53 protein-coding genes and 5 pseudogenes are annotated in these 55,651 nt (G+C 60.6%); 31 read left to right on the top strand and 27 right to left on the bottom strand.

The window, feature by feature from the left end:
- The first annotated feature begins 8 nt into the window (after positions 1-8).
- Positions 9-614: a ParB/Srx family N-terminal domain-containing protein gene (locus M0D64_RS37315; protein ID WP_266261395.1), complete on the top strand. Its 606-nt coding sequence runs from the start codon at positions 9-11 to the stop codon at positions 612-614.
- 83 nt (positions 615-697) lie between these two features.
- On the opposite strand, the gene M0D64_RS37310 is transcribed toward M0D64_RS37315, so the two are convergent.
- Complete coding sequence (locus M0D64_RS37310; protein WP_266261394.1) at positions 698-2,389, bottom strand: fibronectin type III domain-containing protein; 1,692 nt, start codon at positions 2,387-2,389, stop codon at positions 698-700.
- Positions 2,390-2,813: 424 nt separating this feature from the next.
- Here M0D64_RS37310 and M0D64_RS37305 point away from each other — a divergent pair, with 424 nt between their 5' ends.
- The 5 genes from M0D64_RS37305 (at position 2,814) to M0D64_RS37285 (ending at position 7,713) form a co-directional block, all read left to right on the top strand.
- Positions 2,814-3,578 carry a DUF3348 domain-containing protein gene (locus M0D64_RS37305; RefSeq protein WP_266261393.1) on the top strand — a complete coding sequence of 255 codons (765 nt, stop codon included), beginning with the start codon at positions 2,814-2,816 and terminating at the stop codon, positions 3,576-3,578.
- A 10-nt stretch (positions 3,579-3,588) separates the two neighbouring features.
- Positions 3,589-5,943, top strand: coding sequence for a DUF802 domain-containing protein (locus tag M0D64_RS37300; protein WP_266261392.1), 2,355 nt, complete (start codon positions 3,589-3,591; stop codon positions 5,941-5,943).
- The gene (locus M0D64_RS37295) at positions 5,940-6,587 is read left to right on the top strand and encodes an OmpA family protein (protein ID WP_266261391.1); all 648 of its coding nucleotides are present in this window, start codon (positions 5,940-5,942) and stop codon (positions 6,585-6,587) included. The genes M0D64_RS37300 and M0D64_RS37295 overlap by 4 nt, the downstream gene beginning before the upstream one ends.
- Before the next feature lie 10 nt (positions 6,588-6,597).
- On the top strand, positions 6,598-7,269 hold the full coding sequence (locus tag M0D64_RS37290; protein WP_266261390.1) for a DUF2894 domain-containing protein: 672 nt from the start codon (positions 6,598-6,600) through the stop codon (positions 7,267-7,269).
- 150 nt (positions 7,270-7,419) lie between these two features.
- Complete coding sequence (locus M0D64_RS37285; RefSeq protein WP_266261389.1) at positions 7,420-7,713, top strand: transposase; 294 nt, start codon at positions 7,420-7,422, stop codon at positions 7,711-7,713.
- Between the two features lie 273 nt (positions 7,714-7,986).
- Here M0D64_RS37285 and M0D64_RS37280 read toward each other — a convergent pair whose 3' ends face one another.
- The 4 genes from M0D64_RS37280 to M0D64_RS37265 form a co-directional block, all read right to left on the bottom strand.
- The gene (locus M0D64_RS37280) at positions 7,987-8,211 is read right to left on the bottom strand and encodes a hypothetical protein (RefSeq protein ID WP_266261388.1); all 225 of its coding nucleotides are present in this window, start codon (positions 8,209-8,211) and stop codon (positions 7,987-7,989) included.
- Positions 8,212-8,342: 131 nt separating this feature from the next.
- Entirely contained in the window at positions 8,343-10,457 is a 2,115-nt protein-coding gene (locus M0D64_RS37275) for a phosphocholine-specific phospholipase C (RefSeq protein ID WP_266261387.1), read from the bottom strand.
- Between the two features lie 27 nt (positions 10,458-10,484).
- Positions 10,485-10,661: a hypothetical protein gene (locus M0D64_RS37270; RefSeq protein WP_166618301.1), complete on the bottom strand. Its 177-nt coding sequence runs from the start codon at positions 10,659-10,661 to the stop codon at positions 10,485-10,487.
- Positions 10,662-10,802: 141 nt separating this feature from the next.
- Positions 10,803-11,222: a hypothetical protein gene (locus M0D64_RS37265; RefSeq protein ID WP_266261386.1), complete on the bottom strand. Its 420-nt coding sequence runs from the start codon at positions 11,220-11,222 to the stop codon at positions 10,803-10,805.
- Positions 11,223-11,499: 277 nt separating this feature from the next.
- Here M0D64_RS37265 and M0D64_RS37260 point away from each other — a divergent pair, with 277 nt between their 5' ends.
- The 3 genes from M0D64_RS37260 (at position 11,500) to M0D64_RS37250 (ending at position 14,195) form a co-directional block, all read left to right on the top strand.
- Positions 11,500-12,057, top strand: a complete 558-nt coding sequence (locus tag M0D64_RS37260; protein ID WP_266261385.1) for a hypothetical protein — start codon at positions 11,500-11,502, stop codon at positions 12,055-12,057.
- Positions 12,058-12,087: 30 nt separating this feature from the next.
- Positions 12,088-12,711, top strand: coding sequence for a hypothetical protein (locus tag M0D64_RS37255; RefSeq protein WP_266261384.1), 624 nt, complete (start codon positions 12,088-12,090; stop codon positions 12,709-12,711).
- A gap of 239 nt (positions 12,712-12,950) precedes the next feature.
- Positions 12,951-14,195: an acyl-CoA dehydrogenase family protein gene (locus M0D64_RS37250; RefSeq protein WP_266261383.1), complete on the top strand. Its 1,245-nt coding sequence runs from the start codon at positions 12,951-12,953 to the stop codon at positions 14,193-14,195.
- A gap of 139 nt (positions 14,196-14,334) precedes the next feature.
- Here M0D64_RS37250 and M0D64_RS37245 read toward each other — a convergent pair whose 3' ends face one another.
- Positions 14,335-15,375, bottom strand: a complete 1,041-nt coding sequence (locus M0D64_RS37245; RefSeq protein ID WP_266261411.1) for a sigma-54-dependent Fis family transcriptional regulator — start codon at positions 15,373-15,375, stop codon at positions 14,335-14,337.
- Between the two features lie 71 nt (positions 15,376-15,446).
- Positions 15,447-16,676 (bottom strand): acyl-CoA dehydrogenase family protein, encoded by a 1,230-nt coding sequence (locus M0D64_RS37240; protein WP_266261382.1) that lies wholly within the window; start codon positions 16,674-16,676, stop codon positions 15,447-15,449.
- Positions 16,677-17,190: 514 nt separating this feature from the next.
- Between M0D64_RS37240 and msuE the strand changes: the two genes are divergently transcribed.
- The 8 genes from msuE (at position 17,191) to M0D64_RS37200 (ending at position 25,038) form a co-directional block, all read left to right on the top strand.
- Positions 17,191-17,772 carry an FMN reductase gene (gene msuE / locus M0D64_RS37235; RefSeq protein WP_266261381.1) on the top strand — a complete coding sequence of 194 codons (582 nt, stop codon included), beginning with the start codon at positions 17,191-17,193 and terminating at the stop codon, positions 17,770-17,772.
- Between the two features lie 28 nt (positions 17,773-17,800).
- Entirely contained in the window at positions 17,801-18,904 is a 1,104-nt protein-coding gene (gene sfnG, locus M0D64_RS37230) for a dimethylsulfone monooxygenase SfnG (RefSeq protein WP_266261380.1), read from the top strand.
- A gap of 2 nt (positions 18,905-18,906) precedes the next feature.
- On the top strand, positions 18,907-20,052 hold the full coding sequence (locus M0D64_RS37225; protein ID WP_266261379.1) for an AMP-binding protein: 1,146 nt from the start codon (positions 18,907-18,909) through the stop codon (positions 20,050-20,052).
- A gap of 18 nt (positions 20,053-20,070) precedes the next feature.
- Positions 20,071-20,850: an ABC transporter ATP-binding protein gene (locus M0D64_RS37220; RefSeq protein ID WP_266261378.1), complete on the top strand. Its 780-nt coding sequence runs from the start codon at positions 20,071-20,073 to the stop codon at positions 20,848-20,850.
- 13 nt (positions 20,851-20,863) lie between these two features.
- Entirely contained in the window at positions 20,864-21,745 is an 882-nt protein-coding gene (locus M0D64_RS37215) for a branched-chain amino acid ABC transporter permease (RefSeq protein WP_266261377.1), read from the top strand.
- An 8-nt stretch (positions 21,746-21,753) separates the two neighbouring features.
- Complete coding sequence (locus tag M0D64_RS37210; RefSeq protein ID WP_266261376.1) at positions 21,754-22,821, top strand: branched-chain amino acid ABC transporter permease; 1,068 nt, start codon at positions 21,754-21,756, stop codon at positions 22,819-22,821.
- A gap of 124 nt (positions 22,822-22,945) precedes the next feature.
- On the top strand, positions 22,946-24,241 hold the full coding sequence (locus M0D64_RS37205) for an ABC transporter substrate-binding protein (RefSeq protein ID WP_266261410.1): 1,296 nt from the start codon (positions 22,946-22,948) through the stop codon (positions 24,239-24,241).
- A gap of 2 nt (positions 24,242-24,243) precedes the next feature.
- Positions 24,244-25,038 (top strand): ABC transporter ATP-binding protein, encoded by a 795-nt coding sequence (locus M0D64_RS37200; protein ID WP_266261375.1) that lies wholly within the window; start codon positions 24,244-24,246, stop codon positions 25,036-25,038.
- 51 nt (positions 25,039-25,089) lie between these two features.
- Here the strand turns inward: M0D64_RS37200 and M0D64_RS37195 are convergent, their stop codons facing one another.
- From M0D64_RS37195 to M0D64_RS37185, 3 genes and pseudogenes are all read right to left on the bottom strand, one after another.
- Positions 25,090-27,024, bottom strand: a complete 1,935-nt coding sequence (locus M0D64_RS37195) for a bifunctional diguanylate cyclase/phosphodiesterase (RefSeq protein WP_266261374.1) — start codon at positions 27,022-27,024, stop codon at positions 25,090-25,092.
- 219 nt (positions 27,025-27,243) lie between these two features.
- Positions 27,244-28,311, bottom strand: coding sequence for an alanine racemase (alr, locus tag M0D64_RS37190; protein WP_171928684.1), 1,068 nt, complete (start codon positions 28,309-28,311; stop codon positions 27,244-27,246).
- Between the two features lie 266 nt (positions 28,312-28,577).
- Positions 28,578-29,027 (bottom strand): annotated as a pseudogene (locus M0D64_RS37185) (M20/M25/M40 family metallo-hydrolase); the annotation flags it as partial.
- Between M0D64_RS37185 and M0D64_RS37180 the strand changes: the two are divergent.
- A pseudogene (locus tag M0D64_RS37180) lies at positions 29,027-29,155 on the top strand (porin); the annotation flags it as partial. The pseudogenes M0D64_RS37185 and M0D64_RS37180 overlap by 1 nt on opposite strands.
- 293 nt (positions 29,156-29,448) lie before the next feature.
- On the opposite strand, the gene M0D64_RS37175 reads toward M0D64_RS37180, so the two are convergent.
- The 4 genes from M0D64_RS37175 to M0D64_RS37160 form a co-directional block, all read right to left on the bottom strand.
- Positions 29,449-30,807, bottom strand: coding sequence for a HipA domain-containing protein (locus tag M0D64_RS37175; protein ID WP_266261373.1), 1,359 nt, complete (start codon positions 30,805-30,807; stop codon positions 29,449-29,451).
- On the bottom strand, positions 30,807-31,106 hold the full coding sequence (locus M0D64_RS37170) for a helix-turn-helix domain-containing protein (protein WP_266261372.1): 300 nt from the start codon (positions 31,104-31,106) through the stop codon (positions 30,807-30,809). Before M0D64_RS37170 ends, M0D64_RS37175 begins: the two co-directional genes overlap by 1 nt.
- A 481-nt stretch (positions 31,107-31,587) precedes the next feature.
- Positions 31,588-31,824 (bottom strand): hypothetical protein, encoded by a 237-nt coding sequence (locus M0D64_RS37165; protein ID WP_171928686.1) that lies wholly within the window; start codon positions 31,822-31,824, stop codon positions 31,588-31,590.
- 53 nt (positions 31,825-31,877) lie between these two features.
- Positions 31,878-32,189, bottom strand: coding sequence for a hypothetical protein (locus M0D64_RS37160; RefSeq protein WP_266261371.1), 312 nt, complete (start codon positions 32,187-32,189; stop codon positions 31,878-31,880).
- A 456-nt stretch (positions 32,190-32,645) separates the two neighbouring features.
- Between M0D64_RS37160 and M0D64_RS37155 the strand changes: the two genes are divergently transcribed.
- Together M0D64_RS37155 and M0D64_RS37150 are read left to right on the top strand one after the other, a co-directional pair.
- Positions 32,646-34,007, top strand: a complete 1,362-nt coding sequence (locus M0D64_RS37155) for an alkaline phosphatase family protein (protein WP_266261370.1) — start codon at positions 32,646-32,648, stop codon at positions 34,005-34,007.
- Between the two features lie 202 nt (positions 34,008-34,209).
- Positions 34,210-34,488, top strand: a complete 279-nt coding sequence (locus M0D64_RS37150; RefSeq protein WP_266261369.1) for a hypothetical protein — start codon at positions 34,210-34,212, stop codon at positions 34,486-34,488.
- 115 nt (positions 34,489-34,603) lie between these two features.
- Here M0D64_RS37150 and M0D64_RS37145 read toward each other — a convergent pair whose 3' ends face one another.
- The 4 genes and pseudogenes from M0D64_RS37145 to M0D64_RS37130 form a co-directional block, all read right to left on the bottom strand.
- Positions 34,604-35,878 carry an epoxide hydrolase family protein gene (locus M0D64_RS37145; RefSeq protein WP_266261409.1) on the bottom strand — a complete coding sequence of 425 codons (1,275 nt, stop codon included), beginning with the start codon at positions 35,876-35,878 and terminating at the stop codon, positions 34,604-34,606.
- Between the two features lie 133 nt (positions 35,879-36,011).
- On the bottom strand, positions 36,012-36,800 hold the full coding sequence (locus M0D64_RS37140) for an alpha/beta fold hydrolase (RefSeq protein ID WP_154565745.1): 789 nt from the start codon (positions 36,798-36,800) through the stop codon (positions 36,012-36,014).
- A gap of 145 nt (positions 36,801-36,945) precedes the next feature.
- A pseudogene (locus M0D64_RS37135) lies at positions 36,946-37,143 on the bottom strand (alpha/beta hydrolase); the annotation flags it as partial.
- 10 nt (positions 37,144-37,153) lie between these two features.
- Positions 37,154-37,546 (bottom strand): MAPEG family protein, encoded by a 393-nt coding sequence (locus M0D64_RS37130; protein WP_266261368.1) that lies wholly within the window; start codon positions 37,544-37,546, stop codon positions 37,154-37,156.
- 251 nt (positions 37,547-37,797) lie between these two features.
- On the opposite strand from M0D64_RS37130, the gene M0D64_RS37125 reads away from it, so the two are divergent.
- Positions 37,798-38,739 carry a GlxA family transcriptional regulator gene (locus M0D64_RS37125; RefSeq protein ID WP_266261367.1) on the top strand — a complete coding sequence of 314 codons (942 nt, stop codon included), beginning with the start codon at positions 37,798-37,800 and terminating at the stop codon, positions 38,737-38,739.
- A 105-nt stretch (positions 38,740-38,844) separates the two neighbouring features.
- Here M0D64_RS37125 and M0D64_RS37120 read toward each other — a convergent pair whose 3' ends face one another.
- Positions 38,845-39,441 (bottom strand): DJ-1/PfpI family protein, encoded by a 597-nt coding sequence (locus tag M0D64_RS37120; protein WP_266261366.1) that lies wholly within the window; start codon positions 39,439-39,441, stop codon positions 38,845-38,847.
- 90 nt (positions 39,442-39,531) lie between these two features.
- On the opposite strand from M0D64_RS37120, the gene M0D64_RS37115 reads away from it, so the two are divergent.
- Complete coding sequence (locus M0D64_RS37115; protein WP_266261365.1) at positions 39,532-40,863, top strand: PLP-dependent aminotransferase family protein; 1,332 nt, start codon at positions 39,532-39,534, stop codon at positions 40,861-40,863.
- 120 nt (positions 40,864-40,983) lie between these two features.
- On the opposite strand, the gene M0D64_RS37110 is transcribed toward M0D64_RS37115, so the two are convergent.
- From M0D64_RS37110 to M0D64_RS37095, 4 genes are all read right to left on the bottom strand, one after another.
- Entirely contained in the window at positions 40,984-42,003 is a 1,020-nt protein-coding gene (locus tag M0D64_RS37110) for a zinc-dependent alcohol dehydrogenase family protein (protein ID WP_266261364.1), read from the bottom strand.
- A gap of 127 nt (positions 42,004-42,130) precedes the next feature.
- On the bottom strand, positions 42,131-42,562 hold the full coding sequence (locus tag M0D64_RS37105; RefSeq protein WP_154565740.1) for a tautomerase family protein: 432 nt from the start codon (positions 42,560-42,562) through the stop codon (positions 42,131-42,133).
- Between the two features lie 187 nt (positions 42,563-42,749).
- A complete protein-coding gene (locus tag M0D64_RS37100) occupies positions 42,750-43,634 on the bottom strand; it encodes a 3-keto-5-aminohexanoate cleavage protein (protein ID WP_266261363.1) in 885 nt (294 codons plus the stop codon).
- 78 nt (positions 43,635-43,712) lie between these two features.
- Positions 43,713-45,119, bottom strand: a complete 1,407-nt coding sequence (locus tag M0D64_RS37095; RefSeq protein WP_266261362.1) for an NAD-dependent succinate-semialdehyde dehydrogenase — start codon at positions 45,117-45,119, stop codon at positions 43,713-43,715.
- 162 nt (positions 45,120-45,281) lie between these two features.
- Here M0D64_RS37095 and M0D64_RS37090 point away from each other — a divergent pair, with 162 nt between their 5' ends.
- From M0D64_RS37090 to M0D64_RS37070, 5 genes and pseudogenes are all read left to right on the top strand, one after another.
- Complete coding sequence (locus tag M0D64_RS37090; RefSeq protein ID WP_154565737.1) at positions 45,282-45,578, top strand: DUF1330 domain-containing protein; 297 nt, start codon at positions 45,282-45,284, stop codon at positions 45,576-45,578.
- A gap of 132 nt (positions 45,579-45,710) precedes the next feature.
- Positions 45,711-46,487: an enoyl-CoA hydratase/isomerase family protein gene (locus tag M0D64_RS37085; protein WP_154565736.1), complete on the top strand. Its 777-nt coding sequence runs from the start codon at positions 45,711-45,713 to the stop codon at positions 46,485-46,487.
- A 1-nt stretch (position 46,488) separates the two neighbouring features.
- Positions 46,489-47,754 carry a CaiB/BaiF CoA-transferase family protein gene (locus tag M0D64_RS37080; RefSeq protein WP_266261361.1) on the top strand — a complete coding sequence of 422 codons (1,266 nt, stop codon included), beginning with the start codon at positions 46,489-46,491 and terminating at the stop codon, positions 47,752-47,754.
- A gap of 94 nt (positions 47,755-47,848) precedes the next feature.
- Positions 47,849-48,097 (top strand): annotated as a pseudogene (locus tag M0D64_RS37075) (MFS transporter); the annotation flags it as partial.
- Positions 48,098-48,198: 101 nt separating this feature from the next.
- Entirely contained in the window at positions 48,199-48,912 is a 714-nt protein-coding gene (locus M0D64_RS37070; RefSeq protein WP_266261360.1) for a TetR/AcrR family transcriptional regulator, read from the top strand.
- A gap of 74 nt (positions 48,913-48,986) precedes the next feature.
- On the opposite strand, the gene M0D64_RS37065 is transcribed toward M0D64_RS37070, so the two are convergent.
- Complete coding sequence (locus tag M0D64_RS37065; protein ID WP_154565733.1) at positions 48,987-49,436, bottom strand: Rrf2 family transcriptional regulator; 450 nt, start codon at positions 49,434-49,436, stop codon at positions 48,987-48,989.
- 354 nt (positions 49,437-49,790) lie between these two features.
- Here M0D64_RS37065 and M0D64_RS37060 point away from each other — a divergent pair, with 354 nt between their 5' ends.
- The 3 genes and pseudogenes from M0D64_RS37060 to M0D64_RS37055 all read left to right on the top strand — a co-directional run.
- Positions 49,791-50,858 carry an alkene reductase gene (locus M0D64_RS37060; RefSeq protein ID WP_266261359.1) on the top strand — a complete coding sequence of 356 codons (1,068 nt, stop codon included), beginning with the start codon at positions 49,791-49,793 and terminating at the stop codon, positions 50,856-50,858.
- A gap of 542 nt (positions 50,859-51,400) precedes the next feature.
- Positions 51,401-51,616: a group II intron maturase-specific domain-containing protein gene (locus tag M0D64_RS44970; protein ID WP_367619690.1), complete on the top strand. Its 216-nt coding sequence runs from the start codon at positions 51,401-51,403 to the stop codon at positions 51,614-51,616.
- Between the two features lie 96 nt (positions 51,617-51,712).
- Positions 51,713-51,790: pseudogene (locus M0D64_RS37055) on the top strand (IS6 family transposase); the annotation flags it as partial.
- Between the two features lie 4 nt (positions 51,791-51,794).
- On the opposite strand, the gene M0D64_RS37050 reads toward M0D64_RS37055, so the two are convergent.
- The 3 genes from M0D64_RS37050 to M0D64_RS37040 form a co-directional block, all read right to left on the bottom strand.
- Positions 51,795-53,069: a DUF3443 domain-containing protein gene (locus M0D64_RS37050; protein WP_266261358.1), complete on the bottom strand. Its 1,275-nt coding sequence runs from the start codon at positions 53,067-53,069 to the stop codon at positions 51,795-51,797.
- 10 nt (positions 53,070-53,079) lie between these two features.
- Positions 53,080-53,502, bottom strand: coding sequence for a DUF2844 domain-containing protein (locus M0D64_RS37045; protein WP_266261408.1), 423 nt, complete (start codon positions 53,500-53,502; stop codon positions 53,080-53,082).
- Positions 53,503-54,157: 655 nt separating this feature from the next.
- Positions 54,158-54,745, bottom strand: coding sequence for a hypothetical protein (locus M0D64_RS37040; protein ID WP_266261414.1), 588 nt, complete (start codon positions 54,743-54,745; stop codon positions 54,158-54,160).
- A 173-nt stretch (positions 54,746-54,918) separates the two neighbouring features.
- Between M0D64_RS37040 and M0D64_RS37035 the strand changes: the two genes are divergently transcribed.
- Positions 54,919-55,651: SagB/ThcOx family dehydrogenase (locus M0D64_RS37035; protein WP_266261357.1), on the top strand; the 733-nt coding region annotated here is incomplete at its 3' end.

Below are 55,651 nucleotides of genomic sequence, written 5' to 3'. Positions count from 1 at the left end.
GGCACGCCATGGCAAGAATAACGAGTGTCGGCATTGAACAACTGCGCCCGCTGCAGGCAACGGTCGGCATGCTGGAAGTCGATGCAAAACGGAAGCGCCTGCTGGCCATGGATGCAAAGTCTTTGAGAGACTTTCTGAAAAGCGCACCGATTCCGACCGTCATTGGCAAGCATGACAGGCACTACGTCATCGACCACCACCACCTCGCGCGTGCGCTGTGGGATGGCGGTATCGCGAAAGCGTTCGCCGAGGTCGTAGCGGACCTGTCGCGGCTGCCGGACGCGAAGTTCTGGGACACCGTGATTGAAAGGCGCTGGGTACATCCCTACGATGAGCGCGGCATCCTGCGAGCCATTTCCTCGATCCCCGATGAGGTTTCCGCCCTCACGGACGATCCGTACCGCAGCCTCGCCGCGTTTGTGCGTGACGCGGGCGGCTATCTGAAGACACCGGAACCCTTCGCGGAATTTCAGTGGGCGGACTTTTACCGCACACGTATGCCGATCTGGACGAGCGAATCGCAGTTCAAGGCAGCCGTGGAGCAGGCAGTCCACCTTGCGTGGAGCCCCGACGCCCGGACACTGCCGGGCTTCAAGTCCCGCCGCGTGAAATAGCGTCGAAATAATCGCCGGCAAAGAAACGGTTCGACGCCCCGAAATGTAAGTCGCCGGAGCGTCGAACCGCAGCGAAGCGCAACTTATCCTCGCCGCTTCTTCTTCAACTCGATCGTTTCGAACAACTCATAGTTCTGCGTCGGCGTTTGATCCGCACCCGGCGCGTGGTAGTAGTTCATCGTAATCGTGGTCTCGCCACCCGGATGGCCCGGATCATGATCGAACACCGCGATACCGTAGCCCGTACCGGTATCCCGTTGCGCCGACCACACTGCATCTTCAACGGCATCCGCGCCGGCACGCACAAAGGTACCCGCGGTCGTCCCGGCAACCGGACGATTCGGCCGCGTGAAAATGCGCGCCTGCGGCAAGCCGGTACCGAGATCCACCCCGTACACATCGAGCGGCGCACTCGTGCCGCCACCGCCGAGAATCAGGTGAATCGTGCCGTGACTCGTATCGAACGTCGATGCCCCCGACGACACCGCCGACATCACCGGCCGCGGCTGCAATGTATCGACCACGCGTCCCGTAGCGATATCGGTGCCCTTGTTGTGATTACAGCCGCGCACGGGATAGCTACGCTCGTAGTCATGATCATGCCCGCACAGCACCAGATCGACACCGTAGCGGTCGAACAGCGGCAGCCACGCTTCGCGGATACCCTTGTCGGAACCGTTGCCGGTCTTCGATGAACTCAGCGCGTCCTGATGCATCTGCACGACGATCCAGTCGACTTCGTCGTCTTCCGCCGCCCGGCGCAATGTCTTCTCGAGCCAGCGGGTCTGCTCGCCCTCGCTATAGCCACGCACATAGAGTGACGTGCCAGGCTGAATCGGCGGATTGCCGGTACTCGCCACCGGCACGAGAGGATTCGGGCCGGCTACGAACGCAGCAGCATCCTGATAGACCACGTCATCAGCATCGAGCGAAATGAAGAGTACCGAGCTCACGCGGAAGCTGTACCAGCGTCCCTGGAAGCGCGTGTGATTCTCCGGCAGCGTGTAGCGCGAGAGATACGAGGCGAGGCCCTGTTCGCCGTTGTGGAATTCGAGCTCGTGATTGCCCGGACATGGCATCCACGGACGGTTCGACGCCGAGGTCTGGCAGTTGTTGCCGAAATCGCGCCATACGTCCGGCTGGTGCGTCGGGTTCAGATTGGCGTAGCAGAGATCGCCGTTGAGCAGGTGGAACAGCGGCTGAAATCGCTCGACGGCCTGAACCGCGAAACGGCTCTGCGGCGACGACAGGACCCAGCCGGTGTTGGGCGTCGCGAGATCGCCGTAGCTCGTCCAGCGAAATGGCGCGCGGCCGCGGGGCGCAGTGCGGAAGCTCGCGGTGAAGGGCTGAGCCGCGTTGCTGTCGTTGTCGGCGCTCACCTCGTACTCGTAGCTCGTGTCGGCCTTCAGGCCACGCAGACGCGCGTGATAGGTGAACACGACTTCGCCGTTGAGGCCATCGGTATAGGTGCTTTGCACGCCGTGCACCGTTACTCTCGCCCCGCCCCCGCCGCTTAACCGCACTTGCGGATTGACCGCCGGCGCCGGCGACGCCCACGACACGGTCACTTCGCTCGTCGGATCGTTGCCCCATGTCAGGTGGATCTGCTCCGGCGTACCGTCGGGCGTGCCGTTCGCGGCCCGCGCCGCCGACGCGAGCGTGCCCGCGGCCGTCGCGAGGCTCGATGCGCCCGCAAACTTCAGAAAGCCACGGCGCGAGACGATGGTAGCGCCCTGATCGGTCGGCAAATCCTTGTCGATTTTCTTGTTTGTCATGTCGGGTTTTTGTATGGGGGTGGAAGGTCGGCAACGCGGACGGCGAGCGCACGGCGCGATATGCGCCGCGCGTGCCGTGCCGGACCAGGGTGCGACAGAAGTGACAGGGCATCCTAGTCGCGAAGCTATGACAGCGAGATGAAATGGCTGGACGTGGGCGGTGCCGTGCCGCCTCTTTCGGGATAGACTACGCCGCGTCGGCGCGGTGCATCGCGCCGCCCGACCGCCGTGACCATTCAGTCGATAGACGGTGTAGAAGCCGCCCAATTAACGTCGTAAAAACCCTCATGGCGGCCCAAATCACCGCATCGCGATCGACCCGTTGGCCGCGCTGAAACCCCTCGCTTACCCTGCCCACTCATTAAGGGGCTGCATCCCTCACCCCGCCGCCGTGTAAACTGCTGACTTTTTTGACTCTGGTGGTATGGTGCAAGCCCCACAGCGCACAGCTTTCAGTGGCCCGGCGCTCATTCGTTTACTTGCTCGCCTGACCGACGTCGATGTTCCCGAATCCAGCCAGTCGCTTTCGGACCGGCTAAGCCAATGGCTCGGCTGGACCGACGCGATCGCGTTGTCCTCGGCGCTGAGCAACGCTCCGCCTGCCGTCGCCGCCGGCGCACGCGCCTTCAGCGACGCTGAAGAGAGCGAGTGCGCCCGCGTGCGCGCATCGTTGGCGGATGCCATCGTCGGCGATAGCATGTTTGCCGTCGCGAGGCGTCGCGGCTCGGCGGCGCAGGGGTTCCCGCAAGGCGCCCCGGCGGATGCGCCAGTCGATTACGCGGTTTTTCGTCAGCGCTACCTCTCCTTGCAACAGTCGATGGAGACGGGCATCGGCACCCTGCGCGCCCGCCTGCGGGCCATGCTGGCCGCCAGAACGCCCGCCATGGCCCGGCTCGCGGTGGTGGACGCCGTGATGGAGCGAGCGCTCAGCGAGCGTGAGCGGAGTCTGCTGGCCGCCGTGCCCGGCTTGCTCAAGGGGCACTTCGACCGCTTGCGCGAGGCGGAGCAACAGACGCTGGCCGACGCCGAAGCCTCGGGGGACGCCGCAACCGTCCCACCCGCCACACCCGCCGCACCCGGCACGTGGCTGAACACGTTCCGCAAGGATATGCAGAGCGTGTTGCTGGCCGAACTGGATGTTCGTTTACAACCGGTCGAAGGGCTGCTCGCCGCCCTTCGCACCTGCTAACTGGGACACTATGTCCAGATATCTCAATCTCGTTGTTTTTCTGGTCGGTCTGGCCGCGGTGTGCTGGATCGGTGGCGGCTACGTCGGCTCGAATGTGCTGGCGTTGGCGGTCACGCTGTTGATTGGCACCTGCTACCTGGCAGGCGCGCTCGAGCTGCGGCGCTACAGCCAGGCCACGTCCACGCTGGCGCGTGCGGTTGCGGGCCTGTCCGGGCCGCCGCCCAGCCTGGGCGGCTGGCTTGAGCCCTTGCATCCGAGCCTGCGCAATGCGGTGCGCCTGCGCGTCGAAGGCGAGCGTGTGGCCTTGCCGGGCCCGGCGCTGACGCCGTATCTGGTCGGTTTGCTCGTGTTGCTGGGCATGCTCGGCACGCTTCTCGGCATGGTGGCGACCTTGCGGGGCACCGGCATGGCGCTGGAAAGCGCGACGGACCTGCAAGCTATCCGCGATTCGCTCGGCGCGCCGGTCAAGGGACTGGGCTTCGCGTTCGGCACGTCGATTGCGGGCGTGGCCACATCCGCGATGCTGGGACTGCTTTCGGCGTTGTGCCGGCGTGAACGGATCGATGCCGCGCAGTTGCTCGACGTGAAGATCGCGACGACCTTGCGCATCTACTCGCAGACCCATCAGCGCGAGGAAAGCTTCAAGCTCCTGCAGCGGCAGGCCGAGGTGATGCCCACGCTCGTCGATCGTCTGCAGGCAATGATGACGGCCATCGAACAACAGAGCCTCGCCTTGAGCGAGCGGCAGCTCGCCAGCCAGGACGCTTTCCACGGCAGAGCCGAAGCCACCTATACGCGCCTTGCTGCGTCCGTTGAACAGTCGTTGAAGGAGAGCGTCGCCGAAAGCACCCGCGCCGCCAGCGCGGCGCTGCAGCCGGTCATGGCGGCCACGTTGGCGGGTCTCGCGCGCGAGACGGCCGCGATGCACGACACCGTCACGCACGCCGTCCAGCGACAGTTGGACGGGCTCTCGACCGGATTCGAGGCAACCACCTCCACCGTCGCGGGCATCTGGAACAAGGCGCTTGAGGGGCAGCAGCAATCGAACGAGGCGCTCACCCGGCATCTGGGCACGTCGCTGGATCGATTCACCGAGACCTTCGAGCAACGCTCGGCCGGCTTGCTGGAAGGCGTCTCCGCGCGGCTGGAAACAACGGCGGGCAGCGTGTCGGCAGCGTGGAACGAGGCGCTGTCACGGCAAGAACAGGTCGGCGAGAATCTGGCGGGACACAACCAGCAAGCTTTGGCGGCGGCCGCTGCGACCTTCGAGCAGCACTCGGCGTCACTGCTACGCGCAGTGGGCCAATCGCATACGGACTTGCAGACGGAATTGGCCGCGCGAGATCAGCAACGATTGGCGATCTGGACCGAGACGCTCGGTTCAATGGCCGCTACGCTGAACAAGGAATGGGAGCAGGCGGGCACGCTTAGCGCGAGCCGGCAGCAGGAGATCTGCGATGTACTCGCACAGACCGCGCGCGACATCTCGGCCCAAACACAAGCACACGCGAGCAGCACGATCGCCGAGATCGACCGGCTTGTGCAAGTGGCTGCGGATGCCCCCAAGGCCGCCGCAAACCTGCAGGCGGAACTCGCCGCACGAGACCAGCAGCGGCTGGCCGCCTGGACCGAGACACTCGGCTCCATGGCCACGACGCTGAGCAAGGAGTGGGAGCAGGCCGGCACGCGCAGCGCGAGCCGGCAGCAGGAGATCTGCGACACGCTGGCGCAAACCGCACGCGACATCTCCGCTCAAACACAGGCGCACGCGAGCAGCACGATCGCCGAGATCGGCCAGCTTGTGCAAGCCGCGTCGGAAGCTCCGAAGGCTGCAGCCGAAGTGGTCGCCGAATTGCGTCAGAAGCTCTCCGACAGCATGGTCCGCGACACCGCGATGCTGGACGAGCGTAGCCGCCTGCTGGCAACGCTGGAAACCCTGCTCGATGCCGTCAACCATGCGTCCACCGAACAGCGCACCGCCGTCGACGCGCTCGTCGCCACATCGGCGGATCTGCTGGATCGTGTCGGCACCCGTTTCACCGACAAGGTCGAACTCGAAACCGGCAAGCTGGGCGCGGTGGCCGCGCAGGTCACCGGCAGCGCCGTCGAAGTGGCGAGCCTCGGCGAAGCATTCGGCGCGGCCGTCCAAGTGTTCGGCGAGTCGAACACCACGCTGGTCGCGCATCTGCAGCGTATCGAAGCCGCGTTGGACAAGTCCCTCGCGCGCAGCGACGAACAGTTGGCCTATTACGTTGCCCAGGCACGAGAAGTCATCGACCTGAGCATGATGTCGCAGAAGCAGATCGTCGAAGACATGCAGCACCTCGCCGGCAAGCGGGCGTCTGTCGGAGCTGAAGCGGCATGAGCGAGGAAATCGACGGCGGCGTGGAGACCACGGCGCCCATCTGGCCAGTCTTCGGCGACCTGATGTCGGTGTTGCTGGGCGCGTTCGTGCTGATCCTGGTGGGTGTCATCGGTGTGCAACTGGAACTCTCGACCCGGCTTGCGCAAGAGGTCAAGCAGCGTCAGATGGAAACGCAGCGCCGCAAGACCCTGGAGCAGGCGCTGGCGGGACCGCTGGCAGCGGGGCGTGTCACGCTGGTCAACGGACGCATCGGCATCAACGGCAGCGTGCTGTTTGCACTGAACTCCGACCAATTGCAGCCCGAAGGCCGGGACGTCCTGAAGAGCCTGGCGGGGCCGCTCTCCGCCTACCTCCGGGCCAATGACCAGATCCTGATGGTGAGCGGCTTTACCGATGACCGGCAGGTACGGGAAGCTAACCGTCGCTTTGCCGACAACTGGGAGCTCTCGGCCCAGCGCGCGCTGACGGTGACCCGTGCGTTGATCGATGCAGGCGTTCCCGCCTCGTCCGTATTTGCGGCCGCGTTCGGCTCGCAGCAGCCCGTCAGCACGAATGCCGACGACCAGGGCCGGGCGAAAAACCGGCGCGTGGAAATAGCGCCGGTCCCGAGGCCTTCGAGCGCAACGGTGAAGCCTCGTGAGTAGTGTGAGTCATATGAGTACTAGCGCTAGCGAAGTGACAGGCGGCGCCCGGGCAACGCTCGACGCATGGCGCGAGCGCGGCGCCGATCGCCTGGATCCCATCCGCTTTCATTTCATCGAGGCGCTGGATAGGCGGGCAGCGGGTCATAGCGGCGAGGCGCGGCGTCTCCTGGATGAGAGGCTCGCCAAACTGATCGAGGCGTATGCGGTCGATCTCGAGCACGCTGCATCCAAGGCTGGCGATGCCGACATCGACACCAAGGCATCATCCGGCGAAGCCATTCGCGGAGCGCTGGCCGGACTGGTCGACTACATCGCCAGTCACGCGCCTGCCGACGGTAACGCCCTCACAGCGGGTAGCGTCGCGCCTCGGCCATCGTCCTATCCGGAACTGGAGGCGCTCGACTACTTCAGGGAGACCTGGTCCAAGGTCCGGTCCGAGAAACAGTTGCGGCAGTCGCTGAAGAAAGCGCCGGGCAATGCCGGTCCGCTCAACTCAAGCAGTCTCGTACATCGATCGCTCTCGTTGATGAGCGAGTTGTCGCCGGGGTATCTCCAGCAGTTCCTGTCGTACGTCGACGCCTTGTCGTGGATGGAGCAGATGAACGGCGGCGGTACGTTGCCGGCTAAAGATGCGCCTCGCGCCGCAAGCGCCAAAAAGAATACCAGGGGCAAATCGCGTTAGCGCGAGGGCAGATCTGTCGAGCCCCTGGGCCACCACAATCCGGCCAAAAGCAATCCCCCGGTTTGCGCCGCTTTAACATCCGAAATCGCGATTTAGCAGAAATACTCTACTTGGGATAATCAGATTGTACTGGCTAGTTAAAATCTGAAAATGCCCGAATCCCCGCTGTCTGATGAAGATTGGCAACGCATTGCCCACCTGTTCCACCACGACACCACACCGAGAGTCGGCCGACCACGGCGAGATCCGCGTGAGATCGTGAACGCCATACTGTGGATTGTTCGCAATAACGAAAAGTGGCAGCGTCTCCCCGCAAGCTTTCCGCCATCGCAAACCTGCTACATCAAATGGCTGGAGTGGCGACGCGCCGGCATGATGTCGAAGGTCTTCGCCGAACTTGGCATGAACGAGCAGTTGGAGTGTTCAAACGGCACGCAATGTTGAAGTGGTAAAACCGGACAGGAAGAATCGAAACGCCGCGGATCACATCTATCCGCAGGTTGCGCTGGCCAACGCTCGTCATGTTCGAGCCGAAGTCCACTTCACGAATACCGCACCGACCTCCCGCAAGACAGCCTCCCGACCGGGCATGTCAAGCGCGGGCGCATCGTAATAGGCTGCGATCAAAAGCGGTGTGCTGCGCGCGGGCGTCGATTCCGGCTCACCATAAAAAACGGGCCAGTCCTATGTAGAACTGGCCCGCTCACAGCGAAAAAATCACGCCTGAGGATTCGTACCGTCTGCGGCCTGAGCGTTGTCGGCGTCGTCCTGCTTCTCGCCGTCTTTCTTCTCGACTAGCGACTCCAATGCACCGGCGCCTTCAAAGCCTGCAACCGCTGCAATGCCTTTCGTTAGCAAACCTGCTTCCGGATCGACTTTTTCTGCTGCTTCAACGGCCGCTACTGCACCAGCGATCTTGCCTACTTCGTCCAAGAGTCCCATTTCGCCCTCCGCGAGAAAAAGTGAAATGCCATCCTCTCACGAACTCCGCGGCTTGTCGCCAAATGTAAAATTGACTTACCAGTTTGCGGCCGCCCCGAAATGACATTGAAAGAAATGTCCACTCCGTACGCCTAAATCGCCTTCGTCACCGGCGCGGTGGCCGCCGGATCGGTGATGCTGGTGTGGCCTGTTTCCACATGACCTGCAATGCGCCGCAACCAGCCCGCATTGCCTGCAACCGTCAATTGAAAGTCATACCACTGGCTGCTGCATGACAGGTCCCAATGCGCCTCCACACTGCTCCCCGCGGGCACGGTCAGCGTGCGCGGCGCCTGTCCATAGGCGACGTCGGCCGCGGTGACCGTGAGCGGCGCGCTCCCTGCGTTTGACAGCGTCACGTAGACATTGCCGTTGGCCACGTCGTAACAGGTCACGACATCCGGCTTTGCCGCGGCATCCGCGGTGGACGAGCCCGCGAAGCGCCGGAAATAGCCGTTCGGGCCATAGACGTTCACCATATAGTTACCGTTCACGTCGAATGCCCACGTATCGGTCAACTGCTTGCCGGCTTCGACGGTGTAGCGACGCGGCATTGCAGTCGGGTCGCCCGTGTACACCCAGAAATGCGCGCCCTGCGTGCCGGTGTTCGCAAACGTCAGCACATACCCTTGCGACTGCAACAGCCCATTCACATGCAATTCATACGGCAACGCCCGCGCGGGACGCGTGCCCGCCTCCTGCGCCGTCACCAGTTGCTGAGCAGTGCTGGCCGGCGCAGCCTGCGCCGTGGAACGCGCGCATTGCAGATCGGCCTGTGCGACGTAGGTTTGCGTGCTCGGCAGCGGCGGCACGGTCGAATCCGATTTCGAAAAGTCGAGCGCCGTGGTCAGGTCGCCGCAAACGGCTCGGCGCCACGGTGAGATATTGGTCTCGACTACGCCGAAACGCTTTTCGATGAATTGCAGCACCGACGTATGATCGAACACCTGCGAGCAAACAAAACCACCCTTCGACCACGGCGACACGACCGTCATCGGTACGCGCGGCCCGAGGCCGTACGGCAGGTTGTCGGCAGTATAAGTGCCGGCCTGCGTCGCGGTCACGACGTTGTGCCGTTCGAGCGAGATGTCCACGGTGCTCATGCCGGAGCCGGGCACCGTAGGCGCCTGCGGCGGCACCACGTGATCGAAGAAACCGTCGTTCTCGTCGTACATGATGAACAGGACGGTCTTGCTCCACACGTCGGGATTCGACGTCAGCGCGTCGAGGATCGTCGAGATGTAATTGGCGCCATAGAGCGGCGTGAATTTCGGATGCTCCGAATACGCGGCGGGCGGCAACAGCCAGGACACCTGCGGCAATGCACCGGCCTGCACGTCGGCCTTCAACTGTGTCAGCGTGCGTGTGCTCATGCCACGGTTCTGCAGCGACGAACCCGCCGGTGCGTTCACGAAATTCTGGAACGAGGCCAGCATGTTCGTGCCGTAGTTGCCGCTGAAATTGTCGAAGCCGGTGCCCTGCTGATAGATCTGCCAGGAGATGCCGGCCGTTTCCAGCCGCTCGGGATACGTGGTCCAGTTGAAAGGCTGCAGCTTGATGGTATCGAACTGGTTGTCGATGTAGTCGGTGTTGTCGAGTAAAGGGCCGCCACCCGTGGCAAGCGGGTCGACCATCCCCGTCATTAAATACATGCGGTTCGGGTGCGTGTTACCCGGAATTGAACAGAAGTAGTTGTCGCACACAGTGAAGGCGTCGGCGAGCGCGTAGTGGAACGGAATGTCCTCGCGCACGTGATAGCCCATCGTCATGTTGGTCTTCTGCACGGCCCACTTGTCGGCACGGCCGCTGTCGATCGCGCCGTGCGTGGTGGCCCACGTATGCGGCAAGCCGCCGATGCACTGCGCGTTGACGTTCGGATTGGTCGTGTCGTAGCGGAACGGCGCGATCACCTTCGTCTGATCCTCCTGACGCGGCTGGAACCAAACCGGCTGGCCATTCGGCAGCGTCACGGGGAAACGGTCGTTATAACCGCGCACACCGCTCAGATGACCGAGATAGTGATCGAACGAGCGGTTCTCCTGCATGAACACGACAATGTGCTGCACGTCCTGGATCGTGCCCGTGACCGAACTCGGTTCGATTGCCAACGCCTTGCGAATCGATTCGGGAAACAGGGTGGTGGCGGCTGTCGCGCCAGCCAGTCCGGCGGACAGTTTCAGAAAATCTCGACGAGTTTTGGTGACCATGCGGTGGACCTAATTTGAATTCTGGACTCAGGAGGCGGGCGGCACGAAGCCAGGCGGGCAACTCATGCGCGCATTCGCGACGGTGGCGTTGCCGCATGCTGCCTTGACCGGCGTGGACGATACGCCGTCGCCGCATGCGCTGAGCAGCGCTGCCGCAGCAATAGAACAGACGAGCGCAAAAAGCCGGAATGCCGACGTCGGCATGGAAGTCTCCGTGGAAATAAACGACGGACGCGATCGCGCGTCAGCAACCGCCGCGCTCTGGCGCAAGCGGTGCCGAGACAATAGTTTCGATTTATTACATGCGAGTGTCGTGCTGGAAAGCAGGTGGACTACGTGTAATCGCTAGCGCCTAGGTGGCTGCGGGTTATTCGCGGGATTAGTATCGAACCGGGCGACGCTTTTAATGCCATCGTCACCGGCGAGTGCCGTCAATTCAGCTTCCATCACGTCGGTGATTTCCTTGCCGTATATCTCGTCGCCATTCACGTAGACAGTGAATGATTGCAAGTACTTCGCTTTCTTCTCCGGGTTTTCGATTGTCTGCCGGGTCCATTGATAAAGCGGATAGTTTTCCAGGCCCTGCTTTTCCGCTTCACTCACGTAGTCGGCGAAAGCGTCGAACTGACATTTCAAGGTCGCGTTGTGCTTGCGCAGCACATTGCGAAGCGCAGCATGCGAGGCACCGGCCGGGTCAGTACGCAGATCGTTTGCAAGTTCGGGTGAGACGGTGATTCTTAGCTGGAATTGCCATGTGGGTTCCATGTGGACCTCGGTATCGAATCATGAGCGCGCGCTAGCGGAGATGAGTCAGTGCTATTGGCAGTAGTCCAATTTCCTGGCATCGACCGGTTAATGCTGAATTACTCCGCCGATACATCTCGCATAATAGTATTACGGAACGCTTTCAATTACAAAAAGAGAATAACTCTTCAGTCAATTTTTCTCCGGACTTGCCGATAACACGTGAACTGCCTTTACATAAGCGTCGAGGCGGTCGGCCACCTCATTTTGACCATAACCAAAGAGGCATTAGAAGCCCATGTTTGCTCTGCGAAGGATTCTCCTTTTAGCCCCCATTGCCGCGCTCGCCGCGTGCTCGGTTGTCGCGCCACCCTATTCGGCTTCTGTCGACAATATCCAGACGCTGAAGAACGCATCTCCCGTAGCAACGCGTCTCGGCGCTTTCACCAACGACCCAACCGATGGCAATCACTCATCGGTGCAACTGCGTGCAAATAGCATGCGCTCGCCCGTTGGCGATTCGTTTGCCCAATACCTTTCGAGTGCTCTACAGCAGGAACTGACGATCGGCCGTGCGCTTTCACCCGACGCCAAGGTCGAACTGAGCGGCGTGCTGCTGAAGAATAACGTCGATGCCAACATCGGTACAGCCACGGGCACGATCTCCGCGCGCTTCATCGTCAAGCGTGGTGCCGAGGTGCGATACGACAGCGTGAAAACCGCCACGACGCAATGGGATTCGTCGTTCGCAGCCGCGATCGCGATTCCGCGGGCGACCCAGGAGTATCCGCTTATCGTCCAGAAACTGCTCGCGTCGCTCTATGCGGATCCCGCGTTCATGCAAGCCATCCATTAATCCCTCTTTTCTCAACGAGCAGAAATCATCATGAAGCTGATCCACTTTATTCGCAGTATCGCGGTCACCGGCGCCATTGCGTCGCTCGCAGGTTGCGCACACGACATCACCATCTCCGGCGACCCGGCAGCGCTCACAGCAACATCCACTACCGCAGCAAACTCGACAGCGCAAACGCAGCCGATCAACAAGACGGTTGGGCTCGTCATCACCGACGACCTGCGCGCAAAGGAAGTTGTCTCGCCAGGCGGTGGTGGCGACAAGGTGGCCTACAAACCGTATCGCGATCTGGAGCTCCCGATCTACGTCGAACTCGGCCAGGTGTTCAGCAATGTTGTGAAGCTGAATGCCGCGCCTGATCAGGCAACCGTCCAGGCAAAAAGCCTGAGCTATGTCGTCACACCGACCATCTCGACAACATCGTCATCGCCGAGCCTCCTGACCTGGCCGCCGACCGACTTTTCGGTGACGCTCGTGTGTACCGTGACCGATCCGACCGGCAAGCTCGTGACGAAAAAGGAAGTGACCGGCAACGGCCACGCGGAGTTTGGCGAATTCAAGCGCAACTTCGGTCTCGCCGCACAGCGCGCGACGATTGACGCCGTGCAGAAGTTGCAGGCAGCTATGCAGGATTCGCCGGAACTGCGTCAGTAAGAGCAGGCCGCCATGATCGGCGCCCGCTGGATTCAGCGGGCGCATCACCTTAAAACTGCTGTCAGACAAGCAGTCCATCAGCACACTGCTCGCAATCCAGCAATTTGAACCCCCGCCCCGACCCATAGAGCAACGCGGCAGGACGCCCGCCTCGATGGCATAGCTCGTGCTTTGTAGTCCATATGGTCAAGAGCCCAATCGCTCTGCCTTACTCCACCTATCGACTCAAGAGCAGGCGCATGACATCACAAAACTCGCGTGAAAAACTCCCGCTTTCGTACGGCACCGACTATGAACAGTTGGCTGCCAGGTTCAGGCCCATCTTCACCCGGATCGCGGAAGGCGCGCTCGAACGCGAACGCACTCGTGCGCTGCCGTACGAGCAGATTGTCTGGTTGAAGGAAGCAGGGTTCGGCGCAGTCAGAGTGCCGCGTGAATACGGCGGCGCCGGTGCGTCGCTTCCGCAGCTCGTGCAACTCCTGATCGAACTGGCCGAGGCCGATTCGAGTTTGCCGCAAGCGTTGCGCGGCCATTTCGCCTTCGTCGAAGACAGAATCAACGCAGCACCCGGCGCTGCACAGGAAAAATGGCTGCAACGCTTCGTGGCGGGCGAGATCGTCGGTAATGCGTGGACCGAAGTCGGCGCGGTCAAGATCGGCGACGTGATTACGCGTGTCTCGCGGCACGGCAATCAGTGGGTCGTCAACGGAACCAAGTACTACAGCACGGGCAGCATTTTTGCCGACTGGATCGACGTCTACGCGCAGCGCGACGACAACGGCGCCGACGTCATCGCGGCAGTGAGCACGCACCAGTCAGGCATTAAACAAAGCGACGACTGGGATGGCTTCGGTCAACGTACCACCGGAAGTGGGACGTCCGTATTCGAAAACGCCGTGGTCGACGAAGAGAACATCATCGACTTCTCCACGCGCTTCAAATACCAGACAGCGTTCTATCAACTCGTGCTGATCGCGGTTATCGCAGGTACTGGGCGCGCCGCATTGCGTGACATCTCGCATGAAGTGCGCAAACGCACCCGGGTGTACAGTCACGGCAACGCGCCACGCGTCAGCGAAGACGCCCAGGTGCAGCAGGTGGTCGGGCAAATAGCGGCACGCGTGTATGCGGCGGAGGCCGCGGCCGTGCGAGCCGCGGAACCCTCACAAAGAGCGTACGAAACGCGCTTCGGCGTGGACCGCGATGTTGAACACGCAGCGAACGTGGCGGCCGAAATCGAATCGGCAAAAGCCCAGGTCGCCGTGGCCAGTTTGATTTTGCAGGTGACCACCGACCTGTTCAATGCACTCGGTGCTTCGGGCACTAGTGAAAACAAACTACTGGACCGCCACTGGCGAAACGCGCGCACTGCAGCGTCGCACAATCCGCTGATCTATAAGGAGCGGATTGTGGGCGACTGGGAAATCAACCGCAAAGAGCCGCCCTTCGTCTGGCAGATCGGCAACAGCAGAACCGCGGCATAGTCCGCTACCGCCGCGAACGCGGCGATACACAGCAACAACGCAGCGACATGCGGACTGGTCTCGCGGCCGGTCTGCTTTGACTTCTAAATGCACGCAAAAGGCAGGACTGCGCCCACTATCCGCTACCACGCATGTGAGCTTACTTCTGCGCGGAAATCTGCTTCGCCCGAATCAAGCGCGCCCGCAACACATTGCGACTAATGCCCAGCAGCCTCGCCGCCTGAATCTGATTCCGGTAGCAGAAATCGAACGCCACGCGCATCACCGTGTCTTCGATCTGTTCGAACAGGTTGCCTTCCGCGTGATCGAAAAGATGACGCAACGCCCCCTCCAGTCCTTCCAACGGTGTAGACGCAACAGGTTCACTGACCGCTCGTCGCGCGGCGTGAATCCCGAACGACGACATCTGCAGATCGCCCTCGCCTAGCGAATCGCTACGGCACACCAGCAACGCATAGTGGATGACGTTCTCAAGCTCACGGATATTGCCGGGCCAACTATGTTCCAGCAGCTTTCGCTCCGCGCGCGGCTCGATGTCGACGGGACCGTAGCCCAGCCGGTTCCGGTACTCTTCAATGAAGTAGCGGGCTAGCGGCAATATATCGCCGGGCCGATCGCGCAGCGTCGGCACAGCCAGATGCACGACGTTCAGGCGATAAAACAGGTCCTCGCGGAAATGGCCTGCTGCTACCGCATCCTGCAGATGCACATTGGTGGCCGCCAGCACCCGCACGTCGATAGGAATGCTCCGGCGCGAGCCGAGCCGCACGATCTCACGCTCCTGCAATACGCGCAGCAGTTTGACCTGCATCGATAGCGGCAGATCGCCTATCTCGTCGAGAAACAGCGTCCCGCCATTCGCCGCTTCGAACCAGCCGGGTTTGGCGCAGAACGCACCGGTGAACGCGCCCTTCTCGTGGCCGAACAACTCGCTCTCCACCAGCGACTCGGAGAACGCCCCGCAATTGACCGCCACAAACGGGCCGTCCTTGCGAGCACTCAGGTTATGCACGTGACGCGCGACCAGTTCCTTACCCGTCCCTGTCTCGCCGATCACGAGCACGTTAGCGTCGCTCGGCGCCACCATGCGAATACGTTCGAGCAGCGCCAGCGATTGCGGGTCCGAGAAGACCTGTGCAGTTGCGCGAATCGAGGTGGTCAGTGTGCGCTTGTCGGGCATCGTCAACAAAGGCGGCACTTCCGTTCGCGCGATGGCAGGCCGGTCTGGTAACACGTGATTGAGTGAATAGTTCATGAGTAGAAGCTCGGCGTCGGATATCGTTGCGTCAGGGCCCATTCGCCGATTTCTCGAAGCTTATAGGCAAGCGGATCGTGAAGCGTATGCGTGCGCAAATTTCGCCAGTGACGGTCCAGCCTCAGCGCGCCATGCGTCGCACGCGCGCCGGCCACGTCGAACATACGGGTACAAATGGTGAGCCCGATTTCTGTGGCGGCAACTTTGGCCGTTGCAACCGCCAACGCCACGTCGCCGCGCTCGGCGTCGGTCAGCGCATCCGCTCGGGTCCAGGCTGCATCGAAACGATCGGCCGCGCGGTCGGTCAACAACCGCGCCGCCTCGAGGCCTGCCCAAAACTCGCCGTACTGGCCGAGGATATAAGGATCCGCCGCAGTGGTTTGCACGCCGGACGTATGCCACGGACGTGCTTCATGAAGCGTGTAATGACGGGCGTCGTTGAACGCGCTTTCGCCGATACTGAGGTACACATTCGTCAGGATCAACTGAGCGAGCAAGGGCCGCAGGCACGCAAAAGGCGTCGACAGCGGCCCCGGGTCGGTCAGAATCTCGTGGTTCTCCACCCGCACCTTTTCCAGCGTCACCGTGCCGCTGTCCGTTTGGCGCTGGCCGATGTTGTTCCAATCCTCCGCAACGGAGATGCCCGTGCGCCCCGTGGGTACTGCCGCGATGAGCAACGTCCCCGACTCGGCGTCTCTTGCGGACGCGATCAGCATTTCGGAATCGAGCGCGCCGGAGCAAAAGCTCTTCTGTCCGCTGAACTCCCGCCAATCCGCGTGCGAGTGGCTCACGGCCCGTTCATCGAGCGGGTTTAACGCATTACCCCAGAACCATTGACGGCGGGCAGTCTGCTCGAACCAGGCACGCCATTGCGCCGACGAACCGAACAGCCGCACCGTCGCCAGCATCAGATGATGGAAGCCGAATACATGTCCGAGCGAACTGTCGGCCCGGCCAAGCGTACGCACGACATCCAGCGTCTGCCGCCAGTTGGCCCCGAGACCGCCGTGCGCTTCGGGAATGCTCATCGCAAGAAGACCACTGGCACGCAATGCATCCCGCTCCGCTTTTGGCGTTCCGCCTCGCGCGTCGCGTTCGGCGGCAGTTAGCGCAAATGTGATCGCGAGCCGCTGCGCAATCTGCAGCGGTGTTTCATTGACCGATGCTGTCTCCGCGTCAGGTAGCAGGGAAGCCGGCGCGTCCGGCAGTACGTAGGACGAGTTCATATGGGCAAGAACACTCACTCCGCTACGCGCGGGCGTTGAACGGCATCGATCAGGGTTGCTTCCTCAGAAGCGTATTCTGACCATCTAGCGCCGCTTCCGATGCATTTTGTTGTGGTATCCAAAGTCGAATTGCTGCTTACGCAGCAGCATCGGTATGGATGCTGCCTCCGCACCAGCACCGCCGTCCCTTATTGCCTCTCAGGCAGCAGGCCGGTTGGAATAATGAAAGCCCGCGCGTCCATCGCTGACACCCCGCACTGCTTCTCCAGCAGCAGCGCCGAGGCCATCTTGCTTCGTCAGCTTCATACGCCAGCCTGCAATGGTTCCATGCCACCGCGATATGCGCGCCAGCAAAAAACCGCAAACGGTTATGCCATTTGACTTGGCACGCGATCGACGTTGGCCCGCGCCTTCTTCGTCAACCCGTCCTGTTCACGCAAAGCCGGATGGCACGGTATTCGCTAAATAAGCGGCACTCCCGATTAATTCGCTTTCGCCTGAAAGGATCGCTCGAATGAGTAAGAGATTGAAAGTAGTCGCCGTCTCCGGCGGATTGCAGCGGCCATCGCGCACCCTCGTGGTGGTGGAACGCCTGCTTGCCGCGCTCGGCGATGCGCTGCCTATAGACACGCATCTCGTCGAGTTAGGGCAGATCGCTTCACGTCTTGCCGGCGCGATTCATCGCTCGCAGGTTCCTGCTGATGTGGGAGCACACATCGAGGCCATTGAATCGGCGGACCTGCTGATCGTTGCGAGCCCCGTTTATCGCGGGTCGTATACGGGACTCTTCAAGCATCTGTTCGATCTCGTCCATCACGAGGCGCTGGTCGACGTGCCGGTTCTGCTCGCCGCAACGGGCGGCAGCGATCGTCACGCGCTCGTCATCGATCATCAATTGCGTCCGCTGTTCAGCTTTTTTCAGGCCCGCACGCTACCGATCGGCGTGTATGCATCTGAAGCGGAGTTCAACGGCTATGCGATCTCTAACCCGGCACTGGAAGAACGCGTTGCTCTCGCGGTGACACGCGCGCTTCCATGGCTGCATGCCGGACGCCTCCCTGCCTCTTCCCCGCAAGCCGCAACGCTGGCTGCCTAGACCTATCCATTCAATCACCAGGAATATCATGAGCCAGAACCACTCTCACGACGACGCCGTCAAGTTCGCCTACTGGGTACCCAATGTCAGCGGCGGTTTGGTCGTCAGCACGATCGAGCAGCGCACGGACTGGAGTCTCGAGTACAACCAGAAACTCGCACTCACCGCGGAGAAGGCGGGTTTCGAATACGCGCTGAGCCAGATCCGCTTCACCGCCGGATATGGTGCGGAATATCAGCATGAATCGGTGTCGTTCAGCCAGGCGCTGTTGCACGCTACAACCAAACTCAAGGTGCTGGCGGCGATTCTGCCAGGTCCGTGGCACCCCGCCGTTGTCGCCAAACAGATTGCCACCATCGACCATATTTCCAATGGCCGTATTGGGATCAACGTGGTGAGCGGCTGGTTCAAGGGTGAATTCACCGCGCTCGGCGAACCCTGGCTCGAACACGACGAACGCTATCGCCGCTCGCACGAATTCATTGAGGCACTCAAGGGCATCTGGACACAGGACAATTTCACCTTCAAGGGTGACTTCTACCGCTTCAACAATTACACGCTGAGTCCCAAGCCCGTGCAAAAGCCGCATCCGGAGATCTTCCAGGGCGGCAGTTCACGCGCCGCACGCGACAACGCTGCGAGCGTCTCCGACTGGTATTTCACCAACGGCAACACGCCAGAGAACCTGAAAGCACAGATCGACGATATTCAGGCCAAGGCAGCAAAGAACAATCACAAGGTGCGCATCGGCGTGAATGCCTTCGTGATCGCTCGCGATACCGAAGAAGAAGCCAAGGCCGTGCTCGCCGACATCATCAAACATGCACACGTCGAAGCCGTGCATGCGTTCGGCGACGCCGTCAAACAGGCCGGCAAGGCTTCGCCGGAAGGCGAAGGCAACTGGGCCACGTCGAGCTTCGAAGACCTCGTGCAATACAACGACGGCTTCCGGACCAATCTCATCGGCACACCGCAGCAGATTGCCGAGCGCATCGTCGAACTGAAATCGGTCGGCGTGGATCTCGTGCTGACCGGCTTTCTCCATTTCATCGAAGAGGTGGAGTATTTCGGCAAGCGGGTCCTGCCGTTGGTGCGTGAACTCGAACTCAAGCAGCAGGCGAAGGCCGCCTGATCATGACGAACGCACAGCCGTCGACGCTGCCGGACTGGCTGCGCCATCAGGCGCAGCACCGGCCGCACGCCATCGCATTGCGGCACAAGCGGCTGGGCGCATGGCACGCGTTGTCGTGGCAAGACGTCGCCGCGGCGGTCGAGCAGCTAGCCGCCGGCCTCGCGCAACATGGCTTTGCAGCGGGTGACGCATTGCTGCTCGTCAGTCATCCGCGCGAGGAGGCGCTGCTGCTGTCGCTAGCCGCCCAATGGAATGGTGGCGTTGCGATACCGCTCGACCCGCAACTCACCGACGACGCATTGCGCTCGGTGCTCACGCATATCGCGCCGCGTTTCGTGTTCGCCGAAGACGACAGCCAGATCGATCGCCTGCTGGCGTATGAAGGATTGCGCGTGATCGATGCCAACCCACGCAATCTGGCGTCGCATCCGCATGCCGCCGTGACTGACTATCGCGCGTTGTCGATCCACAACGCGGGCAGCTTTGCTTCCGCTGCTCGTCCCCACGACGACGCATTCGCTTTCGTGCGCCTCGACGCCGATGGTCAACTCGTCGAACAACGTTTCCCGCATGCGACGCTGGTGCGTGAAGCACAGCAACTGGTCGCCACCGAGAAACTGAACGCGGACGACGAAGCGTTTGCCGCACGCGCATTCGCCGCCGCATCCCAGGCGCGTTACCTGATTGCACCGTGGGTGCTGAGCGGCTTTCGCCTGAATTTTCCGGAGTCGCTCGCGACGCGCGACAACGATCGCCGCGAACTCGCTCCCACCCTCGTAGCAGGCACGCGCGAAACCTACGCGCGGGTGGCACAGCTCGTCGACGACCGTTTGCCCGGTGCACGCTCATGGCGGCGCCGTCTGATCAACCATGCGCAGCGCAAACAGGGCGGCCCGCTTGCTCGTGCGCTGACCTGGTGGCTCATCACCCGTCCGTTACGCGAAGTGATCGGTTTTTCGCGCACGCATGCCGCGCTCGTCATCGGGCCGCCACTCGATGAAAAAACCGCTGCGCTGTTCGAAGCAATACGCGTCGATGTGCGCGCCTGGCCCGATACCGGTGACTGGCGGCGTGTTGAACCTAAACGTCAGGCCGTGGCGTCGCAGCGCTATGCAACAGACGGCGCGTCAGAACAACCGGCCTATTGACGCATGACTCAACGTCCAATGACTTCATCCTCAAACGCTCTGCTCTCGCTCGACCATATCTCGCTGTCGTTCAAAGGCGTGAAAGCGGTCACCGATATCAGCTTCGCCGTGCACACGGGTGAGATCTGTGCGCTGATCGGCCCGAACGGCGCGGGAAAAAGCTCGCTACTCAACGTGATCAACGGCGTCTATCAACCGCAGCAAGGCAGCGTGAATTTCGACGGCCACGTCTATCGGCGCATGAATCCGTATCACGCGGCGCACAGTGGCATTGCCCGCACGTTTCAGAACATCGCACTGTTTCGCCGGATGAGCGTGCTGGACAACGTGCTTACCGGCCGCAATCTGCATCGGCGCAGCACATGGTTTGAGCAGACTTTGAGCATTGGCCGCGCGCGCCGCGATGAGACAGTGCAACGCCGCTATGCCGAAGTCGTGATCGAAGCACTCGATTTGCAGCGCTACCGGCATACCACCGTCGGCACCCTACCGTACGGCGTGCAAAAGCGCGTCGAACTCGCCCGCGCGCTCGCCGCCGAGCCGCGCCTCTTACTGCTCGACGAACCGATGGCAGGCATGAATGCAGACGAAAAACGTGCAATGGCCGGTTATGTGCTCGACGCGAACACGCAGTTCGGCGTGACGGTCGTGCTGATCGAGCACGACATCGGCGTGGTGATGGACCTTTCGGATCACGTGGTGGTGCTCGATTACGGCAAGAAGATCGCCGACGGCGCTCCCGCCGACGTGCGCACCAACCCGGACGTACTGGCCGCTTATCTCGGCACCCGTCACTGAGAGATCGAACAACATGGGATTTTTCCTCGAAGTACTCGTCGGCGGACTGCTGGCGGGCGTGATGTACTCGATGGTCGCGATCGGCTTCGTGTTGATCTACAAAGCGTCCGGCGTGTTCAATTTCGCGCAGGGTTCGATGGTGCTGTTCGGTGCGCTCACGTACGTGAGCCTCGTCGAGCGGCATGTGCACCCCGTGCTCGCATTTGCCATCACGCTGGCGGCCCTGGTGCTGATTGCGTTGCTGATCGGCCGGCTCGTATTGCGGCCGCTGGTGAATCGCCCGCCCACTGTTTTGTTCATGGCGACGCTCGGCTTGAGCTTCATTCTCGAAGGCGCCGCGCAATTATTCTGGGGCGCCCAGGTGCACGGCCTAGATCTCGGCATCGACGACAAACCGCTGAACGTGGCCGGCGTCATGATCAGCCAGTTCGACGTCTTTGCCGCGGCGACCGCCGGCGTGCTGGTGATTGGCCTGTCGCTTCTGACCCAGCGCACGCGGCTCGGGCTGTCGCTGCGCGCAGTCGCGGACGATCCGCTCGCCGCGCTCGCCATCGGCATACGGCTACCGCGCGTGTGGGCGATCGTATGGGCCCTCGCCGGCTTTGTCAGCCTCGTGACGGGGCTTCTGTGGGGTGCGCGGCTCGGTGTGCAGTTCTCGCTCTCGCTGGTGGTGCTGAAGGCGCTGCCGGTGCTGATCATCGGCGGGTTTTCGTCGATCGGCGGGGCGATTGTCGGCGGCCTGCTGATTGGCGCGTCGGAGAAGCTTGCCGAAGTTTATGTCGGCAGCCTGTTAGGTGGCGGGATCGAAAACTGGTTTCCCTATCTGCTCGCGATGCTATTCCTGCTCGCGCGGCCTGTGGGTCTGTTCGGCGAACCCGCCGTTGAACGCGTGTGAGGCTCGCTATGTCATCTCCTCACACCACGCTGAATACGCCACGGCGGTTCAAACCGTACTCACTGCAATTGCCGGGGCTGCGGCTATGGTTCGCGGCGATTCTCGCGCTGATCGCGTTCATCGCCGTGCCGCTCCTCGGCAACGACTACTGGCTCAATGCCATTCTGATTCCGTTCCTCGTGCTGTCGCTCGCGGGACTCGGGCTGAACCTGGTTACAGGCTACGCGGGCCAGCTCTCGCTCGGCTCCGCGGCGTTCATGTCGGTCGGCGCCTATGCCACCTATAACCTCATGGTACGAGTGCCGGGCTTGCCGCTGGTCGTCGATCTATTGCTCGGGGGATTGATCACTGCCGCGGTAGGCGCCGTGTTCGGTTTGCCGAGTCTGCGTATCAAAGGCTTCTACCTGATCGTCTCGACGCTGGCTGCGCAGTTCTTTGTCGAATGGATCTTTACGCGTGTCAGCTGGTTTTCCAACGACGACACCTCGGGCGTACTCAGCGCGCCACGCCTCACGGCGTTCGGCTGGAAAATCGACACGCCGGCTGCACGCTATCTGCTCGTGCTCGGCGTTACTACCGTCCTGTTCGTTCTTGCGACTCGCCTTGTGCGCAGCGAACTCGGCCGACGCTGGATGGCCGTGCGCGATATGGACACAGCCGCGCGCGTGATCGGCATCCCGACCGGCCGCACCAAGTTGCTCGCATTCGCGCTCAGTTCATTCGTGATCGGGATTGCCGGCTCGTTTTGGGCATTTGCCTATCTGGGCACCGTCGAGCCGCACGGCTTCGATCTCAATCTGTCGTTTCAGGTGCTGTTCATCATCATCATTGGTGGCATGGGGAGCATCGGCGGGAATTTTCTCGGCGCGGCCTTCATCGTGCTGCTGCCCATTCTTCTCTCGAATGCGGCAGGCACGCTAGCCAGCATCGGCATTGAAGCCGGCCAGTTGCAGAACCTGCAGAAGATTCTGTTCGGCACGTTGATCATTGTTTTTCTCATCAAGGAACCGGACGGACTCGCAAGACTGGTTCAGACCGCGCGGAATCGTCTGCGTGACTGGCCACTGCGCCCATGACTTCGTTTTCACGCATCGCTCTTTAATCCATCGTTTATCTATTCAAGGTCCATCCAGTATGAAATTCATCGACTCCTTCAAAAGGCGCGGGACGGTCTCACGCGTCGCCGCTGCCGCGAGCCTGATGCTTGCCCTCAGCGCCGCATTTGCGCCCACCGCGCAGGCCGCGGGCGAAGAATACTTCCCGCTGCAAAGCTACCGCGTTGGGCCGTATGCGGCGGGCGGCAGTGGTTTCTTCGGCGGCTTTATCGACTATATGAACCTCATTAACAAGCGTGATGGCGGCGTCAATGGGGTCAAGCTGACGTGGAGCGAATGCGAAACCGAATACGTCGTGGAAAAAGGCGTGGAATGCTACGAGCGGCTCAAGAGCGGCCTGAACGGCGCGCCGGCTGCAGCGACCAATCCGCTCTCGGTCGGGATCGCCTATGCGACGCTCGATCGTTCGACCGTCGACAAAATCCCGCTGGTTACGATCAATCACGGCCGCACGGATTCCACGGACGGCGCGGTATTTCCGTACGTGTTTCCGCTTCAACTCAACCCGTATAGCGAAGTCTCGGCGATCGTCAATTACATCGGCCAGCAGTCAGGCGGGTTGAATCAGCTAAAAGGCAAGAAGATCGTGGTGCTCTACCACGGTTCTCCTTATGGCCGCGAGACGATTCCCGTGCTCGATGCGCTCGCCAAAAAATACGGCTTTGAACTCACGCAAATCGAAGTCCCGCACCCGGGTAACGAGCAGGGTTCGCAGTGGCTCACCATCCACCGGATCAATCCGGACTGGGTGATTCTGCGTGGCTGGGGCGTGATGAATCCGGTTGCCTTGAAGTCGGCGCAGAAGGTCGGCTTCCCGGCGAATCACATCATCGGCAACATCTGGAGTAATTCGGAGGAAGATGCGCGCCCGGCAGGCGACGCCGCGAAGGGATTCATTTCGATCACAACGCATCCGTCGGGAACCGACTTTCCGGTACTTCAGGCGATCAATCAATATGTGATCAAACCCGGCAACGGCAACCTGAAGGACCCGGCGCGCTTCGGTACGGTGTACTACAACCTCGGCGTCGTCAACGGCATTCTCAACGTCGAAGCGTTGCGCGTAGCTCAGGCCAGGTTCGGCGACAAACCGCTTACGGGCGAACAGGTGCGCTGGGGTTTCGAGCATTTGAATCTCGACGACGCGCGTCTTAAACAACTCGGCGCGTATGGTCTGGTTCAACCGCTGAAACTCTCGTGCTCCGATCACGAAGGCGGCGGCGCCGTCCGCTTCCAGCAATGGGACGGTCAGCAATGGAAGGTGATTAGCGGCTGGGTTCAGGCGGATCGCGCACTGTTACGCCCGATCATCGAGAAATCGGCGAACGCGTATGCCAAGGAAAAAGGCATTACGCCGCGCGATTGCAGCAAGGACCTCTGAGCATGAGCGCCGCCCCGATCCTGCAGGTCGATGACATCGCCGTGAACTATAGCCAGCTCATCCCGGCATTGCGCGGCGTTTCGCTGACGGTGCCGTCCGGCGCCATCGTTGCTCTGCTGGGCGGCAATGGCGCGGGCAAAACCACCACGCTGAAGGCGATCTCGAACCTGATTCGCGCGGAACGGGGCGAACTTACGTCGGGCCGCATCGCATATCGCGGCGACGCGATTACCGATGTGGACCCGTGGACGCTCGCCGAACGTGGCCTCGTCCAGGTGCTGGAGGGACGGCGCTGCTTTGCGCATTTGTCCGTCGAGGAGAATCTTCGGCTCGGCGCGTTCGTGCGGCGACCTGCCCGCGCTGATCTTGAGGCGGATCTCGAACGTATCTACGGCACCTTCCCGCGACTCAAGGAGCGTCGTAAGGCGCTCGCAGGTTATACGTCCGGTGGCGAACAGCAGATGGTCGCGATCGGCCGCGCGTTGATGGCGCGGCCTTCCCTAGTGTTGCTCGACGAACCATCGATGGGGCTCGCCCCGCAAGTCGTGGAAGAAATCTTCGAGACGGTGGCGGCACTCAATCGCGACGACGGCGTCAGCTTCCTGCTAGCGGAGCAGAATGCAGCGATCGCGCTGCAGTATGCGGAGTCCGGCTATGTGCTCGAAGGCGGCCGCGTGGTTGCGCATGGGAAGGCAGAGGCGCTGCTGGAACTGGATACGTTGCGCGACGCCTATCTTGGGCGTGGCCAATCCGCCACGGGCAGTACGCGCAGAGGATCACGTCACCCTGTCCCGTAACTAGCCGGCCAACGCCGCGGAAATCGGCATCATGCCGGTCGATAAGATCTCTCAAGCCTTATCCGTGGTATGCGCAGCAAGTCTTTTTTCGAGGTGCGGGATCTCTTCACCCCGGACCGGCTTTCCCAGAAGAAAACCCTGAGCATGCGTGCATCCGCAGACGCGTACGAAATTCAACTGCTCCTGCGTCTCAATGCCTTCCGCCGTGGTGGGCATGCCGATCTCTCGTGCCAAAGCCACAATCCCGCGAACCACGGCCGCGGATTCGCGCCGATGCACAGACTCTTTGACGAACGAACTGTCGATCTTGAGCTTGTCGAATGAAAAGCGCACAAGCGTCGACATGGTGGAGAATCCGGTGCCGAAATCGTCGAGCGCGAGGCCGATTCCCAATGCACGAAGCTTCTCGACGTTGTGCCGGGTGACGATATCGTCGCTCAACAGCACCGTTTCCGTGACTTCGATATTCAGGCGCGCGGGCGGCAATCCCGTCTTGCCGAGGATCGCCGCAACCGCCGACGCGAACGATTCTTCCCGCAATTGCACCGGCGAAACATTCACGGCGACGCTCACTGCATCACGCCACGTGGCAGCTTCCGTGCAGGATTGCAGCAGCGCCCACTCGCCGAGTGCGAGGATGAGGCCCGTACGTTCGGCCGTGGGAATAAATGCGGAAGGAGAAAGCTCACCGCGAGTCGGGTGCGTCCAGCGAAGCAGCGCCTCGCGGCCGGAAATCGTATCGTCGGCGAGATCGACGATCGGCTGGTACTCCATGCGCAGATCGCTGTAAGACTGCATCGCCCCTTCCAGATCGCTTCGCAGAAGGCTCAAACTTTCGTCGGAAGCGTGCCTGACGGCATCGAAGATAGAGAAGGCACTTTTGCCACTGCGTTTGACGGCGTACAACGCGCGGTCCGCGCAGATCAGCAATTGCGGCCCTGTCTTTGCGTGCTCCGGATAGAGCGAGACGCCCACGCTCGCACCGATATGCACCAATGCTTCGCTGAGTGTGAAAGGACGCGCCAGCGTTTTGACGATACGGTCTGCCAGCAAATGGACGTCGCGGGTCAACGCCGTGCCGTCGGTAATGGCGACAAACTCATCGCCGGCGAGGCGTCCGACCAGATCGCCGGCCGGCAGTACTTCACGCAATCGAATCGCCGCTTCCTGGAGGATCTGATCGCCGGCGGCATGACCCAGGCTGTCATTGATCGCCTTGAAGCCGTCAAGGTCGATCAGTAGAACCGCGAATCGATGATTCAGTCGTAACGAGCCGGCCGCAGTGCGTTCCAGCAGAAGCTCCGTAATGCGGGCGCGGTTGGGCAGGCCAGTGAGACTGTCCTGGTGAGCCAGCCGATGACTGCTTTCGCGCGCCAGCAGTAAGGCAACGGTGTCACGATTGCTGCGCAATGCCACAGTAAAAAAACCCGCCGCGCAAAACGGCGCCTGAAACAGCAGCACAAGTTTGCCGGAACCGGGAGACAGCGCCGCCCCCCAACCCAACAGCCCGAGAATGAACGATATCTGGAGAAGCACCAGCCTGGGTGTGCCAGCGTTGCGTCCGGCCAATCCGCCGATTACACCCACCGCGCAAACGTTGCCGAGCAGAAAAAGTGTCTGATTTCCGCTGGTATTGCACAAAAAAGTGCCAAAGCCGAACAGGGCCGCCCAGAGAAGACTGGCAAAGAGAAAAGCTGAGGTAGGGGTTGGCAGGTTGCGGGCACTGCGCTCGCAGCACAGCCAGATCAACGCGAGACGCGTCATCAGCAGCGCGACCACGGCGCTGCCCCACCACGCGTAAAGGGCTCTTGGATAAAGGTAGTAGGCGGTTGCGCAGACACTGATTTCGCAGATCGACGCAAAGACAATCGATGCGGTTCGCGTGAACAGGTTGGCAAGCAATATTTGCCGATTGTCGGCGCTCAGGTTCTGAGCGGAGGACACCACCCATTTGAAAAATGGAGACCTTGGTTCGCTGAAAGCCATGACCTACGCATTTTTAATGGTTAGTGGATCGAATCGGACACGCCTCGCAATTATTACGTAAACACAAAACGTCCGTTACAACGCAATGGCGCTGGCTTATTAGACACCCTTATTAGACACCATTACGCCTGTGCAACAGGCAATGCGGCACCGCCTCTCGTCCGAAGACGTGAGTATCTCTTGCGGATTGCTTCACGCTCCGGCGAGAGAGGCGGTCATTCAGGCTATTTCTACGGGCACCCGTTTTGCCAGCGCACACATCAGTTCGTACCCGATCGTCCCGGAAGCGTGAGCGACGTCATCGATCTTGACCTGTTCCCCCCACAGTTCGACCTTTGAGCCGATCTGCGCACGCGGGCACGGTGTCAAATCGACAGTGAGCATGTCCATCGAAACACGGCCCACCACCTGCGTCATGACGCCGTCGATCGCGATTGGCGTACCCGTCGATGCGTGCCGTGGATATCCGTCCGCATACCCGCATGCGACCACACCAATGCGCATCTCGCGGTTCGCAGCGAAGGCACGGCCGTACCCAACCGTTTCCTCCGCCGACAATGACTGCACACCGATCACTTCGCTCCTGAGCGTCATCGAAGCGCGCAAGCCCACGTCGTCAATGTGACGCGACTGGCCGGTGGGCGAACCGCCATACAGCACGACACCTGGTCGCACCCAGTCACGATGCGCCTGGGGATGCCACAAAACGGCCGCTGAATTCGCGAGGCTTCGTTGACCCGGTATATCTTGAGTCACCGCATCGAAGCGATCCATCTGCCACGCCACGTCGCCATCGTCAGCATTCGCGAAATGGCTCATCAACGTGATGTCCGCAATACCCGGAATCGATCTGGCCTGCTCCCACGCGGTGCGGTACGCGTCGGGCCGGAATCCGAGGCGATTCATCCCGGAGTTCATCTTCAGATGCACGTTGACGCGCTCATGCGACGACGACAGGCGCAACAGATCGAGTTGCTCACGGCAATGCACGGTCATGGAAAGATCGAACTGCTGGGCGATTTGCACGTCACCTGGCTTGAACACGCCTTCCAGAAGAAGGATCGGCTTGGCCCAACCCAACTCACGCACGCGGACCGCTTCGTCGAGATCGAGCAATGCAATGCCGTCGGCATTCGCGAGTGCCGGGAAAACGCGATCGATTCCGTGTCCGTATGCGTTGGCTTTGACCACGGCCCAAGCCCGTGATCGAGATGCCCGTTGCTTGACGATGGAGAGGTTGTGGCTGACTGCGGCGGGATGAATCTGTGCAACGATCGGGCGTGGCATAGGAGGCATTGAGGGCTGGTTTGGAAAGGGAATGGATACCCGTTGGTAAAGGCCAGTATTACGGTCTACGGACAGCTTTTTCCACTATCGTATCCAGCTCAAGCCAGTTTTTGTTACTGTATTGTTTTGATTTTTGGGTTTATCTATCCCTACTCACACGTTACGGGTTTACGCCGGTCGCGCGGCAATAGAAAGTCCGCAGGCTGACGGGCCACGGCGTTCGCTGCATGTCCAGTTGCCGCTGCGACCATGACCGCAGTGACCCGTCACAACGCAGCATCCAACTCACGGATCGTCTGGTAAAGAACCCGCGTGCCGTCGAGCAACTGCTGTGGCTCGATCCACTCCTCCGGACAATGACTGCGCCCGTTCAGACACGGGATAAAGATCATCCCGATAGGGCCGGTCGGCGCGACATACACCGCGTCGTGCCCCGCACCGCTCGGCAAACGCATGGTGGCGTATCCCAACGCCCCCGCTGCCCGTTCGACGGCATCCATCACAAGCGGCTGGCAGTCGGTTGGTTTGGCGCGACTGACATGCGCCGCGCTTGCGGACACGCGCAATTCAGCGAGATCAGCCGTGGCGCCGGCCATCAGGTCTTCCGGAAAACAATCGAGGATTGCGTCGCTGTCGCTGCGGACCTCCAGCATCAGTTCGACATGCCCCGGCACCGCATTCGGCACGTTCGGCGTCATCGCAATCCGGCCTATCGTCGGTGTATGTGCTGGGTGTATTCCGGAAAGCAGCAGGAGATGCGCAGGTTGCTCAGATCGCTGGATTCAATCCGTCTGGAAATCAGAAGCAGGCAGTTGGGCGCCTCGGAATCCGCAGCGTATTCTGAGGTCGAGAGGTAAGGCGGATCTGCGGTCTTCCCATTCGAAATGGTTTATCCGAGTGGGCAAGCGTTGCTTTGGCATCATATTCCATGCTGCCTGATGGTCGCTGTTGGTGCTGTTATGGAGGTCCCCGGGTAGCGGCTTGAAGTCGACGGATGGTTTTGTCCAGTGATGCAGCCTCGATGCAAGCTGACGCCCGGTTTCGAGGATTTTTTCGTCCGCTTTCTTATCAATAGTGCTGATAGCTAGTTGGGTTTTTTATTGTGCCGTCGCAATAGCGCGGAAGTTCTGGGCAGTATTAAAGCAGGTCCGGATTGACCTTGGGCACTTCAGGTGCGAGCTGCAAAAGCCTGTTTGCCTGCGCGCAAATGAAGTCGGAAATCTTTTGCACCCTTGCTCGCTCGTCGTCACCGACATACACCTCGGACTGCGCAAGCCCGGGCGCAAACTTCAAGGCAGCCGAAGACATGCGCTCCAGTTCCCGCGCGAGAAGCGCCGGCCGGGTGCGAGTGCTCTGTGCGAACAGAGCAAGCTCGAACGGGGTGATTTCCTCGAGAAGGAACGCGTCCCCATAAGCCATAGCCATTTCCTGGTCCACGTTCGCGTTGTCCGCGTAGGCGCTCACCGAGACCAGGTCATAAAGCGGCGCGGGTGTGAGGCGCGTGCGGTGGACGAAATACGAGATGTTTTTCCCGTGTGCGTCGCTATTGCCAATGAGCAACTGGAAAATCGCCCACCGGAGCATGAATGACCGGGCGTGTGCTGGAAGTTCGAAGTGTTGTTGCGAGAACAGCTTCTCAAAGCTCGCGCCTTCCCGGATGTTTCGCACATCCAGCGTACGGCCATAATTGCGCTCGTACTTCAACTGCGACGGCAGGTCCAATGCCTGGCAGCCATCGATGACATGCACTCGGCCGACCGCCTTGATTTGCCCTGGATTATCCGTGTCGACTTGCGCTACCCGGTCGAATCTCTCAATAAGCAATATTGGCTCAGGAATGCGGCGGATGGCGACCGGTGCGGCCGGTAACCCCATCTGTGCGGCAAGCGTCATGCAGTAATGCTCGTTGGCGACCATAAACGGCGTAGCCGTGTTCCGCGATTCCGGCTTCAGGATATGCGTGGAGCTGAGAGAGCCATCAACCAGCGAGATGCGATTGCCCTCCACCATCACCTGCAGCTTGTCCTGGTAGCCCGCAACAGACAGGCGCACTTTCTTGTCCCAGACCGGAAACGGAATCTGCTCGCGCTCCTTGATTCGCTGGCTCAACTCTTCAACAGGAATGTCTCGCCGGATGGGCTCATCAGCGGGCACCTCCCCGACTGCCTCGTTTTCGGCGGCAGTGAAACTGAACGCGCCGACCGGCTCCTTCCCGAGCATACGAATCAGGCCAAAGATATTGTCCTTGGACATCTGCGCAAAGCCCGCGGCCACTTCGAGCGCGCGACCTTCCGGCAGCAGGTTTCCGAGAAACCGCTGCACCGCGCCGGCCGCCGGCGCCTCCCCCGTATGAAGGATGTGCGGCGAGAGCGAAAAAGCGCTCCGCCGGTCTTGCCAGGCCTGCTCGTAGCGGAAGCTGTACTGGTTCTGCACGGCATCGAAGCCGAGATGGCCAACGGTGTCACCGTTTGTCGAAATGCGGAGGAAATGTTCCATCAGACGCTCTCCCCAGCCGAAGGCCTGAGCGCCCTCACTGCGTCCTCTGCTTCGCTGGGCGTGAGGATAAGCATCTTCAGGCCCAGTCCCTCGAGCACCTTGAGCAGCTTCTCCAGGCCAACGGATTCGCCGCGCTCCACCTTTGAAAGAAGGTTGTGGCTTACGCCGACCTGGTCCGCGGCGTCATCGATGCGCAACTCGTTTCTTGCTCGCTGATTGCGCACGAGACGCCCGAGCGAAGGAAGGTCGTGCACGACCGGGTCGAGAGCATCGATTGCGCGAGGTAGTGTTCGGGCCATAGTTCACAGATTTTCACAATAATCGCAGTGTGGCGAGCTACCAATCTATAGTTCACCGATTTCTACAATTATAGCCCAATCGCTATCAACGAAGCAATAGTTCACCGATTTCTACAGTTATGACAAAAAAATGCTCGAAACGCGGATAGTTCACCGAAAACGACGATTATCAACACCAAGCCAATCTCAGGCGGATAGTTCACGTTTTTTCACAATTAACGTCCTTCCATAGCGAACGCGGCGGCGTGCCACAGGTTCGGGGCGGGGCGAATCCGGATGGAGATGAGTGACATGACCTCAACGGTCATGCGGGTCAGCAGAGGAAGCTCCTGGAAATGCCGGCCCAGCGCCGCGCCGCGGAACACGCGCGGCGTGCCGTTGCCCGTTATCACCCGGTTAATTGAACCGCGAATCGTGTGACTCTCGGTGCCGTAGAAAATCTCGATGGCTTCGCCGTCGGCGACACCAAGCCGACGAGGTTTTATTGCACCTGTGCTGCCTGACGTTGCGCGGCTTGCTGTTGCGCATGCTGCTTCGCAAGGTGCCTGCCGACCATGCAGCCGCCGACAGCACCAACCACAGCGTGGTGCCCCGCGTAATGCCCGGCGACCCCACCTACCACCGCGCCCTTGAGGCAGCCTGCGGCGTTTGCCGAGCCTGCCGTTGCAAAGGCCAGCGTCGTTGCAATCAAGGCGATTCTTATCGGGCTAGCTTTCATTCGAAGTTACTCAGAGATTGGATTTTTCAGATGCGGTGGCTTGCGGCGTCGTTTCAATACCCGCGCCAATCACGATGCTCGCGCCACTCGTGCTCACGCCATTCCTGGCGGCGCCATTCACGTTCACGCCACTCGCGACGTTCGCGCCATTCACGGGCTCGCCAGTCGTCACCACCGCCGTACGCGACGGCGACAGGTGCGGGAGCATACACAACGGGCGGTGGCGGTGCGTACACTGGTTCTGCAGGCGCATAGACGGCTCCGGGGATGCCCAATCCAATGGCGACGTCGACGTGTGCCGATGCTGCCGTCGATGCTGCCAGTACTGCCAGACCGAGCGCTGCGCCGAGAATTTTCCTGTTCATCTTCGCTACTCCTCGCACATTGAGTGCAATGTCAGTGACTACGGCTCGGAGTGTAAGGAGCGATGTCGGACACATGTGAAACGGCGGTGCGAGATTCGTAACATGGGATTACTCCTGAAGGCGTACCGCGTAGGCGATACGCCTTCAGAACCTGCGTTGTGCCGTGTGGCAAGTGAACGGGGTAACGCTACCACGCAACTGAACTTGAACAGTCATGTGACGTGAACTAGCCTTAACGTCTAGCCGGAAGCAAGCCTTTGGTATCGAGCCTCGTCAGAGGTGCGAGCCCCCTGTAGCGAACGTTTGACCTATCCGGTTCCCGGCTAGCGCTGTAGGACCTGGGTAGGAAACAGGTTCGTGTCAAGAGACCTCCCGTGCCGCGCCCCCGGTGATTTCTTCGGGCTGGGACATTCGCAGGCGACTTCGTCGCCCTGATGCCGTTATATCGGAGGGAGCATGTCCGTTGACAACATTAAGACCATCATCATAGTCATGATGGAGAATAGGTCTTTCGACCACGTTCTTGGCTACCTGAGCCTCAACGGGAAGGATGTCAACGGCCTCTCGGCCGACCCCACCTGGCAACAGAACTTCACGAACCTCTACGGCGACAAAACGTATGCCCTACATGCGCTGTCGCCATCGACCCAACTTATCCCCGACCCGCCGCATGACCGCACGCCGATTTCGATGCAAATAAACACGCCGTGCGCGAATGGGGGCTGTCCCGAACTGGGTGGATTCGTCGCGAGCTATGCGACACGAAACCCTGCGCCAGCCGACCTATCGATGGTGATGGGCTACTACACGGCCGGTGCGTTGCCTACTTATGATTTTTTCGCAAAAAATTTCACGATCTGCGATAGCTGGTTTGCGCCACTTCCGACGGGAACCCAGGCAAATCGCCTGATGGCAATGGCGGGAGAGAGTGCGATTAGCGACAATGTTTCTGGTTTTCTTCCCGAGCAGTCCCTGGTTTACGACTGGCTGACCACACACGGCGCAAGTTGGTGTGTCTACCAGTCGGGAGGCTTCTTCCCGTTCTTCAGCTTGATGCCCAAGTGGTTGCCTGAGATAGTAACTTCGCTTGCCTTGCCGCTGGATGGCAACGGAGGGAGGTTCAGGCGGTATTCGCGCTTCAAGGCAGACTGGACGAACAGTAGCAATTTGCCTCAAGTCATTTTCATCGAGCCGGAATACACGGACGGGCCGCACGGGGTCCCGAATGACGACCATTCGCCTACTGGCGTCGCCCCAGGGCAAGCGTTCCTTGCCGATATTTATCAAACGATTTCTGCGTCCGAGCGATGGGATGAGACGCTGATGATTGTCACGTATGACGAGCACGGGGGATTTTTCGACCACGTAAGCCCACTCAACATTTCGACTGAGGTCGCCGGTTATCAGTTTGAAACTACTGGGCTGCGTGTACCCGCATTCCTGGTCTCGCCCTATGTCGCGCCCGGGGGCGTCTTCTCCGGTAACCTGGACCATACGTCGATACTCCAGCTTCTCGCAGATAAATTCAACGCTGGCAGCACGTACTCTGCTCCCGTCAGCGCACGCAAACAACTTTCGAAACTCAGCTCCGCTCTTTCTGAAACCAGAACGCCGGGCTCTGCACCGAAGCTAAATGTCCCCATAGCAAGCAACTCACCTGTACCGGCTCCCCTCTCGCCACCGACCTGCTTCTCGGCATGCGCGCAAGCCTTTCGTAGCGTCGCGCTTAAGGTTCAACAGGACCATCCGGAGTTGCTGTCTTCGCCGAACTGGGGCGACCTTGCGAGCTTTGTTGCGACATACAAGGGCGCGTCGTGAATTGGGGCGAAGTCTCCGGCTGCAAAGAAGGCCGTTTCTGCTCTCAAGAAGGTCTCTGCGAAGAAGGCAACAAGCGAGAAACTTACTGACGCATCTCGACGAACCAAGGCGCCTGCTCTCTCAGGCACTTTGCATTTCAGTGCCAGGTCGCGGAACGCCTCACTTGCGCTAGACTGGCTTGGGCAACCGGAAGGAGACTTGGATGATACGCAAGACGCTCAATGCCTCGCAGCTTCAGCAGGAGGTCAACCGGCGAATCCATCGACTGCAGGAAATCGTCGAGGACGGCGTGAAGATTCGTGTGCCGCGGCCGCAGTTGCAAGAGGTTGACAAGACGGGCTGCAACTGGAACATGACCCACTTCGGCAACGCGGTCGGCTTCGAGCGCGACATCGAGGGCGTGCTCAAGGCCGTGCGTGCGGAATACAACCTCAATACCGAAGTGAAAGACACAGACACCGGCAACCCGTTTGGGGACTAACCGCGAACGACATCGATTCGTTGTTCGTTTGTGACGGCGTGGGCACGAATGATGCACTTATCTCAAATGGTCGGCCTCGCGGCGCCCCGTCGCAGATATTCCTCGCTTTGAAACGTCAGCGCAGCGTCCGGAAACTCACGCGAACTTCTTCCGTGAACGCCTGCGGCTGTTCCCACGCCGCAAAGTGCCCGCCTTTCGGAAGCCGGTTATAGTGAATCAGCTTCTGATAAGCGTGCTCCGTCCAGCTCTGCGGCGCTGCGTAGATTTCATCCGGAAACACGCTGACGGCAACGGGAATCGCAACGTGCTTCGGCGCGAAGAAGTTTAACTTGTTCTCCCAATACAGCCGTGCCGACGAAACGGCCGTATTCGTCACCCAGTAGAGCGTGACGTTGTCGAGCACGTCATCTCGCGTCAGGCCCTCGCTCTGACCTTCAAAAACGCGGGCAATCATCGCCTGACTCGCGGCGTCGTGATCGAGCATCCATGCAGCGAGGCCGATAGGCGAATCTTCGATCCCATACAGCGTCTGCGGACGGTTCGCCATCTCTTGCGCATAGCCGAGACCGTGCCTGTAGAAGTAGTCGAGCTGATCGAACGCGTGCTTCTCATCCGGCGAGAGGCTGGCCGGCGGCGAATTTCCGTACTTCAGTGTATTGGCAATGTCGTCCGGTACGGTGGCCGGCATGTTGGTATGAATGCCCAGCAGTTCCGGCGGCGCGATGAGCGCCATCTGTTCCGTGACCGCATTGCCCCAGTCGCCTCCTTGCGCCACGTAGCGCGTGTATCCAAGGCGCTTCATCAACGCGATCCACGCGCGCGCGATACGTGCAGGATCCCAGCCCGTCGCAGTCGGCTTGCCTGAGAAGCCGTAGCCCGGCAACGAAGGGATCACTACGTCGAAAGCGTCCGAGGCATTTCCACCATGGGCAGTTGGATTGGTCAGCGGATCGATGATCTTCAACTGCTCGATGATCGAGCCAGGCCATCCGTGCGTGACGATGACCGGTAACGCATTCTGATGTTTCGAACGAACGTGGATAAAATGAATGTCTAGCCCATCGATCTCGGTGACGAATTGCGGCAGCGAATTCAATCTCGCTTCGACCTTACGCCAGTTGTAATCTGTCGACCAATACTGCGCGAGCTTTTGCATCGTCGCAAGCTGCACGCCTTGCGATGCATCCGTGACCGTTTCGCCTTCCGGCCAACGTGTCGACTTGATGCGTCTGCGCAAATCGACGAGTTGTGATTCCGGCACATGCACACGAAGTGGACGGATCGTGGTTTTGTCGCCGCCCCCCGCTGGGGCAACTTCAGTAATGGATTGACTCGGTTCCGCAAAGGCGTACCGGCTCAGTGAGGCCGCAGCAAGGGACGCCGTTGCCATACCAATGAAACGACGACGCGACGGCGCATGGGGATCGATAATATCTAACACGCAAACTCCTACATCAAATTAGTAATCTTAACGATAAATTAAAAGACACAATTTATTGACTATCTCGTCCGCTTCACGTTCCTTATTTCGTCACAACCCCCTTGCTTGCCGCCGCGATGATCGCATCGGCAACAGCCTTCGGATGACTCAGCATTGCGACGTGACTCGAATCGACATGAATCGTCGTTGCGCCGATCTCCCTTGCCATTGCTTCCTCTGCGCGCGGATCGATCATGCGATCCTGGTCGGCGACCACGAACCAGGACGGCTTCGTGTGCCACGCAGCGATACTCACCTTGTCGTCCAGACAGCCCGCGAACCACGGTCCTTGCGTCGTCGCGAGGACACGTGCTTGCGCCGTCGGCAGATCCTGGGCGAAATCATTGATCACCGCGTTGGTGGACAACGTCAGGAAGTTTGCGGAGTCTTTCCTCAGTTCGCCTGCCCAGACCGGGGCCGGCTGGTTTTTCATCATGTCGTTGACCGATGCGCCGCTGTCCGGAACGAGAGCGGCTACATACACGAGCGCCTTGACTTTGTCGTCGTCGCCAGCCTGCGTGATCACGAAGCCGCCCCACGAATGCCCGACGAGCACAACGGGGCCAGTTTGCTGTTCTATTGCGCGCCTCGTTGCCGCCGTGTCATCCGCGAGCGAGCTGAGCGGGTTCTGAACTGAAACCACATGGAGACCACGCGCCTCGAGCAACGGGATCACCCTATCCCAGCTTGATCCGTCAGCGAAAGCCCCGTGCACAAGGACGACGTTCGTTCCTTTCAGGTCCTGCGGCGGGGCAGCATGGGCCGCGTGCAGCGCGAACACGCTGCCAAGCAGAAGCGCGGACGTGAGATATCTCTTCAACAGAAGATACATGATGGAATCCTTATCAAATGTGTGGAGTGAGCTGTTAGCATCGCAGGCAGCTCGCGCTGAACCGGGTCGGTCAAATGACCGGCACCACCGCTGTCGGTCGAGAAGCCGGCTGGATTTCCGTCCTTAAGGCGCGGCACGTGAACGCTTAGTAGCTTGCGACTTCGATCACTGCGTCCGCAAAGGCCTTGGAGGCTTCCTGCGGCAGGTTGTGACCGATTCCACCTGTGATGCTGCGGTGCGCGTACTTGCCGACGAACTTCTTCGCATACGCCTCAGGCTCCGGATGCGAAGCGCCGTTCGCGTCGCCTTCAAGGGTGATCGTCGGCACGGCGATGACCGGCGAGGCCAGAGGACTAGTGGCCGTTGAGCAATGCAACACATAGGGCCACCCCGAAAGCGTACGTTCCCAGGGACCCGATCGCTCGGGCTGGATTGGGCTTCGACATGGACGGCCAGGCAACTAGCGCGACCACCAGGAGCAAGCGGCAGGCAGTTGCGCCTACCATGCACCAGAGTTCCCAGTGATGCGGATGCTGAGAGCCGAGGTACAAAAAGAGCACCGCGAAGAATGGAGCGTACTCGGCGGTGTTGCCGTGAGCGCGAACCAGTTTGCTTAGCAACTGATCAGGCTCAGGTGCGTAGCCACTCAGCACGCCAACGCGAAAGCGCAGGATAGAAATGGAGAGTCCGAGAGCGAACAGGAGGAGGCCAAGGGCAGCGGTACAGGCCAGTGCGATGCTATTCATTCGATACTCCTTGCCTGGCGCCCGATAACCACGGCGGTGCCCTTTGACTGCTTCTGGATCATGTGAAATCTCCCTGGAAGATGAACGCTCTTTCGACATGCCTATGGTAAGGCCCTGGACGATGGCTTGAAAGACGTAAATCCGATGTTTTAGGACAACCAATGCTTCCGGACATGTCCCGGAATTGCATCAGTGCTGGCGCAGGACTATGATTGGCTCAAATTGCCGATATCTGCATTTTGGGACATCCTATGAAGACCGTTGCCTTGTTGCTCTTCCCGGGGTTCGAGATCCTCGACCTCGCCGTCATTGCCGTGTTCGAGTTGACGAACAAGGAACTCGGGTACGAGTCGTATCGGCAAGTCCGGCTGTCCGAAGCCGGGGGGCCGGTTCCAAGCTACTCGGGCGCAACGGTAGACTCGCGCAAGTTCCGGAACGCCGCGTTCGATACGCTGCTGGTCCTCGGCGCCATCCCCGCCCCGACTTCCACACCGAGGATGAGGTCATTCCTGAAGCGCGCCGAACAGGCTTGCAGGCGAGTGGGCAGCATCTGCACCGGCGCGTTCATTCTCGCGGAAGCAGGGGTCCTCGACGGCCGCCGTGCAACGACCCACTGGTCCGCGGCTCAGGAGCTTCAGCGGCGACACCCGGACGTGAAGGTTCTGCCGGACCGAATCTTCACGAACGACGGCGGCGTGTGGACATCGGCTGGCATGACCGCATGTATCGACCTGGCTTTGGCCATGGTCGAAGAAGACCATGGCGAGGAGGTGGCGAAGGTCGTGGCGAAGAAACTGGTGGTCTACCACCGGCGTACCAGCGGCCAGTCCCAGTTCTCGGCGCTGCTGGAGCTTCAGCCCAGATCGGACCGCATACAGAAGGTGCTTTCATTCGCCAGAGCTAACCTTCACCTGGATCTTTCCGTGGAGGTCATCGCTGACGCCGCGCATGTGAGCCCAAGACAACTGAGCCGAATCTTCAAGATTGAGACCGGACAGTCTCCTGCGCAGGCAGTGGAGAAACTGCGCGTCGATGTCGCTCGCAGCCTCGTCGACGCTGGGGAGCTCTCACTGACAGTGATCGCCAGGGAGACCGGTTTCGGCGACACCGAAAGGATGCGCAGAGCATTCGTCAGGACGTTGGGCCAACCTCCCCAGACCATCCGCCGGGTTGCAAGGCAGCAAGCTGCCTAGCCAGGCGGGCCCCTCGAACTGTGGGTTTTTCCCGTTGGGGGCGCGGTGTCGTCCAGGTACTCGATTCCAGGTACGCGATACGCAGTTTTCAGATGCCGTATTTCCTTAGAGGAATGGCGAGATGTTCGCTATTGCACGCGTCACGTAGGTCTCCTTCTCTCCCACTGGGGCGACATAGTGAATCGCGTTGCGTGCAGCCTCGACACCCTCCAGACGCGCGATGAACCAGGCCGCCAGATACTGCGACGACAGGCACCCGCCTGCCGTCGCGACGTTCTGCTTCGCCACGAACGGCTGGTTGAGCACCGCCACGCCGGCTTCTTCGACCCACGGTTTGGTGGTCACGTCCGTACACGCCGGAACGCCGTCCAGCAGGCCCAGCTTCGCAAGTATCAGCGTGCCCGAGCACTGCGCACCGAGCAACTGGCGCGTCGGGTCGAGCCTTAGCTGCGACATCAACGCGGCATCGGCGACGACGTCCCGGGTCTTTATCCCGCTGCCGACCAGCACCGCGTCGGCCTCGCAAGCGTCCTGCAGCGACGCTTGCGCCTCCAGCGCCACGCCGTTCATCGACCGCACCCTCGCTGACGGGCTGGCGATCGAAACCCGCCAGCCGGGCTTTTTGACCCGGTTGAGGATGTTTAGCGCGATCAGCGAGTCGAGTTCGTTAAAGCCCTCAAAGGTCAGGATGGCGATGTGCATGACGTCCTCGTGCGGGTAGAGAGGTTGTGATGAGCCATCGTAGAGCCGATAATTAATACAATCAAATAATTGTCATGGATACATTCCGATATGGCTCAGCCGCGCTACAAGCAACTGGTCGACCGTCTCGCGGCCGATATCCGTGCAGGCCGTCTGCGTCCCGGGACGCGTCTGCCAACGCACCGCGACCTCGCTGTTCGCGAAGGCCTGGCGCTGGTCACGGCCACGCGTGTTTATGCGGAGTTGCAGGAGATGGGTTTGGTGAGCGGCGAAACCGGCCGTGGCACATTCGTCAAGGAGGCGCTCCCTCGAGGTCAGGGCATCGACCTGAGTGCGTGGAGCGCGGACACAGTAGACCTGAGCTTCAACTATCCGTCGTCGCCCGGCCAGACTGACCTTCTCAGGGTGGCGCTGCGCCAACTCGCTGTTGCAGGTGACCTGGAGTCTCTGCTTCGATACCAGCCCCACGGCGGGCGCGAGCACGAGCGCGCGACGGCGGCGCGTCACCTGGCCAGCCGGGGGCTGCCAGCAACGGTCGAAACGACATTGCTCGTGAGTGGCGCACAGCACGGGTTGACGACGGCCGCCATGGCGTTACTCGAGCCCGGCGACGTCGTGGCGGTGGACGCGCTGACTTACCCGGGATTCAAACTCGCTGCCGAGGCCAATCGGCTGGAGCTCGTGCCGATCCCGGCCGCTGGGCGCGGCCCCGATCTGGGCGCATTGGCGGCTCTGTGCAAGCAACGACGAGTACGCGCCGTCTACGTCATGCCGACGCTGCACAACCCGCTTGGCTGGGTGATGAGCGCGACGCGATGTCGGGACCTTGTCGCCATCGCCCGGCACCACGGACTGATACTCATCGAAGACGGGGCCTACGCATTCCTGGCTGAAGGTGCGCCGCCTCCGTTGGCATCGCTTGCGCCGGAGACGACGGTCTATGTATCGAGCTTGTCGAAGAGTGTCGCGACAGGGCTGCGCGTCGGTTTCGTCTGCGCACCGAGCGCATGGATTCCCAAGCTCGAACGGGCGATCCGGGCGACAACCTGGAACACCCCGGCGATCATGACGGCCATTGGCTGCGGCTGGATGGAAGACGGCACGGTGGCTCGGCTTGAAGAGGAGAAGCGACGGGATGCCGCGATGCGTCAGGGCCTTGTCGCCGACATTCTGGGCCCGTTGAAGAGGGTCGGCCATCCCTGTTCGTACTTCGTGTGGCTCCCTCTGGCGCAGGAAGTTCGCGCGGACGAGGTTGCGATGGCGCTGATGCGCGAGCGGGTTTCCGTGTCGACAGCCCTGCCGTTCTCGACGTCGGCTCATGTGCCTCACGCCATCCGATTGGCAATCGGGTCCGTCGACCTCGCTACGCTCACGCGGTCCCTGGAAACGGTGGCCCGAGTTATCGCCGAACGGACCTACTGACCGTCAGTCGCGCCTGATTGATGCCGTCTTACTTCAACCTTCGATCAAGCTTCATCCGCTCCCGCCAATCACGACCGCCGAGCGGCGCAAAGTCGCCTGCGACGATGACACGGGCGAAGCTCAGCCCTCCGCGAACGCCAACAGCGGTTTGGCGTCGTGTGCGGCGCTCTCCGCGGCCGTGAAGGCTTCGAGTGCGCGATCGACGTGGTAGCGGCGCGCTGCCGGCGGCTTCAAGGTGCCCTCGGCCATGCGATCGAGCAGGCTGCGCAGCGTCTGGCTGCCCTCATTCACCCCCTTGCGCGCGAGCCACGAGAAGATGAGCCAGCCGCGTACCTCGGCACTCGAGTAGACAAGCGCCGGGGCGAAAATCGGCATCTCGAAGGCCGCCGGGTCGGTCTGGCGGTGCGACGACAAGGCTCCGTAGACGAGCAGGCATCCATTCGGGGCCAACTGACGCGCAAGCATGGCGCCGGTGCGACCGGCGACGCAATCGATCGCGCTCACGATGCCATTGCTGCCGGTGGCCTCCTTCAGTTGCTCGGGCCAGCGTTCGTCCGCGGTACATAGCACGACGTCACCGCCAAGATCCTGAATCTCGGCGACCTGCTCTTCACGGCGTACGAGGTTGATGGTGCGGAACCCCTCCGCTTTCGCGATCTGCAGCACGAGGCGACCGACCGTCGAGCCGGCCGCGCTCTGGACAAGCCAGTCGCCGCGTCCAAGCTGGAGCTCCGACATCGTCATCGCCCATGCGGTCATCGGGTTGATCAGGGCCTGCGCGGCGTCCTCGTCGGAGATCGCCGCCGGTACAGGAATCGCGCGGGCGCCCGGACTGATGACTTGCTCTCTCCAGGTTCCGGGCACGTCCAGCAAAACGACGCGCTCTCCGATTCGCGAGCGCGGCACGTCGCTGCCGACGGCGTCGATGATTCCGACGCCCTCGGACCCGGGCGAAGCGGGCAGTTCGGGCTGACGCTGAGGGGCGAAACGTCCACGGATGACGTGCAAGTCGGACGGGTGCACGGGCGCCAGCAGCATCCTCACGCGGACTTCAGCTGGCCCGGGCGTGGGCTCGGGCAAATCACGCCAATGGACTACCTCTGACGGCTCGCCGTTGTGTTCGATGATCAGGGCCTTCACGTGGTTTCTCCTTCGAGTGACGGTGTTAATCGTGCCCCTGCGGGCGCGACGCGATGCACGTCCGCCGACGACGCGGGCGCCGCGGTCCTTGCAGTAGGCGACGCTGCTTCAGACGAAACTGACCGATTCAACCTTCGCTCGGATCATATGGCGACGCCCGGTTTTCAAGCTTCCATTTCTTCTCAGCTTCCGTATCAGGCCGAGGTGGTCGAATGCCGTCGATCAACCACAGTTCTTGCGGCGTTTCGCCGACATGCAACTCGTAGTGATAGCCTCGATCCTGGACAAATGGCGCAATCGCGGCGTTCGCCTTGCGGAGCCAGGACTTCGTCCATTCGGGGTCCTTGGCGATGTGTCTGGCGAAATGGTCTAATCTGATTCTGACAAAGTCGTCTCGCGACTCCCCTCCCATGAAGAAGGAGTCTTTCGGCTGTTCATGAAACAGAACGCCTACATAGAAGCGAGGAATGATATAAACGTCGACGATTCGCTTGGCCATCTCCTGCTTGTCATCTGCCGTATAGGCGCCGACCGGATGATAGATATTCCACAAAGGCATTTTTGTCTCCATGCATCAATAAATGCCGCGTTTCTTATGTCAGAACATCTAAGTCTCTTGCGAGAAAGGATGAACTTGACATGAGTGAGGCGGCGGTATCGGTAGCCCAAGGACAGGCTACCGGGTAAAACCATTGATCTTCGCAACGCAGCGTTCTTAGGGAAGGCGATCCCGCTCTCCACTTGTTCTATTGGCGACGGGGAAGGCCGAGTATGCTGCGAGCCTCGTCAGGCGTTGCCACGTCCGCGCCGATGCTTCTGACGATACTGACCGCACGTTTGACCAGCGCTGCGTTGCCTGGCGCCAGTTCCCCTTTGGCAAGATAAAGATTGTCCTCGAGGCCGACGCGGACATGCCCGCCAAGAATCACGCTTTGCGCCACGATCGGAAATTGCGCGCGCGAGATGCCGAACGCCGACCAACGGGCGTTCTCGGGCAGATAGCGTTTCATCTGAAGAAGGCTCTCGGTGTCGGCGGCCGCTCCCCATGGCACACCAAGACACAACTGGAACAGCGGAGCCTGCAGAATCCCCTGCGTTTCGATCAGGTGGCGCGCGAGGCGAACGTGCCCCAGATCAAATACCTCGATTTCAGGCTTCACGCCTGCTTCCTCGATCAAGCTTGCCATTTTGACGAGATGGTCGGGCACGTTGACGAATGCGCGATTGCCGAAGTTCATGGTCGCTACGTCCAGAGTGCAGATTTCCGGACGCAACTCGAGCACATGCTGGACTCGGGCCTCAGGCGTCATCATCGTACTCAATTCACTTCCCCGGTTCGGGTCTTCGTCGCTGGGAACGAAACGTGCACCCGGGCCCGTCGTCAGATTGATCAATATCGGGCACCCACTATCGCGGATACGCGAAACGACTTCTCTGTAGAGCGACAGATCAGTGCTTGGAACGCCAGTCCTGGGGTCCCGTACGTGAATGTGTGCGATGCTCGCACCGGCTTCACATGCAGCAATGGCCTCATTGGCGATTTGCTCGGGCGTCACAGGCACTGCAGGGTTCAGCCGCGGGGTATCGTCGCTTCCAGTGAGCGCGCAACTGATAATCGTCTTGTTCATCATAGTGTTCGGTCAAAGGGAAAGAGGGACGAGGCGCCACAATCACGCGCTTCGCCGTGGGAGCAGCGTCAGACACCCCGTTCAAGCGGCCCGCGCGGGGCCGAACGGTGCCGCCCCGACGGGGGCAACTCTGATCAGCTTCTTGTTGACGAACTCGTCGAATCCCAGCTGAGAAAGCTCCCGGCCAAAACCTGAACGCTTGACGCCGCCGAACGGCAGTTCCGCCGCCGTGGCGAACGGCTGATTGACGAACACCATGCCGCTCTCGATCTGCGCGGCGACCCGCTCGCCACGTCCGGTATCCGCGGTAAACACCGACGCGCCGAGACCGTACGGCGTGCCGTTAGCGAGCGCAATCGCGGCGGCTTCGTCCTCGACGACGTGGAAGGCGGCGACCGGGCCGAACAGTTCTTCGGCGAAGACCGGATTTTGCGGCGAGATGTCGGTCAGAACGGTCGGTTGCAAGTAAAAGCCCGGGCGTTCGACGCGCGTGCCGCCACACACGATGCGTGCGCCGTGCGAAGCCGCGCGATCGATCTGCTCAAGCAGCAGCGTCAACGCGCGCTCGGACGAAAGCGGGGCGACGGCGGTCGCCGGATCGGCTGGGTCGCCCGTCTCGAGCGCTGCCATCCGCTTCGCGAAGCCCTCGAGGAAAGCGTCCCCGCGCGCCTTGCCAACCACGATGATGCGCTTGGAACCAACGCAGCATTGACCCGCATTGAGCATGCGGCCCGCGACCGCGCTCTGGATCGCCCAGTCGAGCGGCGCATCCTCGAGCACGATGAATGGGTCGCTGCCGCCCAGTTCGAGCACGACCTTCTTCAGATTGCGGCCGGCACGCTCGGCGACGGCGGCACCGGCGCGCTCGCTGCCCGTCAGGGTCACGCCCTGGACGCGCGGGTCGTCGATGACGCGGCCGGCCTGCTCGATCGAGATAAACAGATTCGTATATACGCCTTCGGGCGCGCCTGCCTCTTCGAACAATCGAGCGAAGGCCAACGCCGACTGCGGCACGCTTTCCGCATGCTTGAGCAGCAGGACGTTGCCCACCATCAGTTGCGGCCCGGCTACGCGCGCAATCTGGTAGTACGGAAAATTCCACGGCTCGATGCCGAAGAGCACGCCGATTGGCTCGATGTGCACGGCTGCGCCGGGCGCTTCCGCGAGCGGGCGCGGTTGCAGATACGCGTGCGCATGCTTTGCGTAGTAGTCGAGAATGCTCGCCGACGATTCCACTTCCTTGCGCGCTTCGCCGGCGCGCTTGCCCATTTCCAGCGTCAGATAGCCCGCGTATTCGTCGGCCTTCTCCCGCAACAGCGTCGCGGCGCGAGACACAATGCGTGCCCGATCGCTGACCGGACGGCGGCGCCAGTCGGTTTCAAAAGCGCGCTGCGCGGCAGCGAGCTTCGCTTCGAGCAACGGGTCGGATATGTCCTCGTAGGTGGCGAGCAGTTCGCCGGTAGCAGGATTGACAGTCGTGTACGGCATGAGGTTCTCCGCGAAAAGGTTGGCATTGAGTCATCGCATGGCTTCATGTTAACACCGTTATCTAATCCCTTGCACCCATTTTTGAGGCCAGGAATAACCCTCATAGATCTTCATGTTAACGGTGTTACTATGATCAGGTATTTTTTCAACAGAGGAAGCGAAATGGCAAAGGGATATTGGGTAGCAGCGTATCGGGCGGTCCATGACGCAAGCAAGCTCGCGGCATACGGCGTCCTCGCGACACAGGTGGTGAAAGCGGCGGGTGGAAAATTCCTGGTGCGAGGCGGAGAGGTCGTTGCATTCGAAGCGGGTCTCAAGGAACGGACCGTCGTGGTCGAATTCCCGAGCTTCGAACAGGCTCTCGCCACGTTTCAGAGTGAGGCGTATCAGAAAGCGTTAGCAGTACTGGCGGACGGAGCCGAAAGGGACGCGCGCGTCGTCGCGGGTGTCGACGACTGAGATGCTTACTGGCAACTACCGAGGCCGAACGCACTGTATGACGGTGCGGGCGCCGCTCACACTGGAGCTCACATGTTATGCATGTTTACATGCAATTCGGAAATCACCTGAACCCGACGAAATGGAGCAAAAATGGACGAAGCAATTGTTCTGAAGGAACTCAAAGGTCATGTGACGGTTCTTACGATGAACCGTCGCCCCCATAACCTGATGGGTCCGACGCTGTATCGCGCGCTACTCGATGAATTCGACGAGGCGGTAAAACGCGGCTCGCGCGCGATCCTGCTGCGCAGCGGTCTGCGGCACTTCTCGGCGGGTGCTGAGGTGTCACTTTTTCCGGATCGCATTGCCACGCAAGGCAAGGCGCTGATGGATCCGCTCGAGGTGCTTCGCGGCTTCGAGACACTACCGATCCCGATCGTCGTCGCGGTGAACGGTACATGCCTTGGCGGTGGCTTCGAAGTGGCGCTCGCGTGCGACTTCAGCGTGGTCGCCGCATCAGCCAAGATCGGATCGGTCGAGGTCGCGCTCGGCTTGCATCCGCTGCTCGGTGGCATCCAGCGTCAGGTGATGCGTGCCGGCCCGGCGCGTGCGAAAGAGCTCGCGATGCTCGGCCGCCGTTACGACGCGGCGACGCTCGAACGCTGGGGCCTGATCAATCTTGTTGTACCCGACGACAAACTCGACGAAGTCGCGTTGTCGGTTGCGCAGGAACTGGCGGCCGGGCCGACCGTCGCGCATGCCGCGACCAAGCAGCTCGTGCGGGTCGCCGTCAACGAGGGAGTCGCTGCCGCCGACGAAGCGATGTTCGAACTGCAAAAGCCGATCTGGGCGTCGCAGGATCTCAAGCGCGGATTGGAGGCCTTCGATAAGGCCGGGCCAGGTACCGCTATTTTCGAAGGGAATTGACATGGCCGGACCGCTCGAAGGACTCAAGGTCGTCGATTTTTCGCGGGTGCTGGCGGGTCCGCTGTGTGCCCGCACGCTGGCCGATCTCGGCGCCGACGTTATCAAGATCGAGCCGCCGCGGCCCGATGTGTCGCGAGCCGCATTTCCGAATCGCGACGGCATGTCCGGCTACTACGCGCAGCAGAATAGTGGCAAGCGCAACGTCAGCATCGATCTGAACGTGCCGCACGCACGCGAGCTTGTGCTACGCCTGTGCGACGAGGCGGACATCGTCGTGGAGAATTTTCGGGCCGGCACGCTCAAGGGGTTTGGACTCGACTACGAGACGCTCGCAAGGCGTAATCCAAAGCTGGTCTACGTATCGATCACCGGATACGGCCAGCGAGGTCCCTGGGCCTCGCGCATGGCCTACGCGCCGACTGTGCAGGCTGAAACGGGATTCACGCACAACACATTGCGCCATTTCGACAGTGCGAGCGACGGCCCCAAGTGGACCGATCCCCTGTCGCACGCGGACGTCTATGCGGGCCTGCAGGCGACCATCGCCGTGCTGGCGGCGGTGCGCAAACGTGAAGTAACCGGACGCGGCCAATACATCGACGTCGCGATGGCTGCCGTAATGCTGTCGATCAACGAACGCGCTCACCTTGACCTCGCGGGTGTCGATACGGGAGCCGAGCCGGGCATCCTCGGCGCCTCCGACGGCCCGCATTTCGTTGGCCCCGGTGGCGAAGAGTTCGTGGCGGCGCAAAGCATCATCGGCAGCAACACGTTTCCGAATTACTTGCGCGCCATGCGCCGCATGGACCTTGCGCGGGATCCACGCTTCAGCACCGCTGAGCGCCGCCTGCAGAACTACAAGGCGCTGCACGCGGTAATCCAGACGTGGATGCTCTCGTTCCGCGATCTCAGGACGCTCGATGCGCAACTCGACGAGGCCAAGATCGCGATAGGCCAGATCCGTACGCTGAAGGAATTGGCCGAGACCGATTGGGCGAAGCAGTGGGGTGCGGTGCACGAGATCCCGGATCGCCGCGGCGGCTCGTATCTCATCCACGGCTATCCATGGCGCTTTTCCGATGACGAGCTTGGAATGCGCAGCGCACCGGCGTTTCGCGGCGAACACAACGAGCAAGTGTTCCGCGAAGTGGGACTGGCGGATGTCGAAATCCGCAATGCGGTCGACACCGGCATTTTGGTCGGCGGGCCGCCACCGTCCGCGAAGGAGATCGACGCCGCTGTTCTTGCGGAAACACGGTCCAACTAAACGCAACCACGTGTCGCGGCGCGCTAACGGGCTGGAGCCCGTACGCAAGCGCTGTCGCGACTGTTGCTCATGACAGGCGACGTCGGAGGACAGAATGGAAGTGGTGAAGGAAACCTGTGCAGACGGCTCATCATCAGATGACAACGCCCTCCTGCGGAAGGCCTACGCTTCAGCGCAATGGAGGATACTGCCGATACTGTTTGGCTTATGGATGCTGGCGTGGGTCGGTCGTTCGAACGTTGCTTTTGCGAAGTTGCAGATGGTCGTGGATCTGCGATTCAGCGAAACGATATATGGATTGGGCGCCGGGCTCTTCTTCGTCGGCTATGTACTGTTCGGCGTGCGGCACATTGTCAGGAGGCGATCGCACGTTGGCGATATTGCGTGCCTATCTACGCAGAATTTATAATCATTTCCTTGTTTTGCTCCTCGAACGAAGGTCACGTGAGTCCCAAGTCAGCTACCCCGAAGAATGCGGATTACCACCATGGCAATCTGCGCAACGCACTCATCGAAGCAGGGCGCAGCGCGCTCATGGAGGTATCGGCACAAGACTTGAGCCTGCGTTACCTCGCACGCATGGTGGGCGTATCAGAAGCCGCACCCTCGCGACATTTTTCGGGTATCGACGAACTGCTGGCCACGATCGCGGCAAGCGGTTATCGTGACCTCGCTGCGCTGCGCGTTGCGATCCGTGACAGCGAGGATACGGCGCTTGCCAAAGCGTACCGGATGATGCGGGTGTATGTTGAGTTCGCGCAGCGCCACAATGGGCTATTCAGTCTGATGATCGGGCCTCGCATCGTGGCGCATCAAGCGTATCCGGAACTCGCCGAGGAAAGTAACAGGTCTTTTGGCTTGTTTTCCGAGACGATCCAGGCGCTGGCTATCGAGAGTGGTTGGACCCACTCCGATCTCAAGCTCGTGACCCATGCCGCATGGAGTATGGAGCATGGTCTCGCCACGCTGATCCTGGCGAACCGCGCGCCGCGCGCGGACACCAAAGTGGCGGTACCAAAGCTGATCGATTTTGTCGTGATGACGTTGCTTGGCGCGATCACGGCGGGTCCGGATCATCTGCAGAGCGTCACCGAACAATGCGCAGCTTTTCAAAAGTCAGCGGTTACGCGAACGGCGCGCAAGCGCGCCAAAGCGTAGCCAGCATCGCCCATTTGGCGACGATACGGACTCTCGCTCCTTTAGGGCCAATGTGCCCGATAAGCAACTCGAATTCAGCCGCGCCTTTTCGATGGTTGCGATGAAAGAGTGTCTGTGAGTACCGCTTCGATCGTCGTGGCGGCAAGCGTCTTTCGAACGCCATCGTCGATCGAATCATAGACGTGGCTCAGCGTCGCCCCGATGCCTCGACCGACGGGGCACGCCTGACTGGGTTTCGAAGGGTGCAGCGCGAAACGCGCACCCTCTTCAAGTGCGTTAAAGACGTCGAGCAAACTGATTGCGTCCGCACTCTTCGCCAGACGCCATCCCGCGTTGACACCGCGATAGCTCTCGACAAGGCCACCTGTTGCAAGCAACCCAAGCGTACGACGAATCACCACCGGATTGGTGTTGACACTCGCAGCGATCCGATCGGACGTGACCGGGTCAGGACTGCGCCGTGCGACAAGCGCCATCCACGCCAGGATGTGGGTCGCCACGGTCAAGCGGCTGTTGGCGCTCATAGAAAGCCCGCGTTAGTCAATTTAGTTGTAACTATATTCGTTACACCATGGGTAGTCAATCCTGACAAGTTTGATGAATCCGGCGACAAAGCGCATTCCTTGCCTTAAGAGACGGACGTTTTCACGCTACACACATGGGTGCCGGAGCCGCCCCGCCCGCGCCATATGCGTCTCGTCGACGACGCCTGTTCATGACAAGAGACTTGTGTCGATGGCCTCGATGGTTTATGTTGTAACAACTATTGTTACAACAAATACGCTGTGACGATAAACGTTTGGTGTGCCACGTTCCATAGTCAGAGGAACGCAGCAGCCGTTCTTGCTACCCTCAACACCGAAATGAGAAGCCCGCAGATGTCCACACTCTTCGATCCCATCCAGATTGGCGCGCTGAAGTTATCGAACCGCATTGTCATGGCACCGCTCACGCGCATGCGCGCGTTCGCCGAGCGCAGTCCAGGCTTCCTCAACGCGCACCACTACGCGCTTCGTGCAAGCGCAGGACTCGTCATTACCGAAGCCACTTCCGTCACGCCTCAGGGCGTTGGCTATCCCAACACGCCGGGCATCTGGACGGAAAAGCAGATTGCCGGCTGGAAAGAGGTGACCTCAGCGGTACACGATGCGGGTGGCCTGATCGTCTCCCAGTTGTGGCACGTCGGGCGAGTTTCCGACCCGATCTACCATGACGGCCAGCCTCCGGTCGCTCCAAGTGCGATTGCGCCGGAAGGCCATGTCACCCGCGTGCGGCCGCAGCGTCCATACACCGTACCGCGCGCGCTGGAGACCGAAGAAATTTCCGGCATCGTCGAAGATTTCCGGGTCGGCGCCGCAAACGCACAACGCGCTGGTTTTGACGGTATCGAACTTCACGCTGCAAATGGTTACCTGTTCGATCAGTTTCTGCACGACGGATCGAACCTGCGGACCGACCGTTACGGTGGCTCGATCGAGAACCGTGCGCGCTTCCTGCTGGAGGCAGTCGATGCGCTGCTCACGGTTTGGCCCGCGGACCGCATTGGCGTACATCTGAACCTGATGTCGAGTTCATATTCGATGCGCGATTCGCATCCGCGCGCGCTGTTCACCTATGTCGCCGAGCAACTCAACACGCGCAACATCGCTTTCATTTTTGCGCGCGAGGCACTGGATCGCGGCGACGATCGCATCGGCCGCGACGTGCGGCGTATCTTCAAGGGGGCCTACATCCTCAATGAAGGACTGACGCGGGAGAGTGCGGAACTGGCCATCAAACGCGGCGATGCAGACGCGGCGGCGTTTGGGCGCCCTTTTATCGCCAACCCTGACCTGGTGGAGCGCTTTCGACGCGGTGCGCCGCTCAACACGGTCAATCCGGAAACCATCTACGCGGACGACGAAACCGGCTACAACGACTACCCGCTGCTAGATGAAGCTGTGTGAAGCAGACGCGCGATGGATGACACCTTCGCCACTCGTCATAGATGCAGGCTCGTCAGTTTCGGTGCGCCCTCATTCACGAACTGGACGCCCACAACGACGTCGTCCTCAAGGCATTGCACGAGGCAACACGCTCCAAACTCGCCGCTCTCGAAGAGATACGCATCATGTTCGTTGCGTGACGGACTTTATTCTTCCGGATCACAATGATCCGAGAGAATAAAGTCCGTCACAAGGCACTTTTTCAAACCATTGATTAGAAGACGGAATTTTCGGACGCATCGATGCATTCAAAGTCTGTCACGAGATGCAAGATTAAGGAAACTCGGAAGTGGCTGCAGAATAAAGTCTGTCACGCTAGAGCGGACAGGCCTGAGCGGGCAGTAAAGGTTGAGCGCGGCTACTCAGTGCGAAACTACAGGTCGCCAATGTCGCTCCAAAAGATTTCTTCAAAAATCGATCTGGGTCCCGAGGTGAACGCCCTTTCCGAACATCGACCAATCCAAACAGGCTAATAGGACACGGCCGGGCAATGCAATCCCACGATACGTGGTTGGTGGAACTATTACGGGGCTTTCTATCGGAAGGCCATGCAGGGGCTCGGTCGGTATCTGAACCGCAAGCTCGCGCGCTGGGCCAGGCGCAAGTACAAGACACTACGACGGCATAAACGGCGTAGCGAGGAGTGGTTGCACAAGATGAGGAAGGCGTACCCGCGACAGTTTGTACACTGGCAGTTTCTGGGGGTAAAGGTTGGATAACGGGAGCCGTGTAAATCGAGAGGTTTATGCACGGTTCTGCGAGAGGCTCGGGGTGAAATCCCCCGGGCCCACTTATCTGTTTGTGACGATGCGCGTCGCACACAGGCGTTTCTCTCGTGCTTCGGCCCGATCCGGCAGCACTTCGCGCTGCCCAGACATCAGATGAACGCCGCGTATCTCAGTACGCAATATATGGACCCTTTCCTCCAGGCGTCGATTGTTGCTCGACGGCAGCATAGATGTTACGCCCGTAGAAGAATGGCAAGCCCCAGACGAACATCGTCGGGGTCACGAATGCCGGACCGGCAAGCAGCGGCATCACCGGATCGCCCGCATGAATCAGCCTGATCTCCGCGGCATTGCCGACCGAAAATGAGACCGCACTGGTCACACCATTGACACCTTCAATCATTGCGCTCAACTGCTGGGTCGATGCAGGGCAGTAAAACCAGTTGTTTGGCGTTGCGCAGATCGGCAGCGCGCTGGTTTGAAAGAAGAGCCCCGTCGAGCCGCTGTCCATGACGCTCCTCGAGTAGGTCGTGCCATTTTGCACTGTTCTGAACGTGCCGGTGGACGGACTGACCCCGATCACCTGCGCACTACCCAAGCCGTTATTGCTCTGCGTGCCAATGCCAAACACCAGCTGCCCGCTGAGCGAGGCTTCGCTGCTTGACGACGCGGCTGGCAACATCAAAATCGAACCGTTGTTATTGGTCGCAAAGTAGGGAATCGGATTGGCAACCTGCAGTTTTTCGGCGACGGCGATTGACGTGCAACTGGTCCCGACGCAACTGTAGTAAGTCGCCGGCACTGCATCCTGCACGCAGACCGGACCGCAATCGTGCTTGAACACGCTAATGCCGAGTATTCCGTTGGCCGCCAGACTCGTAGGGGTGTTCCGCGACGCGCCGAGACTGCTGCAGTCCGACGGCGTAGCGCTATAGTCCGGATCGATCACCTGAATCGGCAGCGACGCGGCTTTTTCGCCGGCAATCCGTACATCGGCAAGCTGCACCGAACCCCACGTGTAACCGTCGAAGAACTGCATGCATTCGGCAAGCGGATTGCCCGCGCCATCCTTCTGTTGCGGCAGCTCCAAAGACACCGGAAGTTGAGTGGCGAACACGCGCAGCCCGGAGGAGCCCGTGTCGACTTGTACGTGATCAATGGTTTGACAGTGCGCCGTGCCCGGCATACAGAGCGTGACGCTGACGAAGGGTATATTCGGCACACCGATTACGCCGAAATCGACGGTCACTGCTGCTGCATTGGAGGCTAGCGCTTGGGGCGCGGGGGATACATTCGTGAGCGATTGCGCGGGTGCCGACGTGCCGGATGAACTGTTGCTCCCACCACCACCGCCGCCGCATCCGGCCATCAACACTGCAAGCAATGCAGAGGCAAGCAGCTTGAGAAGCGAATCTGATTTAAGGAGCAGACACGGATCGCGCATGATCGCTCCGCTATTGAATGACGCTGGCGTCGACCCCGGCGGGGATCGCTCGCGGCAGATACGCGTAGCCCGCGAACGCACGTAAATGACCGCCCGAGAACACCACCAGCGCATCGTTCGAGACGGCAAGCGGGATCGCCCGGCGCGCTACGCTGGCCGCGATATATTGATTGAACGCATCGCCAAGCGTAGCCCTCAGGTTCGGCAAGGTCGGGCCTTCCCACGCGACGCCGAATACGATTCCGTTCACTGCGACATACTCGCGCACCACGGTGCCCGACGGCAGCGTAATCAGATGCACGGTATACGCAACTTGCGATGTGGCGCCGTGTGCTGTGGCATGCATTCGAACCTGGTCGCTGCCTACACTGCTGACCCTTTCGCCAAGGGTGGCCTGTGCGGGTAAAGACAGCGCACAAGTCGCCGTGAACATTGCACAAGCAATACTGGTACGATATATCGCTATCACGAGCTTCCCCTCCAGCTGAAAACACCCTGACTGGCCGTTTTCACCAGAAACAATTAATATGTAATACGAAATATCCGTCAAACTTTTATGGATTTGTTTATGGATAGCCCGCCGTTTTCGTCGAAAGTGCGTTGGCCTTTCCATGACCACGCGTGCGAGGTTTTGGTGTCGCTTCCATAGATTGTTTTTGGCTTGATATCGGCCGCAACAGACTCGCTTGTGACGCTCATAGAGCAATGACTGTGCCATGAGGGCGCAAACGCTTGCTACGCGACAAGCGGCGTTATTCCAGTGTGGTCGACGAGTACCAGGCAGGCGCCTAATGTCTCGAAACCGTTACATGTCAGAGGCTTGACCTAGTTGGAAATGCTCGTTTCGCATGTAAGCAGTCACGTCCATGCCACCCCACTCGTCCAGCGCGCATAAGGCTAGAGCGAGGGTTCCTATCGAATATTCAGGCGCAGCCGGACGGCAACGAACAAGAAGCGAAGTGCCGCAAAACCTGTCTCAACATTGAGACGGGATGGGGGTCGCATTGAACCGCACTAGGTTTTCCGGAGACTCCAGCGTTTGAGAGAATGGAGTTATGGAAAACGTAAAGAAGAAGTCACCGAGGTATTCACCGGAAGTCCGTGAACGGGCGGTTCGAATGGTCCACGAGCACCGTGGCGAGCATGAATCGCAGTGGAAGGTGAGCGCAATTGCCCAACTGGTTGCGGGTTTCATGACGCGGCCGAAATTTGTCTGTGAGCCCCGCCAGAACTGGAGTTTTGATCGGCGGAGCCAGATCGGTTAAAGTCCAGATTTGTGGATGGCACTGGTGGCTGGAAGCCAATGCTGGCAAACGATGCCGACGAAATTGAACCTTGCGCAGTGCGAACAGTTTGTCTTGTCGCATCTGAGTACGGGTCGGCGTGGTCCGGCACCGACGCTGGGGTTGCACAGGATCTTCAACTACATCCTGCAGTTGCTGTACATGGGATGACAGTGGAAGGCGTTGCCGATCGAAAGGAATGCTGAAGGTCGCCCTGAAATCCACTACACGCGCATCTATCGGGCGTTGCGGCGACGGCAGGCCGATGGTTGCATCGACGCGATTTTTGCGGGCTCGGTGCGCAAGCTTCATCAGGACGGGCTGCTTGAACTCACGGTCATCCACGGCGACGGCACGACCGCTGCCGCGAAGAAGGACGGCGACAACCTTCATTGGCGACGCGCCCGAAGGAGTTGTTCTTCCGGATGCACGCGCAGGGCGTGCGTATGCCTGCTTTCAGGTTGGTACCCGCACCGCGCGGGCGACCAACTTGACGACCGCGCCCACCGTCCAGCCAGCCGGTTTTGTACAGCCGCATGTGCGGATATTCCTGGTCTGAGGGGAACATGGACCGGTTAAAGCATGCGATGCTTGAATATCACGAGCGCAGCAAGCATCGCGTCGGCGGCTACGCCCCTGGCCCCGGGAAACTCGACTGGGCAACCCAACCGTATCCGTTCAGGGTGTTTCACGGCGCACCGCGCATTGGTCTGCCGTTAGCCGCGGATAGCCTGACTACACGCTACAACGAACTGCGCTGCGGCGCTTTGCCGCCCGCGCGCAGATTCGATCTTTCCAGTCTGGCAATCCTGTTCGAACTTTCGCTCGGCCTGTCGGCGTGGAAATCCTACGGCACCCAGCAGTGGGCACTGCGCTGCAACCCTTCGAGCGGAAATCTGCACCCGACCGAGGGCTATCTTGTGTGTCCGACTCTGCCCGGCCTGTCCGGTGGGGTCTACCATTACCTGAGCCGGGACCATTCCCTTGAATGTCGCGCTGCAGTGGCTGACGAACGATGGAGCGAGGCGTTCCCGCAAAGTGGCGTCCTGATCGGCATAAGCTCGATCCCCTGGCGCGAGGCGTGGAAATACGGCATGCGCGCCTGGCGCTACTGCCAGCACGATTGCGGCCACGTCATCGCCGCGGTAAGTTACGCAGCGGCAGCGCTTGGCTGGCAGACGCGGCTGGTGGAGGCGGCTGCGGACGACGCAGTGGCCAACCTGCTTGGATTGAACCGCGGAGAGGATTTCCTGAAGGCAGAAGCAGAGGCGCCGGATGCCTTGCTCTGGATCGGCAACC

This window comes from Paraburkholderia sp. WS6 (assembly GCF_030464835.1).
GTDB classification, from domain to species: Bacteria; Pseudomonadota; Gammaproteobacteria; order Burkholderiales; family Burkholderiaceae; genus Paraburkholderia; species Paraburkholderia madseniana.
The sequence above is the reverse complement of the archived record's forward strand: the minus strand, read 5'-3'. Positions and strand labels throughout refer to the sequence as shown.

What these genes read in the sequence shown, in the direction of transcription:
- M0D64_RS37315 (WP_266261395.1), top strand. Translation starts at nt 9, where the DNA reads ATGGCAAGAATAACGAGTGTCGGCATTGAACAACTGCGCCCGCTGCAG.
- M0D64_RS37310 (WP_266261394.1), bottom strand. Translation starts at nt 2,389, where the DNA reads ATGACAAACAAGAAAATCGACAAGGATTTGCCGACCGATCAGGGCGCT.
- M0D64_RS37305 (WP_266261393.1), top strand. Translation starts at nt 2,814, where the DNA reads ATGGTGCAAGCCCCACAGCGCACAGCTTTCAGTGGCCCGGCGCTCATT.
- M0D64_RS37300 (WP_266261392.1), top strand. Translation starts at nt 3,589, where the DNA reads ATGTCCAGATATCTCAATCTCGTTGTTTTTCTGGTCGGTCTGGCCGCG.
- M0D64_RS37295 (WP_266261391.1), top strand. Translation starts at nt 5,940, where the DNA reads ATGAGCGAGGAAATCGACGGCGGCGTGGAGACCACGGCGCCCATCTGG.
- M0D64_RS37290 (WP_266261390.1), top strand. Translation starts at nt 6,598, where the DNA reads ATGAGTACTAGCGCTAGCGAAGTGACAGGCGGCGCCCGGGCAACGCTC.
- M0D64_RS37285 (WP_266261389.1), top strand. Translation starts at nt 7,420, where the DNA reads ATGCCCGAATCCCCGCTGTCTGATGAAGATTGGCAACGCATTGCCCAC.
- M0D64_RS37280 (WP_266261388.1), bottom strand. Translation starts at nt 8,211, where the DNA reads ATGGGACTCTTGGACGAAGTAGGCAAGATCGCTGGTGCAGTAGCGGCC.
- M0D64_RS37275 (WP_266261387.1), bottom strand. Translation starts at nt 10,457, where the DNA reads ATGGTCACCAAAACTCGTCGAGATTTTCTGAAACTGTCCGCCGGACTG.
- M0D64_RS37270 (WP_166618301.1), bottom strand. Translation starts at nt 10,661, where the DNA reads ATGCCGACGTCGGCATTCCGGCTTTTTGCGCTCGTCTGTTCTATTGCT.
- M0D64_RS37265 (WP_266261386.1), bottom strand. Translation starts at nt 11,222, where the DNA reads ATGGAACCCACATGGCAATTCCAGCTAAGAATCACCGTCTCACCCGAA.
- M0D64_RS37260 (WP_266261385.1), top strand. Translation starts at nt 11,500, where the DNA reads ATGTTTGCTCTGCGAAGGATTCTCCTTTTAGCCCCCATTGCCGCGCTC.
- M0D64_RS37255 (WP_266261384.1), top strand. Translation starts at nt 12,088, where the DNA reads ATGAAGCTGATCCACTTTATTCGCAGTATCGCGGTCACCGGCGCCATT.
- M0D64_RS37250 (WP_266261383.1), top strand. Translation starts at nt 12,951, where the DNA reads ATGACATCACAAAACTCGCGTGAAAAACTCCCGCTTTCGTACGGCACC.
- M0D64_RS37245 (WP_266261411.1), bottom strand. Translation starts at nt 15,375, where the DNA reads ATGCCCGACAAGCGCACACTGACCACCTCGATTCGCGCAACTGCACAG.
- M0D64_RS37240 (WP_266261382.1), bottom strand. Translation starts at nt 16,676, where the DNA reads ATGAACTCGTCCTACGTACTGCCGGACGCGCCGGCTTCCCTGCTACCT.
- msuE (WP_266261381.1), top strand. Translation starts at nt 17,191, where the DNA reads ATGAGTAAGAGATTGAAAGTAGTCGCCGTCTCCGGCGGATTGCAGCGG.
- sfnG (WP_266261380.1), top strand. Translation starts at nt 17,801, where the DNA reads ATGAGCCAGAACCACTCTCACGACGACGCCGTCAAGTTCGCCTACTGG.
- M0D64_RS37225 (WP_266261379.1), top strand. Translation starts at nt 18,907, where the DNA reads ATGACGAACGCACAGCCGTCGACGCTGCCGGACTGGCTGCGCCATCAG.
- M0D64_RS37220 (WP_266261378.1), top strand. Translation starts at nt 20,071, where the DNA reads ATGACTTCATCCTCAAACGCTCTGCTCTCGCTCGACCATATCTCGCTG.
- M0D64_RS37215 (WP_266261377.1), top strand. Translation starts at nt 20,864, where the DNA reads ATGGGATTTTTCCTCGAAGTACTCGTCGGCGGACTGCTGGCGGGCGTG.
- M0D64_RS37210 (WP_266261376.1), top strand. Translation starts at nt 21,754, where the DNA reads ATGTCATCTCCTCACACCACGCTGAATACGCCACGGCGGTTCAAACCG.
- M0D64_RS37205 (WP_266261410.1), top strand. Translation starts at nt 22,946, where the DNA reads ATGCTTGCCCTCAGCGCCGCATTTGCGCCCACCGCGCAGGCCGCGGGC.
- M0D64_RS37200 (WP_266261375.1), top strand. Translation starts at nt 24,244, where the DNA reads ATGAGCGCCGCCCCGATCCTGCAGGTCGATGACATCGCCGTGAACTAT.
- M0D64_RS37195 (WP_266261374.1), bottom strand. Translation starts at nt 27,024, where the DNA reads ATGGCTTTCAGCGAACCAAGGTCTCCATTTTTCAAATGGGTGGTGTCC.
- alr (WP_171928684.1), bottom strand. Translation starts at nt 28,311, where the DNA reads ATGCCACGCCCGATCGTTGCACAGATTCATCCCGCCGCAGTCAGCCAC.
- M0D64_RS37175 (WP_266261373.1), bottom strand. Translation starts at nt 30,807, where the DNA reads ATGGAACATTTCCTCCGCATTTCGACAAACGGTGACACCGTTGGCCAT.
- M0D64_RS37170 (WP_266261372.1), bottom strand. Translation starts at nt 31,106, where the DNA reads ATGGCCCGAACACTACCTCGCGCAATCGATGCTCTCGACCCGGTCGTG.
- M0D64_RS37165 (WP_171928686.1), bottom strand. Translation starts at nt 31,824, where the DNA reads ATGAAAGCTAGCCCGATAAGAATCGCCTTGATTGCAACGACGCTGGCC.
- M0D64_RS37160 (WP_266261371.1), bottom strand. Translation starts at nt 32,189, where the DNA reads ATGAACAGGAAAATTCTCGGCGCAGCGCTCGGTCTGGCAGTACTGGCA.
- M0D64_RS37155 (WP_266261370.1), top strand. Translation starts at nt 32,646, where the DNA reads ATGTCCGTTGACAACATTAAGACCATCATCATAGTCATGATGGAGAAT.
- M0D64_RS37150 (WP_266261369.1), top strand. Translation starts at nt 34,210, where the DNA reads ATGATACGCAAGACGCTCAATGCCTCGCAGCTTCAGCAGGAGGTCAAC.
- M0D64_RS37145 (WP_266261409.1), bottom strand. Translation starts at nt 35,878, where the DNA reads ATGGCAACGGCGTCCCTTGCTGCGGCCTCACTGAGCCGGTACGCCTTT.
- M0D64_RS37140 (WP_154565745.1), bottom strand. Translation starts at nt 36,800, where the DNA reads ATGTATCTTCTGTTGAAGAGATATCTCACGTCCGCGCTTCTGCTTGGC.
- M0D64_RS37130 (WP_266261368.1), bottom strand. Translation starts at nt 37,546, where the DNA reads ATGAATAGCATCGCACTGGCCTGTACCGCTGCCCTTGGCCTCCTCCTG.
- M0D64_RS37125 (WP_266261367.1), top strand. Translation starts at nt 37,798, where the DNA reads ATGAAGACCGTTGCCTTGTTGCTCTTCCCGGGGTTCGAGATCCTCGAC.
- M0D64_RS37120 (WP_266261366.1), bottom strand. Translation starts at nt 39,441, where the DNA reads ATGCACATCGCCATCCTGACCTTTGAGGGCTTTAACGAACTCGACTCG.
- M0D64_RS37115 (WP_266261365.1), top strand. Translation starts at nt 39,532, where the DNA reads ATGGCTCAGCCGCGCTACAAGCAACTGGTCGACCGTCTCGCGGCCGAT.
- M0D64_RS37105 (WP_154565740.1), bottom strand. Translation starts at nt 42,562, where the DNA reads ATGCCTTTGTGGAATATCTATCATCCGGTCGGCGCCTATACGGCAGAT.
- M0D64_RS37100 (WP_266261363.1), bottom strand. Translation starts at nt 43,634, where the DNA reads ATGATGAACAAGACGATTATCAGTTGCGCGCTCACTGGAAGCGACGAT.
- M0D64_RS37095 (WP_266261362.1), bottom strand. Translation starts at nt 45,119, where the DNA reads ATGCCGTACACGACTGTCAATCCTGCTACCGGCGAACTGCTCGCCACC.
- M0D64_RS37090 (WP_154565737.1), top strand. Translation starts at nt 45,282, where the DNA reads ATGGCAAAGGGATATTGGGTAGCAGCGTATCGGGCGGTCCATGACGCA.
- M0D64_RS37085 (WP_154565736.1), top strand. Translation starts at nt 45,711, where the DNA reads ATGGACGAAGCAATTGTTCTGAAGGAACTCAAAGGTCATGTGACGGTT.
- M0D64_RS37080 (WP_266261361.1), top strand. Translation starts at nt 46,489, where the DNA reads ATGGCCGGACCGCTCGAAGGACTCAAGGTCGTCGATTTTTCGCGGGTG.
- M0D64_RS37065 (WP_154565733.1), bottom strand. Translation starts at nt 49,436, where the DNA reads ATGAGCGCCAACAGCCGCTTGACCGTGGCGACCCACATCCTGGCGTGG.
- M0D64_RS37060 (WP_266261359.1), top strand. Translation starts at nt 49,791, where the DNA reads ATGTCCACACTCTTCGATCCCATCCAGATTGGCGCGCTGAAGTTATCG.
- M0D64_RS37050 (WP_266261358.1), bottom strand. Translation starts at nt 53,069, where the DNA reads ATGCGCGATCCGTGTCTGCTCCTTAAATCAGATTCGCTTCTCAAGCTG.
- M0D64_RS37045 (WP_266261408.1), bottom strand. Translation starts at nt 53,502, where the DNA reads ATGTTCACGGCGACTTGTGCGCTGTCTTTACCCGCACAGGCCACCCTT.
- M0D64_RS37040 (WP_266261414.1), bottom strand. Translation starts at nt 54,745, where the DNA reads ATGAAGGTTGTCGCCGTCCTTCTTCGCGGCAGCGGTCGTGCCGTCGCC.